Here is a 56878-nt window from a genome sequence, read left to right on the forward strand (position 1 = left end):
AGCTGACCGATGAGGACTGGCACACCGGCATGGATGTCTATTTCATGAATGCCGTAAGACCTACGCGGTTGGTGACCCCTATCATGCAAGCGCAGGGCGGTGGATCGATTATCAACATCTCAACCTTTGCTGCGTTTGAACCGGACCCGGTTTTTCCAACCTCGGGCGTATTCCGCGCCGGGTTGGCGGCCTTCACCAAGCTGTTCTCGGACAAATACGCCGCCAACAACATCCGCATGAACAACGTCCTGCCCGGGTTCATCGACAGCCTTCCGGAAAAGGAAGAGTTCCGCGCACGTATCCCGATGGGTCGCTACGGGCGCAGCTATGATGAGATCGCCTCGGTCGTGGCTATGCTCGCCTCCGAAGGCGGAGGCTACATAACCGGGCAGAACATCCGCGTCGATGGCGGCATCACCCGGTCTGTCTGAATTCAGAACCGCGCCTTAACAAAATGCGTCAGCGCCGCGCCGGTTTCGAAGAAGGCGCGGCGCAGGCCAATCCAGTTTTCGCTATACTCAGCCACTGACGGAACCGGCAGCAAAGACGGATCGTCCTTCAGCAGGCTCTCTGCCATCAAGCGCCCGAACACGGTGCCCGGCCCGATCCCGCGACCAGAAAACCCATGCGCGGCTAACGCATTTGGCCCGATCTGAGTGATTTTGGGAATGTGATCCGAAGTCATGGCAATCCGCCCATGCCAGCCCTCGATCAACGGCTGATCCGCCAGTTGCGGATACAGCGCCGCCAGTTTGCGCCTGATCCAGGATTTGTGGGCAAATCCTCCGGCGCTGCTTAGATCCCCCATGCCGCCAATGACGAACCGCCCCGTCTGATCCAAACGGAAGGATGTCATGATGAGGCCGGTATCCCAGCATCCTTCTGCCTTCGGCAATATGCTGGCCCGCAGGTTATGGGACAGCGGCGCGGTGGCGTATTGGAAGTAATAGACCGGCACATAGTCGGGCGCCGTATCGGCGATGCCCTGATGATAAGCGTTGGTCGCCTGAATGACCGATCTGGCGCGTACGGTTCCACCATCCCCCTGCAGCACCCAAACCCCGCCTTCCTGCCGCAAAGATCGAATCGGGCTTTGCGTATATATCTGCGCCCCCGCATTCTGTGCGGCGCGGGCCAGTCCCACCGCATAGCCCAGCGGCTGAATTGTACCCGCGCGGGGGTCAAACAATGCGCCGTGGACTACCGGGCTGCCCGTCCGCTGGCGCGACGCGTCAGGATCGAGCAATTCGACCGGCGCACCAGAAGCGCTCAGCTGTGCGTGGCGTGTACGCAGATCACCAAAGCCCGAGGCCGAATGAGCACAATGCAACGTGCCTTGCCGCTCAGGCTCGCAGTCAATCCCGTGCGCTTCAATCAACTCGAACACGTCTGACGGCGCGTTGGCCAGCAGATCGATCAACCGATCCCCCGCCATTTGCCCCAGATGCGACCGAATTTGATCGGGTGGCAGCCAAAGCCCTGCGTTGACGAGACCGACATTCCGCCCCGATCCACCATGGCCGATCTGATGCGCTTCGAGCAGGCACACCGAAGCCCCCGCTTTTGCTGCGGTCAAGGCCGCAGAACACCCGGTGTAACCACCACCGATCACGGCAAGATCAACGCTTACGTCATCAGACAGCTTTTGCGTGTCGATACGCTCGCGACAGGTCTGCCGCCATAACGATTGATCATAGTCGCGCATGCCCGGGCCTCGCCAAAGTTTCGCCGATCATCAGGCTGGTCTCAGTTGGTTGCAAGGGCGCGCTGGTCAGCCCGCCCCATGGCGATGAGGAACGGATCCGCCTCCTGATGCGACTGGAATGACGCCTTGTCGGTCATGCCCCGCCAGCGCCCCAGTGTCAGTGACTGCGCCACCGCGCCGCTCAGCGTTGCACCGGGGCCGGTGACGATGAACAGATCGGGCGCGAACTCGCGTGCGGCCGTCTGGATCGCATGGGTGAAGTCATAGGTCTCGGTCACCTGATGGCCCAGGGTGTAGTCCCACAACTCACTCGTGTCAGTTGCGCCGGGCCACCAGATTTTGCCACGCCCGTCAATCATCGGGAACTTGGGCTGAGCAAAAAGATCAGAACTCAATTGCGCCCGACCTTCCGCCGCCACCGGGGCCTGCAGCGCCGTATGAAAGGCGGCGTGATTGGCCAGCCGCAATGGGAACCGATCCTGCACGGTGGGGTGTGCCGCCTCAAACGCCGTCAGACCCGCCTCATTGCCTGCCAATACCAGCATCCCGCCCAGATCGATCGAAAGCGCCAGAGAATGATCGCGCAACGCATCGATCCTCGCCACCTCATCCAGCAATGCGGCTTTGCGGGCAGGATCATTCGCCCATGTCTCATCGACGAATGGGTAAACCAGTTGACCGCCGATCAGGTGCTTCTGCATCAGCGTGCCCATCGTATTGACCACGCGAAACCCGTTCCCAGGGGTCAATGCCCCTGCGGCGGCCAGCGCGATATACCATCCCATCGAGTTACCAGTGACGGCGACGACTTCAATATCGTTGGCCAATGCCTGCGCATCGGCCAACGCGGCAGCATAGATCAGGGGTGAGGCCACATCGCCGCGCGAGTACTTCCCGACGCTAAAGCGATCAGCCCCATCCAAGGCAGTAATCGCATCCTGTCCGGTTCCGGCGCGAATGGCGTCGAAGCTGCGGAACAAGTCCATACGATCCGAATGATGTTGGTGCAGATAGCCCAGCTCAGGCTTGTTATAAGTGCCCCGGCCCGGGCAGATCACAACGGCGGTGCGGGTCATGAGGCTGCTCCTGTCAAAGCCAGCGCTGCGGCAACGATACCGTCTTTCGAAGGAAGAGGCGCGGCATAGGCCGGGCCGGTTGCGATAAAGCAATCCTCGGCCACAACGCGGGCAGTTCGGGTAGAAGAACTTTGTTCGGCGAAGAAAGTCATCAGCGCCTCGGACTGGCTGCCGGTCTTGCGGCATTCGTCGACGATCAAAACATGCGCGCATGTTTTGGTGGCTTCGCGCAAAGCCTCAACCGGCAGAGGAGCTAGCCAACGCATATCGATAATCCGGGTTTTCAGACCTGCCGCCTCAATTTCGGGCAGGGCCTGTTGCGACAGGTAGTGCCCGTTGCCATAGGTCACGATGGCGAGATCGGTGCCGTCCCCGTGTACTCCCACATCGCCCAGCGCAATTTTCTGATCCCGCGCAGGATAGGTGGTCATCCACCCGCCATCCTGCGCCGCATGCAGATCGCGCATCGGGTAGAGTGCGATCGGTTCAAGTAACACCACGACCCGCTGCTCTTCGCGCGCCAACCGCACACATTCGCGCAGCATCAGTGCTGCATCGGCCCCGGTCGACGGGCAGGCGATGATGACACCAGGGATATCCCGCAAAACGGCCAGAGAGTTGTCGTTATGGAAATGTCCGCCAAAGCCCTTCTGATATCCTAGCCCCGCAATTCGCAGCACCATTGGGTTGGTAAACTGCCCGTTCGAGAAGAACGGCAAAGTTGCGGCTTCGCCCCGAATCTGGTCCTCGGCATTGTGCAGATAGGCCAGAAACTGGATCTCGGGGATCGGGATGAAACCGTTATGGCCCATACCGATCGCGAGACCCAGAATGGATTGTTCATCCAGCAGCGTATCAATCACGCGGTCCGGACCAAAGCGTTGCTGCAGCTTTTGTGTGACGCCATAAACGCCACCTTTGCGGCCCACATCTTCGCCCATGCAAACGATCTCGGCATGTTCCAACATCAGATCGGTCAGCGCCCAGTTGATCAGGCGGCTGAGCGGCTGCGGATCAGCCATCGCGCGCAAGTCACCACCAAAGGCTTTAGCCCGCGCCTCAGCGCTCGGGCCGTTGGTCGGTATGCAAGAGCGCTTAGGCGGGATCAGGCTTGCCATCACCTCGGTCGCATTGGCAAGATGGGGACGGCTGGCAGCCTCTGTAGCCACACGATCCGTTCGGGTGCAGGTATCGCTGTAGATTTTCAACGCCTGATCCGGCGACAATGCACCCGCCTGATCCAGCAGTCGTACGGTGTGCAAAAGCGGATCATTGGCCTCATCCGCCTCAACCTCAGTTTTCGGCAGATAGGTCGTGGGCACATCCGCCCCGGCATGGCCATAAAGCCGCACGGTTCTGAGATGCAGGAAGGCCGGTTTCCTGCGCTTGCGGACATAATCTGCAGCCTCTTTCGCGACCGCATGGGTTTCATAAATGTCCAACCCATTGGCCTGAAAATACTTGATCCCCGGACGATGCTCCATCGACGCCTGAATCCAGCCCTTGGGCGTTTTGACCGAAATTCCGATCCCGTTGTCTTCACACACGAACAGCAGCGGCAGCGGCGTCGATTGCACACTGGTCCAGCCTGCCGTGTTGATCGCCCCCTGCGCGGTTGAGTGATTGGCCGAGGCATCCCCAAATGAACACATCGCAATCCCGTCTTCCGGCAACACGCGATGTTCGGGCGCATGTCGCCGGGCTGCCCCCAGCGCATAAGCCGCACCAACGGCTTTGGGCAAATGGCTGGCGATGGTCGAGGTCTGCGGCGGGATCATCAGCGCCCTTGATCCCAGTACCTTGTGCCGCCCGCCCGAGGTCGGGTCCTCTTTCGAGCACGCAAAGCTTAGCAGCATATCCCACGCGATCTGCTGACCGGGCACCTGTTCGGCACGCGCGATCTGAAACGCAGCATCCCGGTAATGCAGAAAGGCAATATCGCTTGGGCGCAATGCGTGCGCGACGGCGGCCATCCCTTCGTGGCCAGATGAGCCGATGGTGTAGAACCCCTGCCCCGCCTTCTGCATCGCCCGGCTGGTCCGATCCAGCGCGCGACTGAGAACTTGCGACCGGAAAAGCGAAACGGCTTCAGCATCGCCCAGACCGACGCGCGGCGGGGCTCCGTCGGGAAAATCACGATTTGCGACACGGGTCAGGAAATTCTCATGTACGATCTGGGCGCGGTCCATGTCTCTCGCTTTTGTCTTGTTGGTGTCATCGGCCTTGGGGAACCTCTGCGCGGGCGCGACCCGCTTGCTGATTTGTCCCGCGCTCCGACGTTAATTTCAAGATCGCGGATGGTACGGCACCCGCTCGACCACAAAGGTGATGTGGCGCACCAGTCATCGCTCTGGCGGTAGGAAAAAACCAGTGCTATTGCGTTCAATAGGTATGAGGAATCGTTATATGATTGCACCCCGCCGTTTCTTGCCTTCAATCTCGTCCTTGCTTGCACTTGAAGCCGTAGATCGGCTGGGCAGCGCATCTGCTGCTGCGGCTGAGCTGTCCTTGACACAAAGCGCAATCAGTCGGCAGTTGAAGACGATGGAGGATCAGCTGGGCGTGCAATTGATCGAACGCAGCCAGATGCGGCTGCACCTGACGCCTGCAGCCAAAGTCTATGTGCAAACCGCAAGGTCTGCTGTTCAGGATCTGGCGCAGGCCGCACTGAAACTCAAAGCTAACCCGGCGGGCGGATCACTTGACTTGTCGATCCTTCCCGCGTTCGGCATGCATTGGCTGGCACCGCGCCTTCAGGATTTTGCGCGACGTCATCCCGAGGTTACTGTCAATCTGGGGACCCGCCTCAAACCGTTTGATTTTACGACTGAGCCATTTGATGCCGCGATCCATTTCGGTCAACAGGATTGGGCGGGCGTTCAGTATCTGCCGATCATGCGGGAAGAAGTCCTGCCGGTCTGCGCCCCTGCCCTTACCGCCGTCAATTTCAATAGCTTGGATGCTCTCCGCGCCGCACCACTGCTGCATCTGGAGTCGCGTCCGGATGCCTGGGAGCGCTGGTTTGAGATACAGGGCCAGCCCGTCACCGGCCTACGGGGAATGCTGTTCGATCAGTTTTCGACCATGATTCAGGCCACGATTCATGGGTTGGGCGTGGCTCTGTTGCCGTCATATCTGGTGCAAGATGATTTGCGCACCGGGCGGCTTGTCCAGGCATGGGACGGGCCGCGCGTGAGCCTTGGCAGCTATTATCTGGTCTGGCCGCATGACCGCTCGATGCCCGAGCCGTTACGGTCTTTCCAAGCCTGGATCAGTGAACAGATTGGGGCAGACGCCCACGCCTAACGCAACCTCAGAACTTACCGTTATCATTCTTCCATTCGCTGCGTGGTGCGATGGCCTCAACCGTGTCCCAGTGTTCGACGATCTTGCCATCCGCAACGCGGAACAGATCGTAGAATGCGCTGTGTTTGCCCTGTAGCGCACCTTCGCACACGGTCAGAACAAAATCTCCTTCTGCCAACACACGATGCAGGTGCTGATAATCTAGGGCGTTGCTGTCAGCCAATGCGGTTCTCAAAGCAGTCAAGTCATCCGAGAGCTGCGGGCTGTGTTCTACGTAAGCGGAAGTATTGATACAGGCCTCTATCTGGTCGAGGTTCCCGGAAATCAACGCGGTTTCGACGAAGGCGCGAACAAAGGCCCGGTTTTCCTCGGTTTTCTCGACATCCCGAACTTCGGTCGGACCATCCACCATACTGTGATCCGAGCCGTTTGGCCCCATCCGTTTCTGGATATTGTCCCAGTGCTCTACCGCTTGCCCGTCTTCGAACCGGAACACTTCGAAGCCGATATTCCGCCGTGAGAAATCATATTCCGTATGCGCGAAGACAAAATCGCCGTCTTCAAAGGCGCGTACGATATTCACGCGCGGTGAGGTCTGGGACAGCCGTTTGAATAGGGATGCAAGCCCTTCGCTGCCTTCATGGGTTTGCGGATTGTGCTGGATATATCGTGCTTCATTTACCACCGAAACCGGACCCGGATCGCCCGTTTCGATGCTTTTGAGCAGGGCAGATATGCGATCTTTGTTGGACTTCTCCATACCGGGTTCCCTTCAGGTCTGACTACTCCGTGATCACAATGGCAGGCGACGTGTCAGGCATCAACGCCAGCAACAGCCAAACCCTGCGCGGCCTTCGGCCTTGCGTCTTGCGGACGGCAGGGGGCCAGGCAAGCGCGGGCTGCGTCCGCGCCTGCCTGGCCCAACCGGAGGAGACGTTCCGTAAGGAATGTGGACGACGGGCGGGAGTGTTTTGGTTCAGACGTCCAGCGAACGGGCGATGAGCTCTTTCATGACTTCATTCGTCCCTCCATAGATCATTTGGACCCGCGCATCCGCATAGAGCCGCGCGATTGGGTATTCCATCATGAACCCATAGCCGCCGAACAGTTGCAGGCATTCGTGCATGACTTCGTTCTGCACCTCAGAGCCCCAGTATTTCACCATCGAGGCCGTCGCGGCATCCAACTCACCGGCCTCCAGCTTGCCGATGCAATCATTGACGAAACTGCGCAGCACCTCGGCCTTGGTTTTACACTCGGCCAACTTGAAACGTGTGTTCTGGAAGTCCATCACCCGTTGTCCGAACGCCTTGCGCTCCTGCACGTATTCCACCGTCTGCGATATGGCGAAATCGATAGCGCCCAGCGCCATGATCCCGATGGTCAGCCGCTCCCACGGCAACTGCTTCATTAGTTGATAGAACCCCTGCCCCTCTTCCGGGCCCAGCAGGTTGGTCATTGGCACCTTTACGTCTTCAAAGAACAGCTCAGCCGTATCGTTGCCCTTCATTCCCAGTTTCTTGAGGTTCCGCCCCCTCCGGAATCCATCAGCCCCGTCGGTTTCGACCACAATCAGAGAGACACCCTTCGCCCCTAACGACTTGTCAGTTTTGGCAGCCACGATAACCAGATCAGCCGATTGCCCGTTGGTGATAAATATCTTGGACCCGTTGAGCCGATAAGAATTGCCATCCTTCTCAGCGGTCGTCTTCACCGCTTGCACATCCGATCCCGTGCCCGGCTCGGTCATGGCCAGCGCGCCGATCATCTCACCCGAGGCCAGTTTCGGCAACCACTTCTGTTTCTGATCCTCACTGCCATAAGCGGTGATGTAGTGGGTCACGATAGACTGGATGCCATATCCCCATCCTGCGTCCCCGCGCGCAGTCTGCTCATACAAAGTAACGGAATCGAAACCCATCCCGCCGCCGACGCCACCATATTCCTCAGCAATCGAACCGGCCATCAGACCCGTCTCTCCCGCCTGCAACCAAAAGGTACGATCAACCGCCCCGTTCTCGGCCCATTTCTCGGTATTGGGTACCAAGGCATCATCCATGAACCGGCCCGCCATTTCAGCAAACATTCGGTGTTCGTCAGTAACCCAGGCGGCGGTGCTGGTAAAAAGCGACATCAAATAGCTCTCCAGATCAGGTGTTTGCCCAAAACTAGCCGGGTGTGTGATTCCTTCCAATCCATGTAACGTGGCGTCCAGGACAGATGCTACGCAACGTCCTTGGCAACGTTGCCGAATTTGGGGCCAAACGTTCACATCTGTGTTCCCACGCCTGACAGAGCAGGCCATCATCGACCATATTGCGCAAACGCCCCGGAAGACCCAGGAGACAGCATAATGCCCCGCGCCTTTTCTGAACTGACCTTCACACCTGCCGTTCGCGCCCATCAAGAGCGGATGGGATCCGCAGCGACCTACGCGAAATTCCTGAGCCGAGGACCAAAACAGGGCCACCAAATCGGACCGACCGAAGAGGCGTTCATTCGCGCCCGCGACGGGTTCTATCAGGCCACCGTCTCAGAAACCGGCTGGCCTTATGTGCAGTTTCGCGGTGGGCCGATAGGGTTTCTGAAAGTGCTGGACCCGCACACCATCGGCTATGCGGACCTGTCTGGTAACAAACAATATATCTCGCGCGGCAACCTGGATGGAAACGACCATGTGGCGTTGATCTTGATGGATTACGCGAACCAGCGCCGTCTCAAGATTCTTGGGCGGATGACATTCACGGAAGGTGCCGCAGCAGCGGCTGATCTCTACATCAAAGGCTCCGAGACCGAGGCAGAACGGGCCGCGATCATCAAAGTTGAAGCGCTTGACTGGAATTGCCCCCGCCACATCACGCCGCGCTTTACCGAGGCCGAGCTTCGGCCACATCTGAATGATCTGGGTCAGCAACTGGCTGTTCTGCAATCAGAAAACCAGCGTTTACAGAGGGAATTGGCTGAGCTCAAAGCTGCGGCCGTTTTTCGAAGATGAAATCCGCGCCGGTTCAGATGTGAAACGAATGGCGCGCGATCGCTATGGATCTGAGCGGCAAATTGTGACGCAGGGTTGCCCTTTGGTCCAAGCTTTGCTTTGTCCTTTCTAAACATCACGACCTGCCGTCCGCTTGAGGCAGGAGCGGATAACAGAGAGGATCATCACATGGCAAAAGTTGCGTTCCTTGGCCTAGGCGTCATGGGCTACCCGATGGCCGGGCATCTTCAGGCTGCCGGCCACGAAGTCACCGTCTACAACCGCACCGCATCCAAGGCCGAGGCTTGGGTCGCCCAGCATGGCGGCGCGATGGCCCTGACACCGCGGCAAGCCGCAGAAGGGGCAGAGTTCGTGATGGCCTGCGTTGGCAATGACGACGATCTGCGTATGGTTTGCACAGGTGAAGATGGCGCCTTTCACGGAATGGCCAAGGGTGCGGTATTTGTTGATCACACCACCGTCTCGGCCAAGGTCACGCGCGAGTTGTACGAGGCTGGCAAGACACAGGGGGTTGCTTTTGTGGACGCCCCGATCTCGGGCGGTCAGGCGGGAGCCGAAAATGGTGTGCTATCGATCATGTGCGGCGGTGACATGGACGCTTATCGTGCTGCTGAGCCGGTGATGCAGGTCTATTCCAAAATCTGCCGCCGCATTGGAGACAGCGGCGCGGGTCAAATGACCAAAATGTGCAACCAGATCGCGATTGCCGGGCTGGTGCAGGGCCTGAGCGAAGCATTACATTTTGCCGAGAAGGCCGGGCTTGATGGCCGAGCTGTGGTCGAAGTGATCAGTCAGGGCGCGGCTGGCAGCTGGCAGATGGCCAACCGGTATGAAACCATGCTGGATGACCATTTTGAGCATGGCTTTGCAGTCGACTGGATGCGCAAGGATCTGGGAATCTGTCTGGATACCGCCAATGAGACCGGGGCTTCACTGCCAGTGACGGCGCTGGTCGACCAGTTCTACAAAGACGTGCAGAAACTTGGCGGGGGCCGGTGGGATACGTCCTCGTTGTTCAAACGGTTGCGAGCACTGGACTGAGCAAAGGGGGGGCTGTCTGCCCCATCGCGCCAGGGCGCGACTCCGCCCGAAGATATTTTTGGCCAGATGAAGAGGATCACCGTGGCAGTTGCAAGAGATAGCGCATGAGCGACATGAACACTTTCTGGGCTGGTCGCCTGCGTGAACACTGGGGTCTGGACACCCGTCTGACGCGTCTGGATGGGGAGTACGACCTCAACTTTCTGGTCAAAGCCACCAACGGGCAGGATTATGTGCTCAAGGTGATGCGCGCGGGGTGCGATGCGGCATTGGTCGATCTGCAGATCAAGGCGCTGGAACATCTCAGCGCAGCAGCGCCCGGATTGCCCTTTCCTGCTGTTTATCCCGATTTGAACGGGATGATGTTGCCTGAGATTGCCGACGCACATGGGCAACCGCGACTGGTCTGGCTGCAGGAACGACTGCCGGGGGCATGCTATGCAAGCAGCGCGCCCAAGACCGAAGACCTGATACTAAAACTGGGCCGTGTTCTGGGCGCAACCGACCGGGCGCTGGAGGGGTTCACCCATGAGGGTTTGCAGCGCGCCGATTTCAAATGGGATTTGACGCGGGCGAGTTGGATCGTCGACCAACTAGAGGCCATCTCTGATCCGGCAAGACGCGCGCGCGTTCAACAAATCGCTGAGGATTTTGAGGCGATCTCTGATCAACTGGGTGCATTGCCAAAGCAGGCGATTCACAATGATGCCAATGATTACAATATCCTTGTTGAAGGCAATCTGGGCGAACGACGCAGCATCTCGGGTCTGATCGATCTTGGCGACATGTGCGCGGCGCCGCGCGTTTGCGATCTGGCTATTGCCGGGGCCTATGTCGTTCTGGACCACCCTAAACCCGAGCGCGCATTGGCTGCGCTGGTACGCGGGTATCACGCCGCCAATCGGTTACGCCCGGATGAGATCGACCTGATCTGGCCTTTGTTGCAAGCACGGTTGGCGGTGTCCGTGGTGAATTCGACGCTGATGGCGATTGAGAACCCGGATGATCCGTATGTCACGATCAGCCAGGCCCCAGCGTGGCGATTGATTGAAAATGAGGCAATCAATGGCGCACTCATGCCCGCCCGATTGCGCGCAGCGTGTGGCTTGCCGGTTGTGAACGGAGCCGAGCGCATTCACGCCTACCTGTCCGGCCATCGCGGACAATTCGCGCAGATGTTCGGGCAGAATCTGAGCGACGCACCGATGGGCTCACTGTCGGTGGAAAACTCAACCTGGCCTCAAAACCCGTTCCACATGCCGCTGGACGAGGCGGCGCGGGTTGGTGAGGAGTTTGGGGATGGTCCCTGGCTAGGGTATTACAGCGAGCCACGCCTGATCTATGCTGAGCCGGGGTTTCGCAAGGGACCGTGGAAAGCGTCGGATCGGCGCACAGTGCATCTGGCCGTGGATGTGTTTGCACCGGCCGGAACAGTGCTGCATGCACCTCTCAGCGGTCGGGTCGAAGCGGTTGAAAACAGGGACGCGCATCTCGACTATGGCGGGGTTGTGATCCTGCACCACGAAACGCCCGAAGGGGATGCATTCTACACGCTTTATGGCCATCTGGACCCTGAGGTGAGTGAGCGTTTGAAACCAGGTGACCCGGTGGCTCAGGGTGCAGCTTTTGCCCGTCTGGGCGATGCCAGTCAGAATGGCGGATGGGCCCCGCATGTGCATTTCCAACTGGCGCTGACGACCGACGGTATGCAGGCCGACTGGCCGGGCGTAGCGGATCCTGATGAGCTCGAGCTTTGGCACGCGGTCTGCCCCAACCCCGCAGCACTGTTGAACTCGCCTGATGAAAAGGTTTTCTATCGACCAACCGACAAGCAGGCGATCCTACAGGACAGGCGCGAACACTTCGGCGGCAATCTCAGCCTGACATACGACGACCCGGTCATGCTGGTGCGTGGCTGGAGGCATCACCTGTTCGATGAATGGGGGCGACCCTATCTGGATGCCTACAACAACGTTCCGCATGTAGGCCATGCGCATCCGCGTATTCAGGCGGTTGCAGCGGATCAGCTGAAGCGCATGAATTCGAACACACGCTATCTGCACCCGGCGCAAACCGCTTTTGCCGACAAGGTATTGTCGAAACTGCCGGATCACCTTGAAGTCTGTTTCTTCGTCAACTCAGGGACAGAGGCCAACGAATTGGCTCTGCGTCTGGCGCGCGCGCACACCGGGGCAAAAGGGATCGTGACGCCCGATCACGGCTATCACGGCAACACAAACGCTGCGGTGGCGATCTCGGCCTACAAATTCAACAAACCTGGCGGTATTGGGCAGGCAGATTGGGTGGAACTGATTGAGGTCGCGGATGACTATCGCGGCTCGTTCCGGCGTGATGACCCCGAGCGCGCACGGAAGTTTGCTGACCTGATTGATCCGGCGATTTCGGCATTACAGGCAAAAGGGCAAGGCCTAGCTGGGTTCATCGCTGAAACATTCCCCTCGGTCGGGGGACAGATCATTCCACCAAAAGGCTATCTGTCTGCGGTCTATGAAAAAATCCGCGCCGCCGGAGGGGTCTGCATTGCCGATGAAGTCCAGACCGGCCTCGGGCGCCTGGGCGACTATTACTTCGGCTTTGAACATCAGGGCGCGCTGCCTGATATAGTGGTAATGGGGAAGCCCATCGGCAACGGCCACCCGCTGGGTGTGCTGGTCACTACCAAAGAGATCGCCGAAAGCTTCGACAACGGGATCGAGTTTTTCTCGACCTTCGGAGGATCGACCCTGTCCTGCCGGATCGGAAAAGAGGTGCTGGACATCGTCGACGATGAAGGGCTTCAAGAGAACGCCCGTGTGATGGGGGCTCACCTGCTGGATGGCCTCAAACAGATCGAAGCTGACTTTGGCTGTGTCGGCGATGTGCGCGGTATCGGCCTCTTCTTGGGTGTGGAACTGATTAACCCGGATGGCTCGGAAAGCGGTGAGATTTGCAGCTACGTCAAGAATCGGATGCGCGATCATCGCATTCTGATCGGTAGCGAGGGATCCAAGGACAATATCCTGAAAATCCGGCCACCGCTAACCATCGAAGCAGAGGACGTCGACATGATTCTTTGGGCGCTGCGGGAGGTTCTTGGCGAAGTGGGTGACTACAGCCCTGCCCCCATGTGCGATCACGATCATCATCATGCGGGCTGCGGCTGCTGCTAAGAAACACAAAACCCCAGCGAAATTGCTGGGGTTTTGTCGCCGTCGATCAGTGGAGCACTGAATGTGGGGGGTGGTGCCCGGTCGTCGGCATAGGGATCGAAACGGTCATCCGGCGTAACGCCAAGCCCAGTTCCTCGGACAACGAGGCCAGTGCCGGGGCGAAATCGGGCCGTACGATCAGCGAGGCCATCATCATTGCATCTTCACGCGCCCCTTCAGAGGCGGCACCGATCATCTGGGCAAAACAATTCTCATCAGCGCCCAGACATGCACATCCCAGCCCATGACGCACCAGCGGACGGCGACCGTGATGTGCACAAAGTGAACACAGCCGGTCCAGCGTCAGCATCGTGGCGCGTCCCTGATCTGCACCCAGCGCGATGTCAAAATCGCTTGCGGCATTTGCCCGGCCTTCGACCCCATCACCCCAAAGCCGCAGATACATGACGGCTCCGGCCTCAATGGGGTTCAGGTCAGCCAGACGGCCAACAGCCGCCCCGCCACGCGAAGAAGGTGCGCTCATTTTGTCAGGATCAGTTTGCCTGCGCGGGTGATACGCAGCGTATAAAGCTGATCGCCCAGCTCGATATGGGCCAAATTGCCGCCATTGGTGAGGTCTTCCGCCTTGTGGGCCGGAAGCATCGAAACAGCGTAGCTAAGGGTCGAGGTAGGGGTTTGCGCGTTCATTGGGGCATCTCCAGAGCATCTGTGGCACTTGGCCTTGTCTGTCTTCGTTTCGCTTGATCTGGCTGACCCTGTTTTGGGCTGGCTATCTGTTCGTGCGATTAATCTGATAAAAATAGTAAGGTTTGTCAAGCTGCTGTTTTTTCAATCGCTCCCACGGGTCTCTATTGCGCCGTCGCACAGCACGACCTAGGCATTGGACATCAACAAACAAAGGCGGATTCGCAGATGGCAGCAGTTGTCGTATTTGATCTGGATGGCACCCTGATAGACAGCCTTGCCGACCTTGCAGCTGCGGTAAACCGAATGCTGCACGATCAGGGGCACCCCGCCTTGCCTCAGGATACGATCCGGGGATTCGTCGGGAACGGATTACCCAAGCTGGTCGAGCGGGCGATGATGCATTGCGGGCTGGAGCCAACGCTTCACAAGGACCTGACACAGCTTACTCTGAAGCACTACAATGCAGGCGCCTGCGATCAGACCGTAGTTTATCCCGGCGTGATCCAGGCGCTGGATGAGCTTCGCGATATGGGCTGTGCGCTTGGGGTCTGCACCAACAAACCCGAAGCCCCTGCCCGGCATGTGCTGGGCGAACTTGGCCTGCTACCCTATTTCAACACGGTCTTTGGTGGAGACACGCTGGATATACGCAAACCCGATCCAGAGCACTTGCACGCCTGTTTCAAGACCCTTCAAGCCGCAGGCCCACAGATCTTCGTTGGCGACAGTGAGGTTGATGCCGAAACTGCGCAACGGGCTCAGGTTCCGTTTTTGCTGTTTGAACAGGGATATCGAAAGTCGCCGGTTTCGGACATGCCGCACACGCTCAGCTATGATAACAGTACCGCACTGCCTGCACTTGTTCGGAAAATCCTGACGCAGGCATAGACCCCAAAAAAGGTCGAGGGGCCGGCCAAGGGGGTAAGAAGCCAGCCCCTCATCGGGGGAAATTAGTGAAAGTGGATTGGGCGCACTGGCCCGGTAGTTAATGAAAAGTTAACGCACCTGCGCGGATCGCGAAATTGGGGGATTCCCGTAGTGCTGCGATTTTTTTCCCAATCCCCCAATTTATTTAGCGCGCAGAAGCCTAAAAACTGGGATTTATACGGCTTTCTCAGCCGCGGCACGCGCGATCACCAGTTCCTCGTTCGTCGGAATGACCATCAGTTTAACACGTGACAGGTCGGTCGAGATGACGCGCAGATTGTCCGCGTTTGCATCGTGGTCCAGTTCAAGACCCAACCACCCCATGTCAGTGCAGATACGATCGCGGATATAGGTCGAGTTCTCACCGATCCCGCCGGTAAACACGACGGCGTCCAGACCTCCCAACACGGCGGCCAAAGCGCCCAGCTCACGGCGTATCCGGAACGTGTAGTAGTTGATGGCATTGCGTGCACCCGGCGTATTCGACGCCTCAAGCGTACGCATATCATTGGTCATTCCGGAAAGGCCAAGCAACCCGGATTTACGATACAGAAGATCCGAAATCTCATCCGCATTCATGCCTTGCTGATCCATCAGATACAGCACAACGCCCGGATCCAGCTGGCCACAACGCGTTCCCATCGGCAAACCATCCATGGCCGAGAACCCCATGCTTGAACCGACCGACCGACCTCCGATCATAGCGCACATTGAGGCACCGTTGCCAAGATGCGCCACAACCACCCGTCCGCCATGTATCAGCGGAGCAGTCTTGGCCAGATGGTCCGAGATGTAATCATAGCTCAGACCGTGGAAGCCATAGCGGCGAACGCCCATATCGTAATACTCGGTCGGCAATGCGAAGGTGTCATTGACCCAAGGGTGGTGGCGGTGAAAAGCGGTATCGAAACAGGCAACCTGCTTGGCATTGGGGAACCTGTCCATCGCAGTACGTGCGCCCTGCAGATTGTAAGGTTGGTGCAGGGGCGCAAAAGGCTCGAGTTTTTCCAGCATCTGCAAGCTTTCGGGGGCCAGCAGAATGGGCCTGTCATTATCCGGGCCGCCATGCACGATGCGGTGTCCAACCGCGGTCACGCCCGCCGACGGAAACTGCCGTTCCAGCAAATCCAAAATATAGTCCAAGGCGCTAGCCTGATCGCACAGCGCTTCAGAAGCGGTATCGGCAAGCACGCGGCCATCCGTGGTCTCTGCTTTGATGCGCGCCGCGCGGCTGCCGATGCGTTCCACCTCTCCCGAACAGACCAGGATCGGATCTGCTTCGCCTGCGGAGAACAACCCAAACTTCAGCGAGGACGAGCCTGAATTCAGTGTGATGATATGGTCCATCAGATCTTACCCGACATCCGCGCCGCATGCAGGGCCGCGACGGCACAGGAAACGAGCCGCGCCTTTTCGCCATCTGCGCGACTGGTCAGAATAATCGGTACGCGCGCGCCCAGCACCACCCCGGCAGCCTCGGCGTGCGCGATATACGTCAGTTGCTTGGCTAGCATGTTGCCTGCGTCCAGATTGGGTACGACAAGAATGTCTGCCCGTCCGGCCACCTCGGACACGATCCCTTTGGTGCGCGCCGCGGCCAGGCTGACCGCGTTGTCCATGGCAAGCGGCCCATCGACCAAGCCACCCCTGATCTGTCCCCGCTCGGCCATCTTCGACAGCAATGCGGCATCAATCGACGACCGGATTGCTGGATTCACCGTCTCGACCGCCGACAGAACACCCACTTTCGGAGCGCCAATTCCGATTGAGATTGCCAGATCGATCGCGTTCTGCGTGATGTCGATCTTGGTTTCCAGATCCGGCTCGATATTGATGGCCGCATCGGTCACCAGCAAGGGATGCGGCTGGCCGGGTATATCCATGACGAAGACATGCGTAAATCGGCGCCCCGCGCGAAGTCCACGATCCCGCCGCAACGCCGCCCGTAGCAGTTCGTCCGTATGAAGATGCCCCTTCATCAATGCTTCAACATGTCCTTCGACAACCAGATCAACCGCTTTGTTGGCGGCGTCCAGATGGTCCTTAACGGGAACGATCTCAACGTCACCCAAGGGCAACTCAATCTCACGCGCTGCTGCGGCAATCTTGTCGGGGTCACCTATCAGGACCGGCTTGATGATGGTTTCACGCGCCGCCAATAAGGCCCCCCCCAGCGAGTTGGGCTCTTCTGGGGCGACAACTGCCGTGGGGATCGGAGGCAGCGGGCGCGAGCGATCGAGCAGTGCATCAAAATGCCGGTGCCGCTCGACGACCAGACCAGGCACTTCAATCTCATTGAATGACAGTTCTTTCTCCGGAGCGATCACGACCGCGATGCCAGACACGATCAGCGCCTCATCTCTAGGGCGCATCACCTGAGTTTCCAGAAATACCTCGCGGTTATCGCGTTTTTCGATAACCGTAACTCTGGCCAGCAGTTCTTCACCCGCATATGCCCGGGCGCTAAAATCCAAGCTTTGCGACTTATACAGCGTACCCGCGCCCGGCAGGATATTCCCCAAAACGGCCGAGATCAGAGCCCCAAGAAACATCTCGGGCGCGATCGCCTCGTTTACGTTATCACCGTCCCCATCTTCGTCGGCCAGGTTCAAAGGGTTATGGTTGCCGGAATTCGATGCGAAAACATAAAAATCATCCTCTGTGCAGAACCGAGTCAGCTCGGCGGTGTCACCGATCTGAAGCTGATCAAAGGGCTTGTTGTGATACTGCATTGAAACTCTCGGCGGCTGTTTTGCACCGATCATTATGAGATTTCAGGTAAATTTCCAATGACGTTCGATGGGTTTCTAGGGCTCAAAGCCATCTGGCACACCGAACAGTGGCGCATCCAGTGTGGTCCCGGTCAATGCACCCATGAACGCCACCAGATCTGCGACCTGGGCATCGGTCAGTTCCAGCGGTTCGATGTCAATTTTCTGGCGATGACGCTCCATCTCGAACCGGTCCTGCCAGACGATGAAATCAACATTCTCAAGCCACGGCACGTTGGGCAGCCCGGCCAAATCAGGGGTCCAGGCAGCGAGGCTCTGCGATGGGTTCAAGTGGTGGCGAATAATGCCTTCCAGATCGGGAAAGGCACCGTTGTGACCATAGGGCGCCGTCTCTGTCACATTGCGCAGCATCGGTGTGCGGAAACGATAGGCGTCCTCAAGACGGTTGCTTTCACCCATATGACCCACGTCGCGGGCATAGGGGTCCCATTGGCGGGTCTTGCCCGGTCCAAATGGCGGCAGGCTCAGCGCGTGGAATTTTTGATCCGATAGCAACGGGCCGGAATGGCAGTTTGCGCAACCTGCCTCACCATAAAACAGGGTCATGCCGTCCTTTTGCCGAGGCGTCAGGGCTGTGTTATCTCCGGCCAGATATTGATCGAACGGGCTGTCCATGCTGCGCCATTCCAGCGCCATGAATGCCGCCAGCGCGTTGGCTACTTGGGTGATCGTGATGTCCTCGGTCGTGTCGATGTCATCGAATGCCTTGACCATGGCGGGCCCATAGCGCGGATCGGTGCGTACCCGTTTGGCGAGGATCGGCCAGCCCTTGTCGATGCGGTCATGCACCGCGCCGGTGACTTGATTTTCGGCCACATTCCCGGCCATTTCAAACTGCGAAGTCAGCGGGAAAAGCGCCTGCGCGGCCAGCAGCGAATTCAAGCCGTCCGGCAACCACTCCTGCGCGGGTGAGTTGAAACCGTTACCGTAGACGTCAGAGATACTCAGACGGCCATCATGGAAAACCGTGTGAAGTTCCTTTGCACCAAGGTTCCAAAGCCCCGGCGAATTGCGGGGAATTCGCTTGCGGATTTTGTCCGTTCCGATGCCCGGCGTCCGGTCTGGCCCCAAGCCCATCCCGCCTTCTCCGATGCCAAGCGACAAGCCGTCCGAGGTGCCGAAATCCGGGTGATGGCAATGGGCGCAGCTTATGTTCCGGTTTCCCGATAAAATGGGATCGTAAAACAGTTGATGACCGATAGCGGCCTGTTCCATATCAAAGGGGATGAAATCGTCATCCGTCAGCGGGCGCGGCAGATCCTGAGCAGCCGCGGCCCCTGCCAAGAGGAAAGCAACCCCATGCGCCAGTTTGTATTTGCCCTGTGCCTTCTCGCGACCCCAGCGCTGGCTGAACTGGAACAAGCACGCGATCTGATGGAGGCCGGAGAGTTTGAAGCCGCGCGCGAGGAATTGCTGCCCGCCGCGCGCTCCGGCAATGCCGAAGCCGAGGAATTGATCGGTGTGATGTACGGGTTGGGCCTTGGGGTCGAACAGGACTATGAACGCGCGTTTGAATGGTACTTGCGCGCCTCGATGAAAGGTCATCCCGGGGCGCAATCTGGTATCGGTTGGTACTACGAGTTGGGTCTGGGCATGCCCGCGCCTGATCTGGTTCGAGCGTACATGTGGTATACGCTCAGCGCCATCGGCGGCGATCCCGATGCGGCGATCAGCCTTGAAGAAGTGGTCAAAAAAATGTCGCCGGAGCAGATCGAGAAGGCGCATGTTCTGGTCAACGACTACAAAGGGTGGATGTACCCGTTTCGGTGAGGGCCGGACCCCAGGGCCCGGCCCAGCAATTCAGTTCAGATCCGCATCACGTGAGGCATTAACATCCGCCTCGGCTGCTGCCACAGCGTCAGTCAACGCTACAAAGATCTCATCACCACGTGCCACATTGGACTGGAACCAGTCATAGACCGGGGTTGCGGCTTCTTTGAAAGCAGCTTTCTGGTCGGGTGTCAGGACATAAAGGTCACCACCGCCGGCAACGAAATCCTCATACGCCTGGATCGACTTGCGCTTGGGTGAGGCAAAGGTCGCCTGCTGCAGCGCATAAAACCCGTCGACTACCACGCGGCGCATATCTTCTGGCATCTCCTGGAACTTGGCGTTGTTCATCCACCACAGCGCACCCATGTAGGCATGCCCATCCAGCGTGACATATTGCAGGCCTGCATCAGGGAACTTCATACCCATGATGTCAGTGATGCCGTTTTTCGAGCCCTCAACCACGCCGGTCTGGAAGCTGGTGAACAGTTCTGGCCACGGGATCGGGGTCGGTGATGCACCCAGTGCTTTGACCAGCTCCTGCGGCAGGTCGGCAACCACGGTGCGGATTTTCAGACCTTCCATGTCAGCCGGCTCAGCAACACGGCGTTGTGTATTGGCGAAGTTGCGCCAGCCACCTGTATTGCCGATTGTCATCAGACGGATCGCACCGCCGGAATCCTCCAGCGCCATGTCGCGCATCTGCCGGGTGAAATCACCAGATAGGACATGTTCGGCAATGCGGTCATCGGCCATCAGGTAAGGCAGGTCCAGAACCTGCACGTAAGGGAAGATGCCCGAGGCCCCTCCAGAGGTTGAGATGTAGATGTCGATCGTACCGTCTGCCACACCCTGCAGGCACTCGGCACCGTTCGAGCAGAGCTGCGTACCTATGAACAGCTCAACCTCAATGGCTCCGTTCGAGGCCGCCTCAACGTAGTTCTTGAAAACGACCAGACCGTCATAGTCTTCGTCGTTTTCATTCGAGTTTGCTGTGGCGCGTAGCGTGTAGTCGGCGGCAGCCGCGGCAATCGCAGACGCGGCCACTAGCGACGTGGCCACCGCTGCGGTTTTGATAAATCTTCTGAGCATGCGTTTCCTCCCTGTGATACTCAGTTCAGTTTGCAAATCCCGTTATCCTCGGGATCGTCATGGATAGTGCGGGGATGTATGTGATCAAGAAGATCACGATGATTTCGACCGCCAGAAACGGCAGGATTGCCTTGGCGATGGTTTCAACCCGTTCCCGAGACACGGCGGCGGCTACGAACAGCACCAGCCCCATGGGCGGGGTGGCCAGACCGACGGTCAGGTTGACGCTCATGATAATGGCAAAATGGATCGGGTCTACACCGAGGCTGGTGAAGATCGGACCGAGGATCGGGCCAAGGATGATAATAGCGGGGCCTGCATCCAGGAACATTCCGACGATGAACAGCAGCAGGTTGATCAGGAACAGCAGGATCAGCGGGTTTTCCGACAGGCTGAGGATTAGCGAGGCCAGCTGCTCCGGCGCATGGCTAAGACTAACGACCGTCTTGAACGCCATTGCCGCCCCGACCAACAACAGGACGACAGCTGAGGTCATACCTGCATTGCTGAGCACCTCGGGGACTTCTTTCCACGTCAATGTGCGCAGGACGAAGAAACCGATGATGAAGGCATACCCTACTGCGACTGCGGCGGCCTCGGTTGGGGTAAAGATGCCACCCAGTATTCCGCCCAGGATGATCACAGGGGTCATCAGTGGGAAGAACGCCTTTAGGCTGGCCTGACGGCGTTCCGGCCAAGTGTATTTACGGCTGGCGACCGGGAAGTCGTAGCGATCCGCCATCAGCTTGATCATGAGCATCAAACCGACACCGACCATGACCCCAGGCACGATGCCAGCGAGAAAGAGCGCAGCAACACTTTCACCCATGACATAGGCATAGATGATCATGATGCCCGAGGGCGGGATGATCGGCCCGATCACCGAACTGGCTGCCGTGATCGCGGCGGCAAATTTGCGGGTATAGCCTTGCTTCTCCATCGCCGGGATCAGCATTGACCCAAGCGCCGAAGTATCGGCGACAGCGGATCCTGAAAGGCCCGCGAACAGGATCGAGCTGAGGACGTTCACATGCGCAAGGCCGCCCCGCAGGTGGCCCATCAGGGCCTGGCTGAACTCCACAAGTCGGATGGTAATGCCGCCCCGGTTCATGAGTTCTCCGGCCAGCATGAAGAAAGGGATCGCCATCAGCGGGAAGCTATCCATACCGTTATAGACATTGCGATAGAGCAGCGTGATGTCGTTGGTTTGGCCACTCAGCCACAGCAAGATACCGGGTGCCGCCAGTAGCGCGAAAAAGACCGGCAGGCCGATCAGCAGGAAGACAAGGAATGTAGGCAGGAACCAAATCAGCATCTATTCAGCCCCCACCGCAGCTTCGGGAATTTCGGGCAACAGATGTGCTCCGCCCAGCATGGTCACGATGGACCGCAAGATCAGTTCGATATTCACCGAGATCAGGAGGATGATCCCCACCAGCAGCGAGGCCATCATCCAGCTGCGTGGAATGCGGTACCATTCATCGAACCCGAAAGAGGTGGGCAGATACAGGGCGGCGGTGGCGAACCTGCCGCCAAAGCCCGTAACCTCAGACCAGCCGATATTGACCGCAACCAGCAGGACAGCCAGCGATATCAGCAGCAGGAACAGATTGAGCGAAAGGCCAAGCGCACGCGGCAGGAAACGCGCAAGCATGTCGATGGCGACGAACCCTCCGCGGCGGAAAGCGGTGGGGGCCATCAGGCCCGTCATCCAGAGCATGCAAAACCGCGCAGCCTCGTCCGGCCATGGCAGGGCGTTGCCCAGAACGTATCGAAAGAACACCTGAATCAGGATTGCGATCACCATAACTGCAATCGCAACGACGCCAACCGCGCGGCCCAATCGCAGCACGGTTTCGTTCACGAATGCAATCGGCGCTAACGCCGATGCCAGTCCGCCCATGCGGATCCTCCCTTGTTCAGCTGCGGGTTTGCCCCGCAATCGTCATATCGCGCTTAGCTCTGCGCGAATTGGCCGAGTTTTCCGGCAAAGAAAGTCAGCGCGTCTCCATCCGCCATGCTGACCTTCAGAACTTTGCCCACCACGATCACATGATCGCCCGCATCGTGATAAGCGTGCTGCTCGCATTCGAACCGGGCAAGACTGCCCGGCAACAACGGGGTGCCGTTTTCACACCGGTCATGCTCGATATCGCGCAATGCGTGGGCGTCTTTCGAACACCCGAAGCACAGCTCGGCCTGTTCAGCAGACAGAACATGCACGCTGAAGTGGCGCGCCGCGTGAAAATAACGGAACCGGCGCGAATTGCGGTCGCCCGCCCACATCACCAGTGGAGGGTCCAGCGACAGAGACGAAAAGCTGTTGGCCGTTATACAAATCGGCCCATCCTCACTATCGCAGGTCACGACGGTAACGCCGGTGGCAAAGCGGCCAAAAGCATCGCGCAAGGTTCGCGTGTCGTCCTTATGCGGGACGAATGTATGGTTCATATCGCGCGAGATTGCGTTCATCATGGCACCTCATGTCCCAGCGCCGCCTCATACAGGCGGTACCAGCTTTCACGATCCAGCTTGACCTTCAACGCATCCGAGGCGCGTTTGATACGGCCCAGATTATTTGTGCCCAAAACCGGCAGGATGTTCGCCGGATGCGCGAGCAGGAAGGCAACCGCAACGGCGGCGCGGTCCACCCCGAAATCCTCGGCTATCTCATCCGCAACAACACCAACCGGTGGATTCCCGGCCATCAAAAGGCCTCCACCCAGTGGAGACCACGCCATAAGCGGGTGACCATGCTGTTGATGGAACGCCAGATCGCCGTTGGTGAACGGGCTGATCTCGCCCAGAGATATCTCGATCTGATTGGTGACCAACTGGGTTTTCATCGCCGACTGCAGCAAAGACCAGTCCCAAGGGCGGAAGTTGGACACACCAACCGCACCGACCTTGCCACTGGCAACCACCTCATCCAGCGCTGCACCGGTTTCATGGTGATCCATCATTGGATCCGGGCGGTGGATCAGTAGCAAGTCGATGTGGTCGATCGCCATTTCCGACAGAGATGTATCGACCGATTTCAGAATATGCGCACGCGACGTGTCGTAATATTTGACCTTGGCCTCGGCATAACGCCCCATCGGCGCGACGATGTCACATTTGGTGACGATCTCCATTTTCTGGCGCAGGCTGGGATTGGTGCGCAAGGCATTGCCCAGAACGGCTTCGGCCGCGTATCCGCCATAAATGTCGGCCTGATCGAAGGTGGTGATGCCCTGATCCAGACAGGCCTGAATCTTGGCCTCAACATGCGCAGTCGAGGTGTCACTGTCATCACCCAAGCGCCACATGCCATAGACAAGACGGCTCATTTCCAGCGTGTCAGATAGTTTCACACGTTGCATCAGCGACGAACTCCGTTGCCCAGCGGGGTTGCCGGGGTGGTTGCTGGCACGCGCCCGTAAGCTTCGGGAAGCGAGCAGGTTTTCAGGTTGGGCATCACACGGGCGCCAAAATGCTTGGCCTCGTCCATGTGCGGGTAGCCCGAGAAGATGAAGGCGCGGATGCCCATCTTCTGATACTCTTCGATTTTAGACATAACTTGATCGGTCGAACCGACCAGCGCAGCACCACAGCCCGACCGTGCGCGTCCGACGCCGGTCCACAGTCCAGGTTCGACATAGCCATATTCGTCGGCCAGATCGCGGTTCTTGGATTGATGCGCCACGCCCAAGGATGTCGCGTCCAGTGCCCGCTCGCGGATCGCACGACCATATTCGTCATCCAGTTTCGAGACGATGTAGTCGGCGTATTCCTGTGCCTCAGCCTCGGTATCGCGAACAATCATGTGGACGCGCAGACCGTAGTCCAGAGTACGATTGTAATTCTCGGCAACCGCATGAACGGCTTTCATCCGCTCGGCCAACTGATCCGTTGTTTCCGGCCACATCAGGTAGACATCGCAATGTTCACCGCACAGGTCCAAAGCAGACGGCGAGTAGCCGCCGAAATACAGCAGTGGGCCACCGGTCTGGTAAGGCCGAGCCGGGTCGGTGGTCAGGCCTGAAAAGTTATAGACCTCGCCCGCATGGTTGATTTCGTCCTGCGTCCAGGCCTGCTTCAGGATCTCGACCACTTCGCGCGAACGCTGATAGCGGTACGCACTGTCGGCTTTCTCGCCCGGGAAATCGGACGAGATGATGTTGACTGTCAGCCGCCCCTTTAGCATGTGGTCCAGCGTCGCGATGGTGCGGGCCAGCATGATGGGCTGCATTTCGCCACAGCGCACGGCGGCCAGCAGGTTGATGTTTTCGGTAATCGGCGCGCAACCTGCAACAAAGCTCAGGGTGTCCTGTCCGACCTGATAAGACGATGGGCACAGGATGTTGCGAAAGCCTTGCGCCTCGGCCTCTTTCACGATGCCTGAACAATGCTCCCAACTGGATCGCAGTTCACCATCGGGCACACCCAGAAACTGGTAGTCATCCGAGCAAAGCGCTGCAAACCACGAAACCTCGGCCGCATCCAGGTCGGGGGATGTGATGGGGACGATGGTCATTTGATTCACGCTCCGTACATCTTTGACTTTCCTCTTGCGTAGCAAGCGCATTGATGTAGATCAATAGTGTATCAATTTTTCCTGCGACCGAGTGAAGCGCCCTCAATGTCCTCCAGCAGCCGCAACCCCAACGCCCTGCCGATCTATGTCCAGATCTCAGAGCTTCTGATCCGCGATATAGCTGCGGGCCGTCTGATTGATGGTGAGCGTCTTCCACCTGAACGGGACATGGCTTCGAACCTAAATGTCTCGGTCGGGACCTTGCGAAAATCCCTCGCCGAGCTTGAGAAAAAAGGCATGTTGGAGCGTATTCAGGGTTCGGGCAACTACATCCGCGAGACCGGAACGCAGAACAGCGTCTATGCGATGTTCCGGCTGGAACTGCCCGAAGGCGGCGGGTTGCCGCGTGCCGATATTCTGTCAGTTGATCATCTCAAGAAGCCTGCGAAGCTGCCGAAGTTCGGCCTGTCTGATAGCGGTTCGCGCGTACGCCGGATGCGTTATCTGAATGACACAATCATCGCGGTCGAAGAAATCTGGCTGGACGAATCAGCCGGGACCATAGACCAGAACCTGCTGTCCGACTCGCTTTATCGCTATTACCAGCAACAACTTGGCTTCTGGATCACTCGGGCAGAGGATCGCGTTTCTGTCAGTGCCCTGCCCGACTGGACTCCTGAAGGCTTCACCAAACCTGCGGGCCAAGCCGCAGGGTATATCGAACGGTTCAGTTGGTCTGAGAAAGCTGAACCTATCGAGTTTTCAAAAACATGGTTTGATTCAGATCGAGCCACATACGTTCAACGCCTGAAATAAAAGGAACTGCGCATGACCCGGACCACCAACTATGGGCTGATCGGATGCGGTATGATGGGGCAGGAACACCTGCACAACATTGCTCTGCTTGAGGGCACACGAGTCGCCGCAATCTTCGAACCCGACCCGGAGATGGCGCATAAGGCGCAGGAGATTGCGCCCGAGGCGCAGATGGTATCTTCCCTTCAGGACCTTCTGGCAGTCAATGATCTGGACTGTCTAGTCATCGCCAGCCCCAACCACCTGCATGTTGATCAACTGGCCGAGATTGCGGAAACCCGCCCGCTGCCACTGTTGATCGAGAAACCGTTGTTCACTGATCCCACCGATCTTGCACGGCTTGAGGAGTTGGAACGCAGTTTTCCGCACCCGATCTGGGTCGCAATGGAATATCGCTATATGCCCCCGATCACGGCGCTGATCGATGAAGCAGCGACCGCAGGTGGTGGGATCAAGATGCTCACGATCCGCGAACACCGCTTTCCGTTTCTCGAGAAGGTCGGCAATTGGAACCGGTTCAACCGTAACACTGGCGGTACATTCGTCGAAAAATGTTGCCACTTCTTCGACCTCATGCGCCTGATCCTGCAATCAGACCCGGTTCGGGTTTCCGCAAGCGGAGGCCAAGCTGTCAATCATTTGGACGAAGTTTATGACGGCGATACTCCAGATATTCTGGACCACGGCTATGTCATTGTCGATTTTGCTTCGGGCACACGCGCGATGCTCGAGCTTTGCATGTTTGCCGAGGGTTCGCGGTATCAAGAAGAAATCTCGGCCATTGGGCGCGATGCCAAGATCGAAGCGCTTGTGCCCGGCCCGGGCCGCTTCTGGCCCGAACATTTGGGCGACGCGCCTGTACCACAGCTGATCATCAGCCCTCGTGCACCGAAAGGCCCAATCCAGCGCGACATCCCCGTTGATCCCGAGTTGCTGGCGGCTGGCGACCACAATGGCTCAACTTATTACCAGCACAAAGGCTTTCTGGAGCTGGTCAGGGGCGAGCGCACCAAACCCGAGGTCTCACTGCGTGATGGGATTTGGGCCGTGCGTATCGGCCTTGCCGCACAACAGGCGTCAGAGCAGGGCCAAACGATCAGCCTAGCTGGGTGATTAACAGGGTCAGAAAATCACATTCAGCATCAACAGTGAGACGATCAAGAAAATGATCGTCATGATCCCGCCCGAACGGACGAAATCGGTCACTTTGTACCCAGCTGGCCCCATGATCAGCGCATTCACCTGATGGGTCGGGATAATGAAACTGTTCGAGGTCGAAATCGCGACGGTTAATGCAAAGACCGCCGGGTTGGCACCCGCCGCAACCGCAATTGAAACCGCAAGGGGCACCAACAGAACCGTCGCGCCGACGTTTGACATGACCAGAGAAAATGCCGTCGCCAGAATGGCGACGCCCGCCTGTAGCGCCCAATTCGGCCATCCATCCAAGATGATCATGATCTGTTGCGCAATCCATGCCGCAGTCCCGGTATTCTGCACCGCCTGACCCAACGGGATCAGACACGCCAGCAGAAAGACCGTGTTCCATCCAACTGCTCGATACGCCTCGTCAACACTGAGCACCCGGGTCAACATCATTCCTGCGGCTCCGGTCAGCAAACAGAGCGACAAACGCACATCCGTGAACAGGATCAGCGACAATGAGATCAAGAAGAACAAGAGCGCCCAGCCTACTTTCTGCGGGCGCAATTCGTCCTGCGGGAAATCAGACGTGACCACAACAAAATCCGGATCACGCTTTATCCGCATCAGGTTGTCCCAGCGGGTATGAGCAACCAACATGTCGCCAGCCTTGAACTTCTCAAGCCCTATCTGGGTGGATTCATGCGTCTCAGTCTCGACATGACTCAGCGTCTCTTCACCCCTGTGGATGGCGAGCAATGACATTCCGTAGGTTTTGCGGAATAGCAATTCGCGAGGGCATTTGCCGATCAGTTTGCTGTCAGGCGTAACAACCACCTCTGCGACCCCGGCATTCGTGGGTGCGAACTCTTCGACAAACACATCCAGATCAGGCAGCACCGTCAGCCCGTACTTTTCGGCAAACTCTTCGACAACCCAGCGCCGACCCACAATCGCTAATCGACAAGGCGCAGCAATCTCGGCTGTTAGCACCTGAACCATCGAGGTCTTGCCGCGGTAAAAGGTCGAGATGATATAGAGATGATTTTCAAAGTTGATGTCGGCCAGTATTTGCCCGACCAGCGGGCTGTCGGCCGGAACCACAACCTCGAACACATCGGCCTTCAGCCCGTAGACCCGCTGAAGATATTCCTGAGTCCCGCGCCCGGTACCCGTACTCTCCGACCCTGAATCACCCGGCAGCACCCAACGTCCCAGCAGCAGGAAATATGCGATCCCCGTCAGGATCAGCACCGCACCGATGGGGGTAACGGAAAACAATCCAAAGGGTTCCATCTTCTGGGCTTCGGGCAGCCCTTCGTTTGCAGTTTGGATCAGGTCATTCAACAGAATAAGCGGCGAGGACCCGACCATCGTCATTGTCCCCCCCAGAATGGCACAAAACCCCATGGGCATAAGCAAACGTGACAACGGAATACCCGATCGCGATGAGATACGGCTAACCACCGGTAGGAACAACGCCGCCGCCCCGACATTTTGCATGAATGACGAGATAACACCGACTGTGCCCGAAACGATCGGCAGCACTCGGTTTTCAGACTTACCACCATATTTCAAAATGACGGACGCGACCTTGTTCATTAGGCCCGTTTTATCCAAACCAGCACCTACGATCATGACCGCAATGATCGAAATCACGGCATTGGACGCAAACCCGTCAAACAGATGAGGAACATTTGCCAGATTTTCGAGACCCGGTGCATAACTCAACAGACCCACGATGACCAACACCAGGATGGCCGAAAGATCGATCCTGACAATCTCGGACACAAACAAGAACACCGTGAAGGCCAAAAGCGCCGAGACCACACCCATTTCGTATGTAAACGCCAATTGCTCCACTGGGATCACCTGGTTCCAAAAGCAAATCTAATAGGCATTTCTAGGCAATCAGCGCGGGCCTGTCATGGACTTTGTCTGTTTGGTCGAAATCCACCGTGACAAATCTTTCGGCGTCGTAAGAAGCCGTCCGGTGCCACCGAAATTTGCAGCTTGTGATCGATACTCTTGTCGATCTCGAAATCAGGATTGACTTTCAACCAATCATGAACTGCAGTCTTTGGGTTGTCTCCAGGTCCCCATGGACGATCAGTGAACTTAGTGGGAGGCATATCCTCAACGATTGTATCGAAAACAATGCAATAGCTACCCGAAGAAACAAGCGGGGCATACGCATTTAACTCGGCAAGCACATGATCGTGTGTATGATTGCTGTCGAGACAAACAAGTACCTTTAGGTAACCTTCAGTAGCTGTTCGAACCTGGTCCACAATGTCTTCGTCGATAGATGAGCCTTGAATCATCTCGATTCTGGAGGCCATCGGATGCTCTTCTATGGCTGCACGATTGTGGGCGAGAGTACCAATGTCAACGCCAAGAACCCTGCATTTGGGACGGGCGAGATCAAGCGTCGTGCTCGCATAAGCGGCGTGAACATGTCATGGACTTGGACCACACCCCGCCGCGTGTGGTCAGGAAGACAGGCTGGAACCACTGCCTGAACTGTACGAAACCGTTATGGAGCTTGGTTGCAATAGGGATTCGCATCCGCGATAGCTGCAAGACGCCGACCCGATTGCAAAGTCATTCACGATAGCCGTTGCCGCAGGAGATGGCAGAGTAACGGCAAGCTGTTTCGCCAGCCGCGCAAGGCATTGGAGACCGTCCCTCGTAAATCCAACAGAGCAAACCTCGGCAGCGTCTCCTTGCTGCCTGCATCGGTGAAGCGCCTCGGGGGCATGAGTTCCGGGGCGCTTTTACTGAACGAGTCACCACAGAAAACCGCGTTGCTTGTATTGTGCTGGTTTGGGCAAGCACACCACCCCGCAGGGCGGGCACCACCTACTCTAAGCTTTTGTATTTGCTTGGCTTAAGTGGTGAGCCGTGCAGGATTCGAACCTGCGACCCACTGATTAAAAGAACGGCCAGAGCCATTTCTCCGCATTTCGCCAGATTTCGCCACACTGACAAAAATGAAGCAAAAACAGTAATTTAAGTTGACCGTCGCTGCGCCTTGAATTCATGACTTACTCCAGAATTCGCCGCCATTTGCTTCCGTATAGCTTCCGGAAGCAGGCCGGAAGCAAGGAGTGTTCTGGATATGTTCAAACTGACCAAACGCGCAGTTGAGGGGCTTTCAATTGAGGCCAAGGAGTACCTTGTCTGGGACCGGGACATGCGCGGCTTTGGGCTGCGGGTCTATCCGTCTGGCAAGAAGACCTATCTGGTTCAGTACCGGGCCGGACGTCGGACGAGACGGATCACCATCGGCCAACATGGCGTTCTGACAGCCGAGGAAGCGCGAACGCGGGCCAAGCAGCTTCTGGGCGACGTGGCGCGCGGATCGGACCCCTCCGCTGAAAAACAAGCCAAACGGCGCGCACCAACCGTGGCGGGGCTCTGTGACCGGTTTCTTGAGGAATATGTCGATCAGTATTGCAAGCCGACCACCGCCCGAGACTATCACAGCGTCATTCGACGGTTCATCCGGCCAAAGCTTGGCCCCATCCCAATTGCCGAGGTGACCCGTGCCGATGTGGTGGCGTTTCACCATGACTTGCGCGAGACGCCTTATCAGGCCAACCGGGCGGTGGCGATGTTGTCGAAGCTGTTCAATCTGGCCGAGGATTGGGGATTGCGGCAACCGGGATCGAACCCGGCGCGCCGGATCAAGAAATTCCGCGAAGAAGAGAAGAAACGCTATCTGTCAGACGCGGAACAGATAAGGCTCGGCGAAGTACTGGCAGAGGCGTTGGAAGAGGGCACAGAGACTGTATACGTGGTCTCGGCCCTCTTGCTTCTGATTTATACCGGATGTCGCCTCAGTGAGATTCTAACGCTACGCTGGGATTATGTGACGTCTCACCATCTGGAATTGCCGGACAGCAAGACGGGACGCCGCCGCATCCCTCTGCCGAGGGAAGCCTATGATATTCTGATGGACCTTCCCCGGGAACCGAATAACCCCTTTGTCATATTGGGCGAGTCAGAAACCGGGCCGCTCAACAACCTGCAAAAACCATGGCGGCGTATACGTAAGGCGGCTGGTCTGGACGACGTCCGTATACATGATCTCAGGCACACTTATGCCTCAATGGCGATGAAAGACGGGATCGACCCGTTCACCCTTAAGGAGATTATGGGCCACAAGAACCTGACCACGACCCTGCGCTATGCACATCTCGCAGATGATGCCGTACAACGGGCAGCGGGATCGGTTGCAGCCCGTCTAGCACGCGCCGTGCGTAAAGAGGTGCGGACCCCCCCTTTGCGGGTCGTTCAATAGCCTCACATTGCTGCGACCCGCTGCGTTAGCGGTAAAGTCACAAGGTGAGACTTGCTGACGGGTATTTGGTGTGGATGCCGCTAGGTAAGGTTGTACACCGAATCTCTGAGCCGCAATCGCGTTGCTAAAAAACAACGCGCAACAACCGAGTTCATTTCAGGCGCGAGAAAAAAAGGCGTAAAAAGTCATTGTAAAACAAATATGAAATTTGCCGCTTAAATTTTAGGCAAACAGAGCGAAACCTTTAGTTTTTAAGATGAAACGCGTACGCAGCTCCAGATTATCCGCGCACTTATCCACATAAGTCGTGGATGTCTTACGTGTTGATTGAAGTCAGCAGCCATGCAAAACAGGTGATTCCAAGAATCTGGGTTACAGGCCTGCATGATTCATCGTTGGAACGCCCCCGCAAACTACCGGAAGTGAACTCGGCTCGGCTTGCTGGTTTCAGCGCCAATTAAGCGCGCGCGTTTCTTAGGTGAAAGCGTGCGGTAAGTCGTGATGGTTAACAATATATGAATTTCGTGAAGCCGCGACTCCACTAAGGGTTGTTGCGCTTTTCTACGTTACATAGGTTTCAACTCAGTAACCGCGACGCCCTACGTATAGGTCTACCTATATATATGCGCCTATGTAGTCGGCATTCCAAAGCGACGTTTCTACGTATACGAGACGCATCGGAAAAAAGGCAAAATACGGAGCGAAGATTGTGGCGGAAGACATGGAGTGCGGTCTGAGTATTCGAGAAGAAGTAGACCAAAATCTATCCAGTGAACTGATAGACAGGTTGCGCAACCTGATCGAAGCGCAACGGAACGAAACTGAATTCCGAGATAGGCTCGTTCACGTTCTGACGCGTTACCAGCGCTATCTTGCTGTAACAAAAACTGTGATGCGTAAGGAAAGACGGAAACAGATATCCGCACTTCTTGGCAAGGCGCAGGGTTTTCTTGTCACCTTGGAAGCACTGCATCCTGAAGTCAGGCAGTCTCTGGAAACCGCCTTAGATGCCAACACTCTTGATGACAGATGGGAAGGCTTTGATTTCTTCGATCTCGATCAACCGATTCCAAGCTACGATGATACCTTAGATCAAGCCCAATCGATGACACGCCAGATCATTGAAGCCTGCCAGTTAGAACTGAATTTGCTGGACGAGAGCAAGAGTGACAAAAGGGGCAGCCGCAAGCCATCGCTTGATCAGCTGTTGATTGACTTGGCTGGACTTTTCGAAGCAGAAACTGAGCAGCCAGCGGCCTCGAACTGCTATCGCGACGAAACCTCAAAGGACGCGTACAACGGCAAGTTTTTTAATATGGCAAAAACTCTCTTGGATGAGATTGATCCGGGTAGTTACGACACATCAGCAGCGTTAGGTATTAGAATTTTACGTGTAATATAAGTTGCTTATCTGAACCCAACACTAAGGGTCAAAAATAATCCCTTAGTGTTGTTACACTTTGAACTGAAAACGCTGCATCTTGCCTTCAACGCAATTTAGAACAGTGAGGCGAAGATGCGGACACAACCTAACCCAGACCACCTTGATCAATTGATCGACGAAAAGTCGGCTGCGGATTACCTGTGTTACTCCGTCCGGGCTTTGCAAAACTGGCGTGTGCGTGGTGGTGGGCCACTCTTCATAAAAGTGTCTGGTCGGTCTGTCCGCTATACGCGCCGCGATCTTCAAAAATGGATCGCTGAAAAGCGGGTCGCCAATACCAGCGCCGCACCTTCCTAACATTAGAGTTTTGCCCGTTCAGAGTTGGCAGCGCTGAGTGGGATTTTGGGGCCGGACGGCTCTCAGGGGCGCGAGGTGTCGCCACCTCGCGCCCTTTCTGTGTCTGCCAAAGGGTTCAAACTAGGAGGTCATCATGACACAACAACCCGCTTTCAAATTCAAAATCGGGCTGATCACCGCGACGATCTGGGACAATGACGGGTTTTTCTCGGTCGACATCTCGCGGTCTTACAAGAACGCTGAGGGCGACTGGCGCACCACAGCCGCCTACTCTCACAACGACCTGCTCAATGACGCCAAATGCGCGGAACGTGCAGAAAACTGGATCTCGCGAAAGCAGGCAGCAGCCAGCCAATGATATCCGCCGGGCGTTCAGCCCGGCCCCAAAACAATAGCTGCCCCGCCGGAGGCACTATTTAAGGGCGCACCTGCGCCCGCCCCTTTTCCAAACCTCAACCAAATCGCGCGGCGTTCGCCGAAAGAGGGGGGTGATTGTAGCACCCCCCTCTGGAAATACCGAAACTCAAGGAGACCCTAATATGCACGTTGTACATCGTGGATTCGACACTATCGCACTTTCGATTCAGGCGAATATCTCTCAAGAACTATTCGAGCTTTTGAACGTCGAACGGGAACGAGCCGAGGAAGAGCGGCATCCCGTTCCGTTTAGCTATGGTGGCGCGGACTTTGATTTGTTGCCCCACGGCGGCCACGGATATCGCATTATCCTCAAGGGCGGGCCTTTGGACGTCACTTGGTTCTTCAAGAAGCCAAATGCGCGCGACCCGTGGGGCATTCGGGTTTCGGTGGGTTCAACGCTTCTTGCAACGCAAGGTCTCGGGTATGCGCGATCCTATATCGATAAGACCCTGACTAGGCTTGGTGTCCGTTTTGAATCGCACCAAGTCAGCATTGGTCGCGTAGACTTTTGCGTCGATATACTTGCACCAGAATTCGAACTTATACCCGAAAACTTTGTCATCCACAGCCACACGAACCGCGCGGACTACCTCAGCACTCAAGATGACGTACGCAGCAACGGAAAATCTGGTCAGTTCACATCTGTCACGGTCGGAAAAATGCCGGGGCGGCAGGTCATTATCTACGATAAACGACGTGAAGTGATCGATAAGAAGAAGCCTATTTGGTGGGATATCTGGAACGCTAACTTAGAGCGAGATGGATTAACCCCATTAGACCATTCTGAGGCGTCTCAGAGCCGCGTGTGGCGTGTTGAGGTGCGTGCCGGGAAGGATTTGCTCAAGGATCGCTGGCAGATCAGGACATGGCCTCAATTCGACGCAATGTTCGGCGATGTCATTTCCGAGGCGTTGCAGAAGATACGCTACTGCGAACCTGATCCAGATGACAGCAATCGCGCCCGGTGGTCCAACCATGAAATTTGGGACTTGGTTGCTGGATCGTCGGAGGATGACTTGCAGGAAATGCGCAGCCACATCGACGCAACCAACATTAGGAATGTACACCGAAACGAGCAGATACGTCTGATAATGACACAGATTGCAGGCCTTGGAATCACGCTGGCCGCGTTGGAAGATACTCAGGAAAGTGAGCTGTGTGATTTCATGGATAGGGTTGGAAGCAGGCTCGCAGAGAACATAAGAGCGGACCCTGAGCGCGCCGCAAACAAACTGCATGAAGCCAGGAACAGATATCGGTTCATTGCGTGAGGCACTGACCAGCACCCAAATTTTTCTGACGCGTCCATTTGGGAAGCAGTGTCTCTACCTGTTATTCCATGAAGCAGTTCTTCGATGCGCAGTGTCTCGAAATACTCTTGTTTAAACCCTTGTTTAGGTGATCGCCTCATTACATCTTCCTACTTGCAAACTAGAAAGAGCAAACCTTTGATTAACCCCGAAATACTCGACTTCATCGAACGCTTCAGACCCTGCTTGCCGGTTTGTTCGGCTTCATAGACGTCATTTGGACGTTGCAAACCAATGCAAGACATTCGGAAGAAGAGTATCGAAGGCAATCTAGAACGGGCATTTGTGAGGGTAGACCTTGACGAAGGTTACATGATTGAAGTCGTCGTAACCGCAAAAGTGCTATAGACGCCTCTCAACCGGACGGGCACGATGAGGCAGAAAAATGGGCGATAGGTGGGTTTTGAAAAAGATCGTTTTCCACGCAGGCTTTCAAAAAACAGGTTCCACAGCGGTTCAGAACCGAATTCTGGACAATATTAACCATTTGTCGCCATATTTTCACTATTTGGGAAAACGCGACCTAAAAGACCTAAAGAAATTTGCCCAGCAAGCGATTCGAAATCCATCCTCAAGAGGGCGCGAAAAGCTTCTCGAGGCGCTAGAGGAACTGGCTAGCGGCACTGCTTCGATACAGCAACCTGTTATCCTGATGTCCAGCGAAATCCTGTTTGGCAACGATATCTATTCGGAGTCTGGAAATTTGGTGTCGTGGATGGAACAGATACTTCCGCTTTTTGCGAAAGCATTTTCAGACCACGAGCTAGAATGTGTGTTTTACACCCGGGATCCAGAAAGTTGGTTATTCAGCACTTATCGACAAAGCGTTTTGATGCGCGGGTACACAATTACTTTTGATGAATACAGAAGGAATCTGCCATTCGCACTAGACTGGGACTCCATAAGGAAAACCGTGGAAGAGTGCGTTGCCCCTTCAAATGTGACTTTCGTCGATATGAAAACTGATATTGGCGAGGCGACTGGATTGGGAACGGCCCTTTTTCGACACTGCCAAGTCCCAGAGACTGTATTGTCGCAGTTGTCCTTTGCCGCTTCGGATAACGTGTCATTGAACGAAGACGCATTGCAGATCATGCGCGAAGCCAATGTTCAAGGTCTTTGGAAAACTCATCTAACACTGTTGGGCGAGCTATTGAAGGAGCTGCAAAGCCTGAAGCCAACAGAGCTATCTTCGATCAATCCAGCAACAATTCAGGATATCCAGTCCGAGTTCCGGCGTATCATATCTAATCGACTGCAAATTGATGATGGTATGAACGCGATGGGTCAACTTGATCCAAAGTTTGATTGCATTGTCTCCAAGGCACGCGCAGAGGGCTGGGATGAAGTAAGGCTCTCATTCTTGGGCGATCTCTTTTCTCTTTTGAGGAAATTTGACCCCGACGTTATGGGCGAAAAAACCCCCAAAATTGTCAAGCATGCGCGTGTTAGCATACGGATGACACTTCAGAAAAAGTTGCACCCTGAACTCTCAGCGGTAGCTGTTGGACGAGTTGGGGCAACAGCGCCTGCAGTGATTTCTCAATCTCAGGTTTCAGGTCAAAAAATCAAGATCGCGATTGGGACCTGTGCCCGTGACGAAGGTCCTTTCATACTAGAGTGGATTGCGTTTTATAAGGCAATCGGCGTCACAGATTTTGTAATTTATACAAACGATTGTAGTGATGGCACCGACGAAATTTTGGACCGATTAAGTGAAATGGGTGTTGTCTCTCGGTATGATAACCCAGCCAAAAGTGGAAAGCACCAAATCGTCGCGCTGCGAAAAATTCGAGATCATCCGGAGTTCGAGAACGCAGATTGGAAGCTAATAGTTGATCTTGACGAATTCCTGAATATCCACGTTGGGAATGGCACAATTCCGGAACTTCTTCAGGCGGTAAATTACGCAGATGTTATTTCTGTGAATATGGCTATGTTTGCCAATGGTGGCATCAACGACTTCAGGGATGAACCTATTACCGAACAGTTCATCTTTCGAAACGACTACACGTCATGGAATGGAAAGGATGAAAGCCCTGTCAAATCTTTGTTTCGCGGAGATCTCCCGATAGGTCGTATCGGTGCACATCGCCCGTTTGTGGCTGAGAAAGCGCTTGAAACAATTCGATGGGTAAATGGATCCGGGCAACAAGTGCCTGACCACTTCAAAAGAGCTGAAAAAGGCAAACGCCTACGCCTTCCCTCTGCAATTGCGCACGACTTTGCAACGCTAAACCACTATGCACTTCGCTCTCTGGATAGTTTTCTGGTGAAACGTTCTAGGGGTGACGTAAACAGCCCTCATCGTCTTTTTGACGAAAGCTATTGGTCAGCGCGAAACGAAGCTGCTGTCAAAGATCAAAGGATATTGCGAATAGCGGGCAGATTCAGAGAAGAACTGGATAAGCTTAAATGCGATGCAACGTTGCGCGACCTGCACGATACATCGGTGGACCGGCATCGGAGAATGGCCGAAGCATTGAGATCGCAACCCGACTTTGAGAGTTTCCTAAACTCGTTCAGAGCTTAGACTGTGTATTAGGGGGATTTGTTGCAAACTTTTGACTGCTGACGCTCACAAGTGCTTCCAGTGAATGGGGCTCCGTTGCAAAGATTTAGCTGTTGACGCGCTGGGATTTCGCGCGTGGATGGCTTTCGGTCCCAACTAGTCGAAAGCCAATTCATAATCTCCTTCAAAGGCGCACAATATCCTAAGGATGTGATCCTCTTTGCTGTGTTCTTCTAAGGTCTCTTTTAGATGCATATGTTGATAGCGACTCTCACCGTTTCTACAACAGTGTGCATTGGCTTGATCTAGGTGTGTCGCTGCCGCAGCCATTGGTGAAAAGGATTGCTCAAAGAGTTCTGTTTTCACATTGAGGCAAAGATGCCAGTTGATTTTAGACAATTGGACAAGCTGTGGCGCGGCGGCAACAAAGATCTCAAGTCAATATGCTTCCGTATTGCTTCCGGTAAGTCGCGCACCACGAAGCGCACCTTACACGACTCCGTGCAAGAATTTGTTTTCATTGAAAAAAGTGGTGAGCCGTGCAGGATTCGAACCTGCGACCCACTGATTAAAAGTCAGTTGCTCTACCAACTGAGCTAACGGCCCACTCTTCTTAGGATCTCTTCGATCCGCAGCACTCTGTAAGGTAAATACCCGACCGGGTTCAAGACCTTATTTCGTACTTCAGTTCGCCGTCATTCGTATGAGTTCGGCGCCCCGATAGGCGGCCTAATTAGGCAGGTGGAACTGGGGGGTCAACCCCTTTTTTCAGGAATCTACGCGACAGGGTGGATTCATGTCCGGACCGGCGTTATACGCCCGCCATGCAACAGATACTCGACACCGGTTTGGCCTTTATGAAGATGCACGGGTTGGGCAACGACTTTGTCGTTGTCGATGCGCGCGCGCATGCCGCGCCGGTCACCCCGGCCCTTGCCAGGGGAATCGGGCACCGGCAGTTCGGCGTGGGATTCGATCAGTTGGCGGTGATCGAACGCGGCGAAGCGGATGCGCATCTGGTGTTCTACAATGTCGACGGGTCGACTTCGGCTGCGTGTGGCAACGCCACGCGCTGTATCGCTCGGTTTCTGATGGACGAGACGGGCAAATCCGAACTAACGCTCACAACTGAACGCGGCACACTGCAGGCCCGCGACGCTGGCGATGGACTGACGTCGGTGAATATGGGGCACCCCCAACTTCTTTGGAACGAGATTCCCCTGGCGGAAGAGATGGACACGCTGGAACTGCCGATAGAAGGTGGCCCAACGGCGACCGGCATGGGCAACCCGCACTGCACTTTCTTTGTCGACAACGCCGAGGCCATTCCGATGGAAGAGTTCGGCGCGCGTTACGAATACCATCCACTCTATCCCGAACGCACCAATGTTCAGGTCGCACAAATAGTCGCCCCCGACCACATCCGCATGCGGGTGTGGGAGCGAGGAGTGGGGATCACTCTGGCCTCGGGGTCATCATCTTGCGCCACCGCTGTTGCTGCCTCACGTCGAGGCCTCACTGGGCGTAAGGTGCAAGTGGATCTGGACGGCGGCACGATCTGGGTCGACTGGCGCGAGGATGGGGTCTGGATGACGGGGCCCACAGCCCATGTGTTTTCGGGCACGCTGACGCCTGAATACCTGAGGTCACTGGAATGAACCCGCCTAAGTTCAGCACTCTGGGCTGCCGCCTGAACGCCTATGAGACCGAAGCGATGAAAGAACTGTCGCAGCAGGCTGGCCTAACGGATGCTGTGATCGTCAACACCTGCGCGGTGACCGCCGAGGCCGTCCGCAAGGCGCGGCAGGAGATTCGCAAGCTGCGCCGCGAAAATCCCTCGGCACGTCTGATCGTCACCGGGTGCGCGGCGCAAACCGAGCCGCAGACCTTTGCTGAAATGGACGAAGTAGACGCAGTCATCGGCAACACCGAAAAGATGCAACCGGATACTTGGAAAGGCATGGCCGCCGATTTCATCGGTCAGACCGAGGCGGTTCAGGTCGACGACATCATGTCTGTCACGGAAACCGCCGGGCATCTGATTGATGGCTTCGGAACCCGCTCACGCGCCTATGTACAGGTTCAGAATGGCTGCGATCATCGCTGCACCTTCTGTATTATCCCTTACGGCCGGGGCAATTCTCGCAGCGTCCCTGCGGGCGTAGTGGTGGATCAGATCAAACGATTGGTCGATAGGGGCTACAACGAAGTTGTCCTGACCGGGGTCGATCTGACCTCATGGGGCGCGGATCTGCCCGCTCAGCCGAAACTGGGCGATCTCGTGATGCGCATCCTCAAACTGGTGCCAGACCTGTCGCGCCTGCGCATCAGCTCAATCGACTCGATCGAAGTCGACGAGAACCTGATGCATGCCATCGCGACCGAGCCGCGCCTGATGCCCCATTTACATCTGTCCTTGCAGCATGGCGACGATCTGATCCTGAAGCGCATGAAACGCCGCCACCTGCGCGAAGATGCGATTCGTTTCACTGAAGACGCCATCAAACTACGACCCGACATGACTTTTGGCGCGGACATCATCGCTGGCTTCCCGACCGAGTCCGAGGCTCATTTCGAGAATTCCCTCAAGCTCGTCACCGAGTGCAACCTGACCTGGCTGCATGTATTCCCCTATTCCAAACGCGAAGGCACTCCGGCAGCCCGCATACCGCAACAGATCAACGGCAATGTCATCAAAGAACGCGCCGCGCGCCTGCGTGCAGCCGGCGATGCACAGGTCATCAAGCATCTGACGGCACAGATCGGCAAAACCCACAATATCCTGATGGAAAATCCCACAATGGGCCGCACCGAACAATTCACCGAAGTAACCTTCGGCAACGCCCAACCCGAAGGCGAGATCGTAATCGCGACGATACGGGGGCACAGCAAAGCTCAATTACAAGTGTGATCCGTTCTTCATCTGGCCAAAAATACCTCAGGGATGAATTGGCCGCAGGCCAAGAAGGGGCTGGCCCCTTCCACACCATCGCAACAAAAAAACCCCCGTCACCGTGATGGCGCGGGGGTTTAGTTTTTAGTTATACGTCGACCTTAGTCCAGACGTTTGCCCTTTATCGGTGCCCACAGGCGCTTATTCACAAGGTACAGCAGAACAGACAGAACTGTCAGGAACAGAACACCGACGAAACCGGCATTTTTGCGCTCCATCATTTTCGGCTCGGCGCTCCACATCAAGAAGGCTGCTATGTCTTCGGACATTGCCTCAACGGTTGCAGGATGTCCGTCGGCAAATTCAACCTGATCTTCTGCCAGCGGCGGAGCCATGGAAATCCAACCACCGGGGAAGGCCTTGTTCTCATAGAGAACAGTACCGGCTTCTTCCTTTTCTTCACCGGTATAACCATCCAGAAGCGAGGCAATATATTCCGCGCCCCCCATGCCTTTGACCAGCTGGTTGATGCCCAGACCGTAAGGACCATGGAAACCGGCACGGGCCTTCGCCATCAGGCTTAGGTCAGGCGCGCCGACACCGTTGTTGGCCGGGAAGTGGTCGGTCGGGATTGCCGGGCGGAAATCGTCCAGCTCGGGATCGAACACCTCGAAGTTGTCGGCCGCGTAGGTGATGACTTGCTCTTCCGAATACCCCAAATCTTCAAGGGTCCGAAGAGGTACATATTGCAGACCATGGCAGGCTGCGCAGACCTCGGTATAGATCTGTAGGCCGCGCTGAAGCTGGTTCTGATCCCAGGTTCCAAACGGTCCCTCGAACGAGAAGTCGAAATCTTCGATGTGCTGCTCACCGCCACCTGCCGCAAAAGTCGAGGCGGGCGCAAGGGCCAAAGCGAACGCGGCACCGATTGCAAGTTTCTTGAACATGTTTCCGGTCCCTCTTCTTACTCGGCCGGCGTGGCGTCGGCGTTTGCCTTGCCATAATGCGCGTTGAAGTCTTCTTCGATGGTTTCCGGCTGCGCCTCGGGTTTTTCGATGACACCCAGGATCGGCAGGATCACGAAGAAATAGGCGAACCAGTAAGCCGAAGCGATCAGCGAGAAGGTCGCATAGGGCTCTTCCGCGGGCATCGCACCCAGCCACATCAAAGCAAAGAAGTCGATGATCAAAAGGTAGAACCACCATTTGAACATCGGACGATACTTGCCCGAACGCACGGTCGAGGTGTCCAGCCAAGGGGCTAGGGCCATGGCCAGGATCGCACCAAACATCGCAATCACACCAAAGAACTTGGCGTCGATGATGCCGCCAGTGATGAAGCTGGCGAACTGAACGACCCAGACTTCGCCAGTGAACGCACGCAGGATCGCGTAGAATGGCAGGAAGTACCATTCAGGAACGATGTGCGCAGGAGTAACCAGCGGGTTGGCTTCGATGTAGTTATCCGGGTGACCCAAGTAGTTCGGCATGTAGCCCACGATGGCCCAGAACACGACCAGAATGACCGCCAGCGCGAACAGATCCTTGATCACGAAATAGGGCCAGAACGGCAGCGTGTCTTTCTCTGCCTCGGCTTTCGAGCCACGGCGAACCTCAACACCTGTCGGGTTGTTGTTGCCTGTGGTGTGGAAGGCCCAGATATGCACGATCACAAGCGCCGCGATAACAAACGGCAGAAGGTAGTGCAGCGAGAAAAAGCGGTTCAGAGTGGCGTTGTCCACCGCAGGTCCGCCCAGCAACCAGGTCTGGATCGCATCACCAACAAACGGGATCGCACCGAACAGGCCGGTGATCACGGTCGCACCCCAGAAGGACATCTGACCCCAGGGCAGAACGTAGCCCATGAACGCAGTGCCCATCATCATCAGGTAAATGAGCATCCCGATGATCCACGTAATCTCACGCGGGGCTTTGTACGAGCCGTAGAACAGGCCGCGGAAGATGTGGATGTAGACTGCTACAAAGAACAGCGATGCGCCGTTCATGTGCAGATAGCGCAGCATATAGCCGCCGTTCACGTTGCGCATGATGTGTTCGATGCTAGCAAAGGCCAGATCAACATGCGGGGTGTAGTGCATCACCAGAACGATACCGGTGACGATCTGCAACGCCAGGCAGAATGCCAGGACGATGCCCCAGATCCACCACCAGTTCAGGTTCTTGGGGGTTGGGATCATCAGGGTGTCATAAAGCAGGCCGACGATGGGCAGACGGCTGTTCAGCCACTTCTCGCCATTTGTCTTCGGCTCGTAATGATCGTGGGGAATTCCGGACATAAGTTAGGTCTCCCTTAGCCGAGCTTGATGGTGGTGGCGTCTACCCATTCAACGGGCGGAATGGGCAGGTTTTCAGGCGCGGGGCCTTTGCGGATACGACCGGCAAGATCGTAGTGCGAGCCGTGGCAGGGGCAGAACCAACCGCCAAAGTCGCCAGCATCGCCAAGCGGCACACAACCCAGGTGTGTACAAACACCCATCTGAACGATCCACGCCCCTTCTCCTTCGCCTTCGGGCGAAGGCATGACGCGATTGGCGTCGGTCGCTGGTGCGTCGGCGTTCAAATTGAAGTTGCGAGCCAGCGGGTCAGGCAGCGCGTCGACACCTTCAGCGTCCTGCTCCTGAGCTTCCTGAATCTCGGCACCTGTGCGGTGACGGATGAAAACAGGCTTACCCAACCACTTTGCAGTCAGCTGCGTACCCGGCTCTACCCCGCTTACATCCACACGGATCGAGGACAGAGCCTGAACGTCTGCCGATGGGTTCATTTGATTTACCAGGGGCCAAACGGCAGCCCCGGTGGCAACGACACCTGCGCCGCCAGCGACGTAGTAGAGGAAATCTCTGCGGGTGCCTTCGTGGTCTTCAGCTTGGGACACGAGGTTATCTCCGATTATCTGGCGCCCGCGAACGGGCATAAAGCTCGCGCACCGCACAAGTGCGGCGTCTTAAACGGGGTATCTATCGGGGAGAATAGAGTTCGTCCAGCGCTCTTAAACGCGCAATACGCCGCATCTAAGCATTCATGTCACGGTGAAAGGGCAAAATTTCAATCTCAAATGCAGATTTTAACCCTCAGAGCGGCGAATTGGCGCCAGGCAGATGGGACGTGATTCGGCATCGACCCGCGCTGGTAGATCCCCAAATTGAAATCTCCTCACCCTATGCGAACGCCGCCGATTTCACGTGCAGCTCTACCTTAAGAACACTGTACTCCTTCTATTTTAGCGCGATATGATTTCTCTTAAATTATTAATATAAAATAGATATTTCAAACTCGTGATTATCTACCAGAATTCGATTGCACTCTAAACGGGAATGCGTGAAAGGCCACAGGCGCAATATTCCCAGCCGGAGATGTTCAATGCTCAAGATAGCAGCAACCGTAGTTTTTGTTTCGTTTCTGACTTCAGTACAGGCGATCGCAGCCGGCGATCCGGCGAAAGGCGAACAGCTCTATAACAGATGCTCTTCGTGCCATGCGATCATCAAAAATGGCGAGGTTCTGGTCAAAGGCGGCATCACCGGGCCGAATCTCTTTGGCGTAGTTGGCCGCACCGCCGGAACTGAGAACGATTATCTTTATGGAAGTGAACGTTTGCCCATCGGGATGTTCACCGACGACATGATCCGCGCCGGGCAAGAAGGGCTTGTGTGGACTGAAGAAAACATCGCCGCCTATTCTCGGGATCCGATCGGGTTCATCAAGGAATATCTGGATGATGACACCGCCCGCCCGAACATGAGCGTCAAGCTGAAAAAAGGCGCAGATGACATCGCTGCTTATCTCGCCACATTCAGCGCTCAATGAATGGAAGGCGAGAACGCGTGCCTCAGGCCTTGCGCATCAACGAGGCCAAGCGCGCCACCTCGCTGCCAAGTCCTGCTGAGTGCACGTGATCAGCCGCGCGATGTCGCGCCTCATCGGGTTTGTTCTGATTCAGCTTCCAAGTGCCGTCGATATCCGAGATCATGAGTCGGCAGGGAACGATCATGCGCATCATTCTATCCAGCGCGTCTGGTGTCATCTTGGACGCCAACCATGGCGGCTTTGGCAGCAGGCGATTTTCAAAGTCTGCCGCCTGCCGGTCGAGCAAATTTCGCAGGTCGTCCGTTGGCCGCATCTCAAGCACACCAGTAAGATGCACCGCTACATAGTTCCAGGTCGGCACTTGATCATCGACTTCGTACCAGTCAGGCGAGATATACCCATCCGGCCCTAACACAGCGATCTTCGCAGGTTGCGGCTGTTTCAGCGCCCTAACAATCGGATTTGACCGGACCAGATGCAGGTCAGCCGATGAAGCATCCTCGTTCAGAAGAAAGGGAACGTGGCTTAACAACGGTGCATCCGATGTCGACACCGCCAGAACACCAAAGGCGCGGTCACGCGCAAACTCGATGTGACGCTCGCGCGTCTCGGCGCGAAAGGTGGGATTGGGATGCATATTCGTCCTCCTGCCAATTTCTCTTGCAGAAGCGATATCTCCTTGGCAAGGTCCCACTCGTTCTCAGGGCGGGGCGAAATTCCCCACCGGCGGTATGCGGGCATGACCCGTAAGCCCGCGAGCGGCCCCGGTCTGCGGGGTGTCAGCAGATCTGGTGAGAAGCCAGAGCCGACGGTTACAGTCCGGATGAAAGAGAACGTGCAGCACGCCGGTAATGCGGTGTGCCTGCTCGTGATCGCCTTGGGTGACGTGTCTGTTACGAAAGGAGATCATGATGACACACACCCGCTATGCTTTTGTCAAAGCCAACTGGCATTCAGATATCGTGGATCGCGCGCTGGATGGGTTTCTCGAACTAATTCCAGCTGATCAGGTTGATGTATTCGACGTTCCGGGCGCTTTCGAGATGCCCCTGCTGGCCCGTGACCTGGCGCAAACGGGGCGCTACGCCGCCGTAGCCTGCGCTGCCTTTGTAGTGGATGGCGGCATCTACCGGCATGACTTCGTCGCACAAGCGGTTGTCGATGGCTTGATGCGGGCCGGGCTCGATTCAGGTGTTCCGGTCCTGTCGGTCTCGCTGACACCGCATCAGTATCAGGAAACGGATCACCACAACGCCATCTATCGCGCGCATTTCATCGAAAAAGGGCGCGAGGCAGCTCATGCAGCGCTCAAGATCAACGCAACCCGCGCCACGGTGGCTCAAGCCGCCTGACTTATTCCAATCGCGCCGCCCACAGGGCGGCGCTTGCTTCTCTGCAAATGCAAATCCACTTGAGGACCAAGGCACTCCCCGCTAATCACGTCGCTCAAAGGAGCATGCCCCATGTCGATGAACAGTTTTGGCCACCTCTTCCGCGTTACCACCTGGGGTGAAAGCCACGGACCCGCTTTGGGTGCGACCATCGATGGCTGCCCTCCGGGCGTCACAATCGATGAGGGCATGATCCAGCATTGGCTGGACAAGCGCAAACCAGGTCAGAATAAATTCACCACACAGCGGCGCGAACCCGATCAGGTTAAAATCCTGTCCGGTGTGTTCGAAGGCCAGACCACGGGCACACCGGTGCAGTTGATGATCGAGAACACCGATCAGCGCTCGAAAGACTACGGCGACATCATGGACAAGTTTCGTCCGGGACACGCCGACATCACATATTGGCAGAAGTACGGGATCCGTGACTATCGCGGCGGCGGGCGCAGTTCGGCGAGGGAAACGGCATCACGTGTGGCGGCCGGAGGACTCGCGCGTGAGGCTATCCAACAGATCGCTCCGAATGTTCAAATCACCGGTTATATGACCCAGATCGGTCCGCACAAGATCGACCGTGCCAATTTCGACTGGTCGCAGATCGAACAGAATCCATTCTGGGCGCCCGACGCCAAAGCAGCCGATGATTGGGCCGCTTATCTGGACGACCTGCGCAAATCCGGCAACTCGGTCGGCGCAGTGGTCGAAGTGGTCGCGCGCGGCGTTCCGGCGGGGCTCGGCGCGCCGGTTTATGCCAAGTTAGACACTGATCTGGCTGCAGCCATGATGTCGATAAACGCAGTTAAAGGGGTTGAAATCGGTGAAGGCATGGGCGCCGCCGAACTGACTGGCGAGGCCAACGCCGACGAGATATTCATGGGACAGGACGGCCCTCAATACAGCTCGAACCACGCTGGCGGTATTCTGGGCGGCATTTCGACCGGCCAGGATCTTGTGGTGCGCTTTGCGGTCAAGCCGACCTCGTCCATTCTGACCACCCGCAAGACCATCACCAAATCCGGCGAAGAGACCGAGATCATTACCAAAGGCCGCCACGACCCCTGCGTCGGCATCCGCGCCGTTCCGGTAGGTGAGGCAATGGTGGCTTGCGTGATCCTTGATCACCTGCTCCTGCACCGTGGTCAAATCGGCGAGAACCGTGGACAGATTGGCTGATCTGCGCGCTTCGCTGCGCGCTGTCGTCAGGCAACGGATGCAGACGGATCCGGCGCATGATCTGGCGCACCTGGATCGGGTTTGGGTTAATGCGCAGGCGATTGCGGATGATGAAACCAACCCGCGTGTCTTGCTGGCGGCGTGTTATCTGCATGATCTGATCAACCTGTCAAAAGATGATCCGGATCGGCATCTGGCCTCGATGCGATCCGCCGCTGAATCAGAGCCTATTCTTGAAGAATTCGGCTATTCCACCACTGAAATTGGAGCCGTGCAGCACGCGATTGCCGCCCATAGCTTTTCGGCTAACATCCCGCCCGAAACACCCGAGGCGCGAATACTACGGGATGCCGATCGTCTGGATGCGTTGGGTGCTATCGGTATTGCCCGCAACTTTTCAGTCTCGGGCGCGCTGGGACGCACCCTTTATGACCCGTCAGATCCGTTTGCCGAAAACCGTTTACCTAATGACCTGATTTTTTCAATCGATCACTGGCAAATAAAACTGCTGCGCTTACCCAATGATATGCTGACCGAAAAAGGCAGGGCCATCGCGCAGGACCGAGCCGCGCGGATGATGAGGTTTCTAAAGGACCTGTCAGAGGAAATTGGAGCTCAGCTTCCACTAGACTGGTCCAATCTCTGATACGGCAACTTTGGCCAGTTGATCTTTCCGCCTCAAAGGCGCAGGTTCGCGACCATGGCGAAATCCTTAACATCGCATCGTCCGGCATTGGCCGTGGCGCTCAAGCTCAGTGCGCTCGTGCTGTTCACGACGATGTCTGCATTGGTCAAGGCTTTGTCAGATGATTTCCCGCCGGGAGAGATGGTGTTTTTCCGCTCGCTTTTCGCGATTCCGGTTATCATCGCCTGGCTGGTCTGGCGAGGAGAGCTGGTGCACGGCTTTGTCGTCAAGAAGCCGATGGGCCATTTCTGGCGCGGGGTTCTGGGAACCTCGGCCATGGGGCTGACCTTTACTGGTCTTAGCCTGTTGCCGCTGCCCGAGGTAACCGCCATCGGATATGCAACCCCGATCTTCACGCTGATTCTGGCTGCAATCATGTTGGGCGAGCGGATACGAATGATTCGTATCGGGGCCGTCGCGCTTGGCCTTGTCGGCGTTCTAATCATGATCTGGCCCCGGCTGGGTTCAGGCACTGCCGAAACCGCCGCAACAATAGGTGCGCTTTGCGTGCTGGCTGCAACCGTTGCCCGTGCCTTTGTGCAGATACATATTCGACAACTGGTACAGGTGGATCATCCCGCCGCAATCGTGTTCTATTTCTCTCTCACAGCGACCTTGCTTTCGGGTCTCACAGTGTTTTGGGGCTGGGTTATCCCGACATGGGAGCAAGCCGCATTGCTGGTGACAATCGGCCTGATCGGCGGAGTGGCGCAGATTCTGGTGACCTCGTCCTACAAGTTTGGACAAGCGTCAATGCTGGCACCTTATGACTACACCACAATGCTGTTCGCCATTGTCATTGGTTATTTCTGGTTCGATGAGTTGCCAACCCTTGTGATGCTGGGCGGCGCGGCATTGGTAATTGCAGGCAACGTCGTGGTGATCCTGCGTGAACGACAACTTGGCCTTGATCGGACCAAGGCGCGATCAGCAACGGATCCCAAAGCCTGACTTTACCTTTCGCAATCTTTCCCTAGGTTGGGTCGCGATACACCTATGAGGTTTCCCGATGAGCGACGCACAGAACCACAAAGAAAAGATGCAAGAGGTGCAAGCCAAGCACCGCAAGAAAGTCTCGGAAGCGGTCGATCCCGGCCGGGGACTGGTGCTGATCAATACAGGTAAGGGCAAGGGAAAATCCTCGGCTGCGTTTGGCGTGGTGATCCGGGCATTGGGCTGGGGCCAGAAAGTGGCTGTGGTTCAGTTCATCAAGGGCAAATGGAAAACGGGTGAGCGCAGGTTCTTTGAGGAACGCGATCTGGTCACCTGGCACACGATGGGCGAAGGGTTTACCTGGGATACGCAGGACCGCGAGCGCGACATCGCGGCTGCGACTTCGGCCTTCAACAAGGCCTGTGATCTGATGAAAAGCGGCGACTACGATCTGGTTGTCCTCGACGAGATCAATATCGCCCTGCGCTACGAATACCTTTCAGTAGACACTGTTATTGAGGGGCTTCAGACCCGATCAGACAAAACCAGCGTGTTCCTGACTGGCCGGGATGCCCCGCAAGCCCTAAGGGACTATGCGGATCTGGTAACCGAGATGACCGAAGAAAAACACCCGTTCCAAGCCGGCATCAAAGCCCAACGTGGTGTGGATTTCTAGGCCCGCGCACCACCCTCATTCAGCGCGCGCATCGAATCGCGCCTGACTGCGTACATCGTTGCGGCTGAGCGTTCTTCGAGCGCCCGGCAGCGCTCGGCGTTGCAGGTCTTGTGATCGAGATAGGCCGCGACTTCTGAGGTTAGCGCGTCGCAATCACACGATGCACAGCAGGGATTGGCCATCAGTTCTTCAAATCGATCACGCAATCGCGGGCTCCTTTGGTCGTTCCCGGGGCAATGGCAGGCCTTCACATCTGCTTTTGCTGAGCCCACAGATCGCCCCGGAACCAGTTGCTTGATGGTGTCATCTGGCGTTGCGCTATATCTGATGGTTTTTGTCGGAAAATTCAAGCCTGAAAATCTGATGCAACAGAGGCGACCCATTGGGCAAATTTGGCCTTATTAGTGTCTAAAACAAAAAAGGGCCATCCGGATGCCCGCATGGCCCAGCTGATCGCTACGGTTCTGACTCACTTCAAGCAATAGCGCTCTGTTCGGGCGCGCTGAGCGAGATCACCACAACGACTGCGGCCCCGTTCACCCAGTAGAACAACGCATCAAGCCCAAAAAATCCAAACAGGCTGGGCGCAAACAGGAACGTGACGCCGACAAGCAGATCAACAGCCAAGTGGAACTTGTATGGCAGAACCCGCCAAATCCCAAGGTGATGGTCTGTCAGAACGGTCAGCACGAATGCTGCAATGCCGGTCACAACGGACAGCCAGAGTGCCAGCGGGTTGGACTGGCCCAACCCCAGTACAAAAGGCAAAACCATCAGCGCAATCGCAACCGGGTAGTCAAGATAGGCATGGACAGAGCGGGTGACAAAACGCAGGGACATGTGAACTTCCTTTCTTCAATCAGTGATGATCAAAGATTAGGGGCGCGCGATTGAACGTAACATCTCAGTTCGTTTTGCATTTATTGCAGATCGTTCAATTGATCAGTACGATTAGTGCATCGCACGGTACGCGGCGGGCGACAGTCCGACCTGCTTCTTGAACACGCGTGAAAACGCAGCCTCGGACGCGTATCCCACTTCTGCTGCGGCATCCGCAACGTTCCAGCGATTTTCGGTCAACCCATGGCACGCGATCTGCATCCGCCAGTCCGTCAGGTACTGCATCGGGGTAGTCCCCATCTTTTGTGAGAAAAGCTGCGCAAATGCAGTGCGTGACATTGCTGCTTCTCGCGCGAGCATCGCAACGCTCCACTCCTGCGCCGGAGACTGGTGAAATGCAGTCAGCGCCCGCGAGATGCGCGGATCGGCAAATCCGGCAAGCGCGGCATCATGAGGACTTTGATGTTCAAGGTATGCCCGGATCGCTTGCGCAAACAGTACTTCGGACAGTTTCAGCGCGATCAGGTCACCGCCGATACGAGCACCGGACACTTCAGATCCGATCATGCGCAATGTCGCCTCGATCCAGGCACCCGCTTCTTCACCGTAGTTCTCGATCAGTATAAAAGGTGGCAACCGGTCGATCAGCATATGACCGGTTCCGTTTCGCCCGGCTGGCCCGGTGAATGAGAAATGTCCGCAAATCAGTTGCGTATCGCGCTCGTCTTCCTCACCGCCATAAACCAGGACACCATCGCCTTTGTAGCCTGACAGCTCTAACACCCGCTCAAGGGGCAAGGCATCATAGGGTTTGACTTCATTACACAGCAGCGCATGCGGCGCACCGTGGGGAATAAGAATCAGATCACCCTGCCGCAACCGCAAGGTCTCGCCGGTTGTTGGCAGGTGCACCTTCAATTCACCGCGTTGCACAAAGTGAAACCGGGCCACGTTCTCGAAGCCCGGCACCTGTATCCCAAACGGCGGAGTAAAGGATGTGCGGAAATAAAATGTGCCACGCAGAGACAGGCGTGTAAGGATATCGCTGAGAAGATCTAACATGAGCCAACGATACGGCTTGGCCCGGCGGCGTCCATACCTTCGAACGATCTGCATGCATATTTGCATGATCTGCAATCAAAACCCCCGCCTGAGCGGGGGTTCAATACGGTGTTAACTTACGCGCGGACCAATTTCTCGTAATCTTCGGCGATTTCGCGGGTCAGATCGCCGACCTCGAAGGTATAATCGCCGATCTGCCCGACAGGTGTAACCTCGGCTGCAGTGCCAGTCAGCCAGCATTGCTCGAAATCGGCCATCTCCTCGGGACGGATCCGACGTTCATGAACAGTGATGCCCTTGTCTTTCAGCATCTGGATCACCGTCTGACGAGTGATGCCGTTGAGGAAGCAATCGGCCAGCGGGGTGTGCACTTCGCCATCCTTAACGAAGAAGACATTTGCCCCCGTCGCCTCGGCGACGTTGCCATTATAGTCCATGAACAAAGCGTCCGAGCAGCCTTTGGCCTCAGCTTTGTGTTTGGAAATGGTGCAGATCATGTAAAGACCTGCTGCCTTGGCATGGACTGGAATGGTTTCCGGACTGGGTCGTTTCCACTCGGCAATGTCCAACTTGGCGCCTTGCATCTTAGCGTCACCGTAATATGCACCCCAAGGCCAAACAGCGATGGCCATCCGAACCGGATTCTTGGCGGACGCCACACCCATATCCTCGCCCGAACCGCGCCAGACCAGCGCACGTACATACGCATCTTGAAGACCACTGGCTTTGAGCGCTTCTTCCTTGGCGGCCTCGATCTCATCGACCGAGTATGGCATCGGCATATCCAGCGCCTCTGCCGACGCGATTAGGCGTTCGGAATGTTCGCGGCTTTTGAAGATCTTGCCGTTGTAAGCGCGCTCACCCTCGAACACCGAAGACGCATAATGCATCGCGTGGGACAGGATGTGCACATTGGCCTCACGCCAGGGCACCAATTCGCCATCCATCCAGATGACACCGTCGCGATCGTCATATCCAGCCATGCGAAACCTCCTGAACCGGTCGATATTTCCGAATGTTGCGCCGTTTAGGTCCGTATCGGACACAATGTTGCGCAAAAACTGCGATTCGATACCTGTGCGCTCTTGGAATGTCAATAAGGCTGACATAAAGTCAGGTTATATTGCGAATGAGGCCCAACATGACCGACATCCGTCCCGCCCCGGTCTTTGGCGGAGAAAGCCTGTTGTTTCTGACAGATGAACAACTGAGGCAGGGTATCGAGGCTATGTTTTTTGCCTATCGCGGCTTTACCGCTGATCCGGACCGTATCCTGACTGAATTGGCCTATGGCCGTGCTCATCATCGGGCCATCCACTTCATCAACCGTGCGCCAGGAACGACGGTGAACAATTTGCTGGCCATATTGGGTGTCACGAAGCAATCGCTGAATCGCGTCTTGCGCAGCCTGATTGAAGATGGGTTGGTCGAAAGCCGGGTCGGAACAGTGGACAAACGCGAACGCCACCTATTTCTGACGGATAAAGGAAAGGCACTCGAGGCCAAACTATCTGACGCCCAGCGCGCCCGGATGCGTGCGGCCTACAAAGATGCGGGCCCCGAAGCGGTGGCCGGGTTTCGCAAAGTGCTTGAAGCGATGATGGATGCTGATATGCGTCGTGCATATACGAAACTGCGGGATACGACTTCATGAGCGAAATGGACGCCCATCTTCTGATCGTCGACGATGACGAGCGCATTCGCGATTTGCTCAAGAAATTCCTGATGCGCAGCGGGTTTCTGGTGACCTCAGCGCGGGATGCAGCCCATGCGCGGCGGGTTTTGTCGGGACTGGATTTCGATCTGATCGTGCTGGATGTGATGATGCCCGGTGAGGACGGTGTGAGCCTGACCCGATCTCTGCGCGACACCCATTCCACCCCGATCCTGCTGTTGACGGCCAAGGGCGAAACCGAGCATCGGATTGCCGGGCTGGAGGCAGGCGCCGATGACTATCTGGCGAAACCATTCGAACCCAAAGAGTTGCTGCTGAGAATCAATGCCATTCTGCGTCGGATGCCGGAAACGCCTGCGCAGGATACGGCGGCGAAGATTCTGCATCTTGGTCCAATTCGCTATGATATCGAACGCGGTGAGATGTGGCAGGGCGAAGATCCCGTCCGCCTGACCGCGACAGAGAGCCAGCTGATGAAGATATTCTCGGCCCAGCCGGGTGAGCCGATCAGCCGCGCCAAACTTGTCGAGTATTTGGGTCGTGACAAGGGTCAGGCGCAGGAGCGCGCAGTGGATGTACAGATCACACGATTGCGCCGGAAGCTTGAGCAAGATCCGAAGCAGCCGCGCTATCTTCAGACCGTGCGCGGTGCAGGCTACATGCTGGCGCCGGATTGATTTAACCGCTGTGCGGCGTTTATTTACCTCTGGCACAGAAATTACTGGCCAGATGAAGATGGAATCCTGATGAAAACCGCTTTGTTGACCCATGCAGACTGTCTTGATCACGTAACTCCGCAGGGTCACCCGGAACGCGTAGCCCGGCTGGAGCATATCCTACATGCACTGGAAGATCTTGATCTGCAGCGCGTGACGGCTCCTTTAGCAGCTGATGACGATCTGTTGAGGGTGCACCCGCAGAGTCACATTAGCGATATTCTTGGCCATAGACCCTTGGATGGGTTCAAACAGATTGACGGAGACACGTTCATGTCGCCAGGCTCGGTCGATGCGGCCTATCGTGCGGCGGGTGCGGCGGTGCGGGCCGTTGATTTGGTTCTGGGCGGTGAAGCACCGAACGCGTTTTGCGCCATTCGTCCACCGGGACATCATGCCGAGACCGAAACGGCCATGGGATTCTGTCTGTTTGGCAATGCCGCGTTGGCTGCAAAGCACGCACTTGATCATCATGGGCTGAGCCGGGTAGCGGTTGTCGACTTCGACGTGCATCACGGCAATGGCACGCAAGACCTGCTGTGGGACGAGAAACGCGCCTTGGTGATCACCAGCCAGCAGATGCCCTTGTGGCCCGGCTCGGGCCGCCCGGATGAGACCGGGGCCTATGAGACGGTTTTGAATATTCCTTTAGCCCCAGGCACAGGCGGAGCGGAGATGCGGGCCGTTTATGAAACGCAAGCTTTTCCACGACTGCGGGAATTCAAACCAGAACTGATCATTATCTCTGCCGGGTTCGACGCGCATCAGGATGATCCGTTGGCCAATCTCAACTGGTCCACCGGCGATTTCGCCTGGATCACGGCGGAGCTGTGCAAGATTGCTGATGAGGTGTGTGATGGCCGTATCGTCTCGACTCTGGAAGGCGGGTATGATCTGAACGCACTGGCCGAGGCGACACGCGCCCATGTGGAAGAACTGATAAAGGCAGCACGATGACCGATACCCCAGTTGAACAGATGACGTTCGAACAAGCGATGAAAGAGCTTGAGGCCGTGGTTGGCCAGTTGGAACGTGGTGATGTGGCGCTGGATCAATCGATTGCGCTGTACGAACGTGGCGCCGCATTGAAGAAGCGCTGCGAGGATGAGTTGAAGCGTGCTGAGGAAAAAGTGGCCGCGATCACTCTGGACGCAGATGGCCAGCCAACCGGGACGACGCCTGTCGAAGGTCAGTAAATGTTTCGTGAAAAGCTGGCACAGGATGCCGCGCTGATTCAGAGCCATTTCGATCTGGTTCTGAGCGCGCTGGATGATCTGGATGTGACACGGGCCATGGCCTATGCCACCGAGGGCGGCAAGCGTCTGCGAGGGTTTCTGGTATTGGAAAGCGCGCGGTTGCTTGGCGTCGATACAGCTCGGGCAATCTGGCCAGCGACAGGTATCGAAGCGCTGCATGCATACTCTCTGGTCCATGACGACCTGCCTTGCATGGATGATGACGACCTGAGGCGTGGACGCCCGACGGTGCACGTGAAATGGGATGAGGGCACCGCCGTTCTGGCCGGGGATGCGCTGCAGACACTTGCGTTTGAGCTTTGCGCTCGACCAGAGGTTGGAAACGCTGAAATACGCGCTGAACTGGCTCTAACGCTGGCAAAAGCGAGCGGCGCACAGGGTATGGTTCTGGGTCAGGCGCTGGATATCGCCGCTGAGACGGCGGCGGAGCCGCTGACACTGGATGAGATTACACATCTGCAAGCGGGCAAGACCGGTGCGTTGATCGAATGGTCCGCCTGCGCGGGTGCGCGATTGGCGCAGGCCGATCCCACCCCCTTGCGCCAATATGCCCAGGCGCTTGGGCTTGCCTTTCAGATCGCGGATGACATTTTGGATGTCGAAGGAGATGCCGAAAAGGCCGGAAAGCGGCTGCAGAAAGACGCCGAGGCGGGCAAAGCGACCTTTGTCTCGCTACTGGGTCTGGACGCCGCCAGATCCCGTGCAATTGAGCTTGTGGATCAGGCTTGTGCTGCGCTGGACGAACATGGCCCCGCTGCAGAAACCTTGAAGCAGGCTGCCCGCTTCGTTATTGCCCGGGACAGCTAAGCCAGGAACGCCAAATGTCTGACCGCCCGAATACGCCCTTGTTAGACCTTGTGAGCCGCCCAGCGGATCTGAAGCAGTTTTCAGATGCGCAGTTGCATCAGGTCGCACATGAGTTGCGGGCCGAGACGATTTCAGCAGTGTCGGTGACCGGAGGGCATCTGGGCGCGGGTCTGGGTGTCGTCGAGCTGACCACGGCGCTGCACGCGGTATTCGACACGCCACGAGACAAGATCATCTGGGACGTAGGTCACCAGTGTTATCCGCACAAGATTCTGACAGAACGCCGGGACCGAATTCGCACCCTGCGCACAAAAGACGGCCTAAGCGGATTCACCAAGCGCAGTGAAAGCGCCTATGATCCATTTGGCGCTGCACATTCCAGTACCTCGATCAGTGCCGCGCTAGGCTTTGCTGTCGCGCGTGATCTGGGCGGCGTTACGCCTGAAGGGCTGGGCGATGCGATCGCTGTGATCGGCGATGGCTCTATGTCCGCCGGCATGGCCTTTGAGGCGATGAACAACGCAGGCCACCTGAAGAAACGCTTGATCGTAATTCTCAATGACAATGAGATGAGCATTGCACCGCCGGTGGGTGCCCTATCGAACTATCTATCGCGCATCTATGCCGAAGAACCGTTTCACGATCTGAAAGCTGCTGCCAAAGGTGCGGTGTCGTTGCTGCCGGAACCCTTCCGCGAAGGGGCAAAGCGCGCCAAGGATATGCTGAAGGGCATGGCCATGGGCGGGACGCTATTTGAAGAGCTCGGCTTTTCCTATCTTGGCCCGATCGACGGGCATGATCTGGACCAGTTGCTGCCGGTTCTGCGTGCGGTCAAGGCGAAGGCAAGCGGACCGATCCTGATCCATGTGCTGACCAAGAAAGGCAAGGGGTATGCCCCCGCCGAACAGGCCCGCGACAAGGGTCACGCGACCGCCAAGTTCGATGTGGTGACGGGCGAGCAGAAAAAGGCGCCTTCGAACGCGCCTTCCTATACCTCGGTCTTTGGCACGACACTGGTCGATGAAGCAGCGCGGGATGACAAGATCGTCGCGGTTACAGCCGCGATGCCGGACGGGACCGGGCTGAACCTGTTTGCCGAGCGCTATCCGTCGCGCTGTTTCGACGTAGCGATTGCCGAACAGCATGGCGTGACCTTCTCGGCTGCGTTGGCCGCCGGGGGAATGAAGCCTTTCTGTGCGATGTATTCAACCTTCCTGCAGCGTGGCTATGATCAGGTTGTGCATGATGTGGCGATCCAACGCCTGCCGGTGCGATTTGCCATCGACCGTGCGGGTCTGGTTGGGGCAGACGGTGCGACCCATGCGGGGTCGTTTGATATTGCTTACATGGCCAACCTTCCGGGTATGGTTGTCATGGCGGCTGCAGATGAGGCCGAATTGATGCACATGGTCGCCACTGCGGTGGCACATGACGATGGCCCGATCGCTTTCCGGTATCCTCGCGGCGAAGGAGCGGGCGTTGATCTGCCCGAGCGCGGAGAAATATTGGAGATCGGCAAGGGCCGATTGATCCAGAAAGGTGCCCGGGTGGCGCTGCTGTCTTTCGGTACGCGGCTGGCCGAAGTGCAGAAAGCAGCAGAGGCGCTGTCGGCGCGCGGG

At 56.6% G+C, this 56878-nt stretch carries 54 protein-coding genes, 1 tRNA gene, 1 pseudogene and 1 riboswitch (2 of these 57 running past the window's edge); of the genes and pseudogenes, 29 read left to right on the plus strand and 27 right to left on the minus strand.

Annotated features, from left to right (window positions below; all coding sequences use genetic code 11):
* Positions 1-431, plus strand: partial view of an SDR family oxidoreductase gene (locus AC2TEM_RS17060; protein ID WP_480772143.1) — the 3' portion only. 271 nt of this gene lie to the left of the window's left edge; only the last 431 of its 702 coding nucleotides appear in the window; its start codon lies beyond the left edge, outside the window; the stop codon is at positions 429-431.
* A 2-nt stretch (positions 432-433) separates the two neighbouring features.
* Here the strand turns inward: AC2TEM_RS17060 and AC2TEM_RS17065 are convergent, their stop codons facing one another.
* From AC2TEM_RS17065 to AC2TEM_RS17075, 3 genes are read right to left on the minus strand one after another with little or no spacing between them, the layout of a single operon-like run.
* Positions 434-1705, minus strand: coding sequence for an NAD(P)/FAD-dependent oxidoreductase (locus AC2TEM_RS17065; protein ID WP_170609194.1), 1272 nt, complete (start codon positions 1703-1705; stop codon positions 434-436).
* Positions 1706-1746: 41 nt separating this feature from the next.
* The gene (locus tag AC2TEM_RS17070; protein WP_170425655.1) at positions 1747-2781 is read right to left on the minus strand and encodes an ACP S-malonyltransferase; all 1035 of its coding nucleotides are present in this window, start codon (positions 2779-2781) and stop codon (positions 1747-1749) included.
* Entirely contained in the window at positions 2778-4970 is a 2193-nt protein-coding gene (locus tag AC2TEM_RS17075; protein ID WP_480856330.1) for a dehydrogenase E1 component subunit alpha/beta, read from the minus strand. Before AC2TEM_RS17075 ends, AC2TEM_RS17070 begins: the two co-directional genes overlap by 4 nt.
* Positions 4971-5187: 217 nt before the next feature.
* Here AC2TEM_RS17075 and AC2TEM_RS17080 point away from each other — a divergent pair, with 217 nt between their 5' ends.
* Positions 5188-6087, plus strand: a complete 900-nt coding sequence (locus tag AC2TEM_RS17080; RefSeq protein WP_170425651.1) for a LysR substrate-binding domain-containing protein — start codon at positions 5188-5190, stop codon at positions 6085-6087.
* A 7-nt stretch (positions 6088-6094) separates the two neighbouring features.
* Here AC2TEM_RS17080 and AC2TEM_RS17085 read toward each other — a convergent pair whose 3' ends face one another.
* Both AC2TEM_RS17085 and AC2TEM_RS17090 read right to left on the minus strand, forming a co-directional pair.
* A complete protein-coding gene (locus AC2TEM_RS17085) occupies positions 6095-6847 on the minus strand; it encodes a nuclear transport factor 2 family protein (RefSeq protein ID WP_170425649.1) in 753 nt (250 codons plus the stop codon).
* Between the two features lie 216 nt (positions 6848-7063).
* The gene (locus AC2TEM_RS17090; protein WP_170425647.1) at positions 7064-8221 is read right to left on the minus strand and encodes an acyl-CoA dehydrogenase family protein; all 1158 of its coding nucleotides are present in this window, start codon (positions 8219-8221) and stop codon (positions 7064-7066) included.
* Positions 8222-8440: 219 nt separating this feature from the next.
* On the opposite strand from AC2TEM_RS17090, the gene AC2TEM_RS17095 reads away from it, so the two are divergent.
* From AC2TEM_RS17095 to AC2TEM_RS17105, 3 genes are all read left to right on the plus strand, one after another.
* Positions 8441-9082 carry a pyridoxamine 5'-phosphate oxidase family protein gene (locus tag AC2TEM_RS17095; RefSeq protein WP_170425645.1) on the plus strand — a complete coding sequence of 214 codons (642 nt, stop codon included), beginning with the start codon at positions 8441-8443 and terminating at the stop codon, positions 9080-9082.
* A gap of 114 nt (positions 9083-9196) precedes the next feature.
* Positions 9197-10123, plus strand: a complete 927-nt coding sequence (locus AC2TEM_RS17100; protein WP_480459897.1) for an NAD(P)-dependent oxidoreductase — start codon at positions 9197-9199, stop codon at positions 10121-10123.
* A 104-nt stretch (positions 10124-10227) separates the two neighbouring features.
* On the plus strand, positions 10228-13293 hold the full coding sequence (locus AC2TEM_RS17105) for an aminotransferase class III-fold pyridoxal phosphate-dependent enzyme (RefSeq protein WP_170425641.1): 3066 nt from the start codon (positions 10228-10230) through the stop codon (positions 13291-13293).
* Positions 13294-13339: 46 nt separating this feature from the next.
* On the opposite strand, the gene AC2TEM_RS17110 is transcribed toward AC2TEM_RS17105, so the two are convergent.
* Entirely contained in the window at positions 13340-13816 is a 477-nt protein-coding gene (locus AC2TEM_RS17110; RefSeq protein WP_170425639.1) for a hypothetical protein, read from the minus strand.
* Entirely contained in the window at positions 13813-13980 is a 168-nt protein-coding gene (gene hemP / locus AC2TEM_RS17115) for a hemin uptake protein HemP (protein WP_170398358.1), read from the minus strand. Before hemP ends, AC2TEM_RS17110 begins: the two co-directional genes overlap by 4 nt.
* Before the next feature lie 225 nt (positions 13981-14205).
* Here hemP and gph point away from each other — a divergent pair, with 225 nt between their 5' ends.
* Positions 14206-14868, plus strand: coding sequence for a phosphoglycolate phosphatase (gene gph / locus AC2TEM_RS17120; RefSeq protein ID WP_170595145.1), 663 nt, complete (start codon positions 14206-14208; stop codon positions 14866-14868).
* A gap of 213 nt (positions 14869-15081) precedes the next feature.
* Here gph and AC2TEM_RS17125 read toward each other — a convergent pair whose 3' ends face one another.
* The 3 genes from AC2TEM_RS17125 to AC2TEM_RS17135 all read right to left on the minus strand — a co-directional run bounded on the left by AC2TEM_RS17125 (position 15082) and on the right by AC2TEM_RS17135 (position 18983).
* Positions 15082-16254, minus strand: coding sequence for an acetate/propionate family kinase (locus AC2TEM_RS17125; RefSeq protein WP_170425635.1), 1173 nt, complete (start codon positions 16252-16254; stop codon positions 15082-15084).
* Complete coding sequence (locus AC2TEM_RS17130; RefSeq protein ID WP_170425632.1) at positions 16254-17639, minus strand: bifunctional enoyl-CoA hydratase/phosphate acetyltransferase; 1386 nt, start codon at positions 17637-17639, stop codon at positions 16254-16256. Before AC2TEM_RS17130 ends, AC2TEM_RS17125 begins: the two co-directional genes overlap by 1 nt.
* A gap of 75 nt (positions 17640-17714) precedes the next feature.
* Positions 17715-18983, minus strand: coding sequence for a cytochrome c peroxidase (locus AC2TEM_RS17135; RefSeq protein ID WP_170425629.1), 1269 nt, complete (start codon positions 18981-18983; stop codon positions 17715-17717).
* 15 nt (positions 18984-18998) lie between these two features.
* Here AC2TEM_RS17135 and AC2TEM_RS17140 point away from each other — a divergent pair, with 15 nt between their 5' ends.
* A complete protein-coding gene (locus AC2TEM_RS17140) occupies positions 18999-19469 on the plus strand; it encodes a tetratricopeptide repeat protein (RefSeq protein ID WP_170408184.1) in 471 nt (156 codons plus the stop codon).
* A 30-nt stretch (positions 19470-19499) separates the two neighbouring features.
* Here AC2TEM_RS17140 and AC2TEM_RS17145 read toward each other — a convergent pair whose 3' ends face one another.
* The 6 genes from AC2TEM_RS17145 to AC2TEM_RS17170 are packed head-to-tail and all read right to left on the minus strand — an operon-like array spanning position 19500 to position 25077.
* Entirely contained in the window at positions 19500-20561 is a 1062-nt protein-coding gene (locus AC2TEM_RS17145; RefSeq protein WP_170408182.1) for a TRAP transporter substrate-binding protein, read from the minus strand.
* 25 nt (positions 20562-20586) lie between these two features.
* The gene (locus AC2TEM_RS17150; protein WP_170425626.1) at positions 20587-21876 is read right to left on the minus strand and encodes a TRAP transporter large permease; all 1290 of its coding nucleotides are present in this window, start codon (positions 21874-21876) and stop codon (positions 20587-20589) included.
* Positions 21877-22464 carry a TRAP transporter small permease subunit gene (locus AC2TEM_RS17155; protein ID WP_170425623.1) on the minus strand — a complete coding sequence of 196 codons (588 nt, stop codon included), beginning with the start codon at positions 22462-22464 and terminating at the stop codon, positions 21877-21879.
* Positions 22465-22517: 53 nt separating this feature from the next.
* Positions 22518-23033, minus strand: coding sequence for a flavin reductase family protein (locus tag AC2TEM_RS17160; protein WP_170408253.1), 516 nt, complete (start codon positions 23031-23033; stop codon positions 22518-22520).
* A complete protein-coding gene (locus AC2TEM_RS17165; RefSeq protein ID WP_170425620.1) occupies positions 23033-23923 on the minus strand; it encodes an aldo/keto reductase in 891 nt (296 codons plus the stop codon). Before AC2TEM_RS17165 ends, AC2TEM_RS17160 begins: the two co-directional genes overlap by 1 nt.
* Positions 23923-25077 (minus strand): LLM class flavin-dependent oxidoreductase, encoded by a 1155-nt coding sequence (locus tag AC2TEM_RS17170; RefSeq protein WP_170425616.1) that lies wholly within the window; start codon positions 25075-25077, stop codon positions 23923-23925. The genes AC2TEM_RS17165 and AC2TEM_RS17170 overlap by 1 nt, the downstream gene beginning before the upstream one ends.
* Before the next feature lie 105 nt (positions 25078-25182).
* On the opposite strand from AC2TEM_RS17170, the gene AC2TEM_RS17175 reads away from it, so the two are divergent.
* Positions 25183-25893 (plus strand): GntR family transcriptional regulator, encoded by a 711-nt coding sequence (locus AC2TEM_RS17175; RefSeq protein WP_170425613.1) that lies wholly within the window; start codon positions 25183-25185, stop codon positions 25891-25893.
* A 12-nt stretch (positions 25894-25905) separates the two neighbouring features.
* Entirely contained in the window at positions 25906-27006 is a 1101-nt protein-coding gene (locus tag AC2TEM_RS17180) for a Gfo/Idh/MocA family protein (protein WP_170425610.1), read from the plus strand.
* A gap of 9 nt (positions 27007-27015) precedes the next feature.
* Here AC2TEM_RS17180 and AC2TEM_RS17185 read toward each other — a convergent pair whose 3' ends face one another.
* Together AC2TEM_RS17185 and AC2TEM_RS17190 are read right to left on the minus strand one after the other, a co-directional pair.
* The gene (locus tag AC2TEM_RS17185; RefSeq protein WP_170398548.1) at positions 27016-28872 is read right to left on the minus strand and encodes an SLC13 family permease; all 1857 of its coding nucleotides are present in this window, start codon (positions 28870-28872) and stop codon (positions 27016-27018) included.
* Positions 28873-28961: 89 nt separating this feature from the next.
* Positions 28962-29471: pseudogene (locus AC2TEM_RS17190) on the minus strand (cephalosporin hydroxylase family protein); the annotation flags it as partial.
* A 686-nt stretch (positions 29472-30157) separates the two neighbouring features.
* Here AC2TEM_RS17190 and AC2TEM_RS17195 point away from each other — a divergent pair.
* The 6 genes from AC2TEM_RS17195 (at position 30158) to AC2TEM_RS17220 (ending at position 37346) form a co-directional block, all read left to right on the plus strand.
* Positions 30158-31342 (plus strand): tyrosine-type recombinase/integrase, encoded by a 1185-nt coding sequence (locus AC2TEM_RS17195; RefSeq protein WP_480856331.1) that lies wholly within the window; start codon positions 30158-30160, stop codon positions 31340-31342.
* Between the two features lie 709 nt (positions 31343-32051).
* Positions 32052-32744, plus strand: coding sequence for a hypothetical protein (locus tag AC2TEM_RS17200; protein WP_170425605.1), 693 nt, complete (start codon positions 32052-32054; stop codon positions 32742-32744).
* A 114-nt stretch (positions 32745-32858) separates the two neighbouring features.
* On the plus strand, positions 32859-33083 hold the full coding sequence (locus AC2TEM_RS17205; protein ID WP_170425602.1) for a helix-turn-helix domain-containing protein: 225 nt from the start codon (positions 32859-32861) through the stop codon (positions 33081-33083).
* 133 nt (positions 33084-33216) lie between these two features.
* On the plus strand, positions 33217-33441 hold the full coding sequence (locus tag AC2TEM_RS17210; RefSeq protein ID WP_480856332.1) for a hypothetical protein: 225 nt from the start codon (positions 33217-33219) through the stop codon (positions 33439-33441).
* 181 nt (positions 33442-33622) lie between these two features.
* Entirely contained in the window at positions 33623-34774 is a 1152-nt protein-coding gene (locus AC2TEM_RS17215) for a hypothetical protein (RefSeq protein WP_480856333.1), read from the plus strand.
* Positions 34775-35198: 424 nt separating this feature from the next.
* Entirely contained in the window at positions 35199-37346 is a 2148-nt protein-coding gene (locus AC2TEM_RS17220; RefSeq protein ID WP_170609191.1) for a glycosyltransferase family 2 protein, read from the plus strand.
* A 509-nt stretch (positions 37347-37855) separates the two neighbouring features.
* Here the strand turns inward: AC2TEM_RS17220 and AC2TEM_RS17225 are convergent.
* Positions 37856-37931, minus strand: a tRNA-Lys gene (locus AC2TEM_RS17225).
* A gap of 218 nt (positions 37932-38149) precedes the next feature.
* Here AC2TEM_RS17225 and dapF point away from each other — a divergent pair.
* A complete protein-coding gene (dapF, locus tag AC2TEM_RS17230) occupies positions 38150-38983 on the plus strand; it encodes a diaminopimelate epimerase (protein ID WP_170425591.1) in 834 nt (277 codons plus the stop codon).
* Positions 38980-40236 (plus strand): tRNA (N(6)-L-threonylcarbamoyladenosine(37)-C(2))-methylthiotransferase MtaB, encoded by a 1257-nt coding sequence (gene mtaB / locus AC2TEM_RS17235; protein WP_170425588.1) that lies wholly within the window; start codon positions 38980-38982, stop codon positions 40234-40236. The genes dapF and mtaB overlap by 4 nt, the downstream gene beginning before the upstream one ends.
* A gap of 143 nt (positions 40237-40379) precedes the next feature.
* On the opposite strand, the gene AC2TEM_RS17240 is transcribed toward mtaB, so the two are convergent.
* From AC2TEM_RS17240 to petA, 3 genes are read right to left on the minus strand one after another with little or no spacing between them, the layout of a single operon-like run.
* Positions 40380-41165: a cytochrome c1 gene (locus AC2TEM_RS17240; protein ID WP_170398299.1), complete on the minus strand. Its 786-nt coding sequence runs from the start codon at positions 41163-41165 to the stop codon at positions 40380-40382.
* A 17-nt stretch (positions 41166-41182) separates the two neighbouring features.
* Positions 41183-42514 (minus strand): cytochrome b, encoded by a 1332-nt coding sequence (gene petB, locus AC2TEM_RS17245; RefSeq protein WP_170398296.1) that lies wholly within the window; start codon positions 42512-42514, stop codon positions 41183-41185.
* A 14-nt stretch (positions 42515-42528) separates the two neighbouring features.
* On the minus strand, positions 42529-43113 hold the full coding sequence (gene petA, locus AC2TEM_RS17250; RefSeq protein WP_170398293.1) for a ubiquinol-cytochrome c reductase iron-sulfur subunit: 585 nt from the start codon (positions 43111-43113) through the stop codon (positions 42529-42531).
* A gap of 485 nt (positions 43114-43598) precedes the next feature.
* Between petA and AC2TEM_RS17255 the strand changes: the two genes are divergently transcribed.
* Positions 43599-44045, plus strand: coding sequence for a c-type cytochrome (locus tag AC2TEM_RS17255; protein ID WP_170425585.1), 447 nt, complete (start codon positions 43599-43601; stop codon positions 44043-44045).
* A gap of 22 nt (positions 44046-44067) precedes the next feature.
* Here the strand turns inward: AC2TEM_RS17255 and AC2TEM_RS17260 are convergent, their stop codons facing one another.
* Positions 44068-44682, minus strand: coding sequence for an FMN-binding negative transcriptional regulator (locus tag AC2TEM_RS17260; protein ID WP_170425582.1), 615 nt, complete (start codon positions 44680-44682; stop codon positions 44068-44070).
* Positions 44683-44737: 55 nt separating this feature from the next.
* Positions 44738-44884, plus strand: a riboswitch (FMN riboswitch).
* Positions 44885-44956: 72 nt separating this feature from the next.
* On the opposite strand from AC2TEM_RS17260, the gene AC2TEM_RS17265 reads away from it, so the two are divergent.
* From AC2TEM_RS17265 to cobO, 5 genes are all read left to right on the plus strand, one after another.
* Positions 44957-45397: a 6,7-dimethyl-8-ribityllumazine synthase gene (locus AC2TEM_RS17265; RefSeq protein WP_170425579.1), complete on the plus strand. Its 441-nt coding sequence runs from the start codon at positions 44957-44959 to the stop codon at positions 45395-45397.
* Positions 45398-45508: 111 nt separating this feature from the next.
* Complete coding sequence (gene aroC / locus AC2TEM_RS17270; protein ID WP_170425576.1) at positions 45509-46609, plus strand: chorismate synthase; 1101 nt, start codon at positions 45509-45511, stop codon at positions 46607-46609.
* Positions 46593-47255 (plus strand): HD domain-containing protein, encoded by a 663-nt coding sequence (locus AC2TEM_RS17275; RefSeq protein ID WP_170425573.1) that lies wholly within the window; start codon positions 46593-46595, stop codon positions 47253-47255. The genes aroC and AC2TEM_RS17275 overlap by 17 nt, the downstream gene beginning before the upstream one ends.
* A 54-nt stretch (positions 47256-47309) precedes the next feature.
* The gene (locus AC2TEM_RS17280) at positions 47310-48245 is read left to right on the plus strand and encodes a DMT family transporter (RefSeq protein WP_170398226.1); all 936 of its coding nucleotides are present in this window, start codon (positions 47310-47312) and stop codon (positions 48243-48245) included.
* A gap of 58 nt (positions 48246-48303) precedes the next feature.
* A complete protein-coding gene (gene cobO / locus AC2TEM_RS17285) occupies positions 48304-48903 on the plus strand; it encodes a cob(I)yrinic acid a,c-diamide adenosyltransferase (protein WP_170398223.1) in 600 nt (199 codons plus the stop codon).
* Here the strand turns inward: cobO and AC2TEM_RS17290 are convergent.
* The 4 genes from AC2TEM_RS17290 to AC2TEM_RS17305 form a co-directional block, all read right to left on the minus strand.
* Positions 48900-49109, minus strand: a complete 210-nt coding sequence (locus AC2TEM_RS17290; protein ID WP_170425570.1) for a hypothetical protein — start codon at positions 49107-49109, stop codon at positions 48900-48902. The two genes, cobO and AC2TEM_RS17290, sit on opposite strands and share 4 nt — an antisense overlap.
* A 268-nt stretch (positions 49110-49377) precedes the next feature.
* Positions 49378-49743 (minus strand): SPW repeat domain-containing protein, encoded by a 366-nt coding sequence (locus AC2TEM_RS17295; RefSeq protein ID WP_170425567.1) that lies wholly within the window; start codon positions 49741-49743, stop codon positions 49378-49380.
* Between the two features lie 111 nt (positions 49744-49854).
* Positions 49855-50805, minus strand: a complete 951-nt coding sequence (locus AC2TEM_RS17300; RefSeq protein WP_170408132.1) for an AraC family transcriptional regulator — start codon at positions 50803-50805, stop codon at positions 49855-49857.
* A 116-nt stretch (positions 50806-50921) separates the two neighbouring features.
* Positions 50922-51788, minus strand: coding sequence for a branched-chain amino acid aminotransferase (locus AC2TEM_RS17305; RefSeq protein WP_170398212.1), 867 nt, complete (start codon positions 51786-51788; stop codon positions 50922-50924).
* A gap of 158 nt (positions 51789-51946) precedes the next feature.
* Here AC2TEM_RS17305 and AC2TEM_RS17310 point away from each other — a divergent pair, with 158 nt between their 5' ends.
* From AC2TEM_RS17310 to dxs, 6 genes are all read left to right on the plus strand, one after another.
* Positions 51947-52459, plus strand: coding sequence for a MarR family winged helix-turn-helix transcriptional regulator (locus AC2TEM_RS17310; protein ID WP_170398209.1), 513 nt, complete (start codon positions 51947-51949; stop codon positions 52457-52459).
* Positions 52456-53157: a response regulator gene (locus AC2TEM_RS17315; protein WP_480856334.1), complete on the plus strand. Its 702-nt coding sequence runs from the start codon at positions 52456-52458 to the stop codon at positions 53155-53157. The genes AC2TEM_RS17310 and AC2TEM_RS17315 overlap by 4 nt, the downstream gene beginning before the upstream one ends.
* A gap of 69 nt (positions 53158-53226) precedes the next feature.
* Positions 53227-54153: a histone deacetylase family protein gene (locus tag AC2TEM_RS17320; protein ID WP_170408130.1), complete on the plus strand. Its 927-nt coding sequence runs from the start codon at positions 53227-53229 to the stop codon at positions 54151-54153.
* Entirely contained in the window at positions 54150-54392 is a 243-nt protein-coding gene (locus AC2TEM_RS17325; protein WP_010443127.1) for an exodeoxyribonuclease VII small subunit, read from the plus strand. Before AC2TEM_RS17320 ends, AC2TEM_RS17325 begins: the two co-directional genes overlap by 4 nt.
* The gene (locus AC2TEM_RS17330) at positions 54393-55259 is read left to right on the plus strand and encodes a polyprenyl synthetase family protein (RefSeq protein WP_170425564.1); all 867 of its coding nucleotides are present in this window, start codon (positions 54393-54395) and stop codon (positions 55257-55259) included.
* 14 nt (positions 55260-55273) lie between these two features.
* Positions 55274-56878: the 5' portion of a 1-deoxy-D-xylulose-5-phosphate synthase gene (gene dxs / locus AC2TEM_RS17335; RefSeq protein WP_170408126.1), read on the plus strand. The gene runs 324 nt beyond the window's last position; only the first 1605 of its 1929 coding nucleotides appear in the window; its start codon is at positions 55274-55276; its stop codon lies off the right edge, out of view.

Source organism: Ruegeria sp. HKCCD3925 (assembly GCF_057221175.1).

Excerpts from the sequence above, each read along its gene's own strand:
- hemP (WP_170398358.1), bottom strand. The coding sequence starts at position 13,980 with ATGAACGCGCAAACCCCTACCTCGACCCTTAGCTACGCTGTTTCGATG.
- AC2TEM_RS17185 (WP_170398548.1), bottom strand. The coding sequence starts at position 28,872 with ATGGGTGTGGTCTCGGCGCTTTTGGCCTTCACGGTGTTCTTGTTTGTG.
- aroC (WP_170425576.1), top strand. The coding sequence starts at position 45,509 with ATGTCGATGAACAGTTTTGGCCACCTCTTCCGCGTTACCACCTGGGGT.
- AC2TEM_RS17265 (WP_170425579.1), top strand. The coding sequence starts at position 44,957 with ATGACACACACCCGCTATGCTTTTGTCAAAGCCAACTGGCATTCAGAT.
- AC2TEM_RS17260 (WP_170425582.1), bottom strand. The coding sequence starts at position 44,682 with ATGCATCCCAATCCCACCTTTCGCGCCGAGACGCGCGAGCGTCACATC.
- AC2TEM_RS17145 (WP_170408182.1), bottom strand. The coding sequence starts at position 20,561 with ATGCTCAGAAGATTTATCAAAACCGCAGCGGTGGCCACGTCGCTAGTG.
- AC2TEM_RS17315 (WP_480856334.1), top strand. The coding sequence starts at position 52,456 with ATGAGCGAAATGGACGCCCATCTTCTGATCGTCGACGATGACGAGCGC.
- petB (WP_170398296.1), bottom strand. The coding sequence starts at position 42,514 with ATGTCCGGAATTCCCCACGATCATTACGAGCCGAAGACAAATGGCGAG.
- AC2TEM_RS17125 (WP_170425635.1), bottom strand. The coding sequence starts at position 16,254 with ATGGACCATATCATCACACTGAATTCAGGCTCGTCCTCGCTGAAGTTT.
- AC2TEM_RS17300 (WP_170408132.1), bottom strand. The coding sequence starts at position 50,805 with ATGTTAGATCTTCTCAGCGATATCCTTACACGCCTGTCTCTGCGTGGC.
- AC2TEM_RS17215 (WP_480856333.1), top strand. The coding sequence starts at position 33,623 with ATGCACGTTGTACATCGTGGATTCGACACTATCGCACTTTCGATTCAG.
- AC2TEM_RS17220 (WP_170609191.1), top strand. The coding sequence starts at position 35,199 with ATGGGCGATAGGTGGGTTTTGAAAAAGATCGTTTTCCACGCAGGCTTT.
- AC2TEM_RS17130 (WP_170425632.1), bottom strand. The coding sequence starts at position 17,639 with ATGCAGTATCACAACAAGCCCTTTGATCAGCTTCAGATCGGTGACACC.
- AC2TEM_RS17255 (WP_170425585.1), top strand. The coding sequence starts at position 43,599 with ATGCTCAAGATAGCAGCAACCGTAGTTTTTGTTTCGTTTCTGACTTCA.
- AC2TEM_RS17140 (WP_170408184.1), top strand. The coding sequence starts at position 18,999 with ATGCGCCAGTTTGTATTTGCCCTGTGCCTTCTCGCGACCCCAGCGCTG.
- AC2TEM_RS17080 (WP_170425651.1), top strand. The coding sequence starts at position 5,188 with ATGATTGCACCCCGCCGTTTCTTGCCTTCAATCTCGTCCTTGCTTGCA.
- AC2TEM_RS17205 (WP_170425602.1), top strand. The coding sequence starts at position 32,859 with ATGCGGACACAACCTAACCCAGACCACCTTGATCAATTGATCGACGAA.
- cobO (WP_170398223.1), top strand. The coding sequence starts at position 48,304 with ATGAGCGACGCACAGAACCACAAAGAAAAGATGCAAGAGGTGCAAGCC.
- mtaB (WP_170425588.1), top strand. The coding sequence starts at position 38,980 with ATGAACCCGCCTAAGTTCAGCACTCTGGGCTGCCGCCTGAACGCCTAT.
- AC2TEM_RS17210 (WP_480856332.1), top strand. The coding sequence starts at position 33,217 with ATGACACAACAACCCGCTTTCAAATTCAAAATCGGGCTGATCACCGCG.
- AC2TEM_RS17310 (WP_170398209.1), top strand. The coding sequence starts at position 51,947 with ATGACCGACATCCGTCCCGCCCCGGTCTTTGGCGGAGAAAGCCTGTTG.
- AC2TEM_RS17155 (WP_170425623.1), bottom strand. The coding sequence starts at position 22,464 with ATGGGCGGACTGGCATCGGCGTTAGCGCCGATTGCATTCGTGAACGAA.
- AC2TEM_RS17180 (WP_170425610.1), top strand. The coding sequence starts at position 25,906 with ATGACCCGGACCACCAACTATGGGCTGATCGGATGCGGTATGATGGGG.
- AC2TEM_RS17075 (WP_480856330.1), bottom strand. The coding sequence starts at position 4,970 with ATGGACCGCGCCCAGATCGTACATGAGAATTTCCTGACCCGTGTCGCA.
- AC2TEM_RS17320 (WP_170408130.1), top strand. The coding sequence starts at position 53,227 with ATGAAAACCGCTTTGTTGACCCATGCAGACTGTCTTGATCACGTAACT.
- AC2TEM_RS17165 (WP_170425620.1), bottom strand. The coding sequence starts at position 23,923 with ATGCAACGTGTGAAACTATCTGACACGCTGGAAATGAGCCGTCTTGTC.
- AC2TEM_RS17085 (WP_170425649.1), bottom strand. The coding sequence starts at position 6,847 with ATGGAGAAGTCCAACAAAGATCGCATATCTGCCCTGCTCAAAAGCATC.
- AC2TEM_RS17295 (WP_170425567.1), bottom strand. The coding sequence starts at position 49,743 with ATGTCCCTGCGTTTTGTCACCCGCTCTGTCCATGCCTATCTTGACTAC.
- AC2TEM_RS17090 (WP_170425647.1), bottom strand. The coding sequence starts at position 8,221 with ATGTCGCTTTTTACCAGCACCGCCGCCTGGGTTACTGACGAACACCGA.
- AC2TEM_RS17160 (WP_170408253.1), bottom strand. The coding sequence starts at position 23,033 with ATGAACGCAATCTCGCGCGATATGAACCATACATTCGTCCCGCATAAG.
- AC2TEM_RS17175 (WP_170425613.1), top strand. The coding sequence starts at position 25,183 with ATGTCCTCCAGCAGCCGCAACCCCAACGCCCTGCCGATCTATGTCCAG.
- AC2TEM_RS17095 (WP_170425645.1), top strand. The coding sequence starts at position 8,441 with ATGCCCCGCGCCTTTTCTGAACTGACCTTCACACCTGCCGTTCGCGCC.
- gph (WP_170595145.1), top strand. The coding sequence starts at position 14,206 with ATGGCAGCAGTTGTCGTATTTGATCTGGATGGCACCCTGATAGACAGC.
- AC2TEM_RS17325 (WP_010443127.1), top strand. The coding sequence starts at position 54,150 with ATGACCGATACCCCAGTTGAACAGATGACGTTCGAACAAGCGATGAAA.
- AC2TEM_RS17150 (WP_170425626.1), bottom strand. The coding sequence starts at position 21,876 with ATGCTGATTTGGTTCCTGCCTACATTCCTTGTCTTCCTGCTGATCGGC.
- AC2TEM_RS17170 (WP_170425616.1), bottom strand. The coding sequence starts at position 25,077 with ATGACCATCGTCCCCATCACATCCCCCGACCTGGATGCGGCCGAGGTT.
- dapF (WP_170425591.1), top strand. The coding sequence starts at position 38,150 with ATGCAACAGATACTCGACACCGGTTTGGCCTTTATGAAGATGCACGGG.
- AC2TEM_RS17330 (WP_170425564.1), top strand. The coding sequence starts at position 54,393 with ATGTTTCGTGAAAAGCTGGCACAGGATGCCGCGCTGATTCAGAGCCAT.
- AC2TEM_RS17105 (WP_170425641.1), top strand. The coding sequence starts at position 10,228 with ATGAGCGACATGAACACTTTCTGGGCTGGTCGCCTGCGTGAACACTGG.
- AC2TEM_RS17070 (WP_170425655.1), bottom strand. The coding sequence starts at position 2,781 with ATGACCCGCACCGCCGTTGTGATCTGCCCGGGCCGGGGCACTTATAAC.
- AC2TEM_RS17110 (WP_170425639.1), bottom strand. The coding sequence starts at position 13,816 with ATGAGCGCACCTTCTTCGCGTGGCGGGGCGGCTGTTGGCCGTCTGGCT.
- AC2TEM_RS17195 (WP_480856331.1), top strand. The coding sequence starts at position 30,158 with ATGTTCAAACTGACCAAACGCGCAGTTGAGGGGCTTTCAATTGAGGCC.
- AC2TEM_RS17240 (WP_170398299.1), bottom strand. The coding sequence starts at position 41,165 with ATGTTCAAGAAACTTGCAATCGGTGCCGCGTTCGCTTTGGCCCTTGCG.
- AC2TEM_RS17065 (WP_170609194.1), bottom strand. The coding sequence starts at position 1,705 with ATGCGCGACTATGATCAATCGTTATGGCGGCAGACCTGTCGCGAGCGT.
- AC2TEM_RS17305 (WP_170398212.1), bottom strand. The coding sequence starts at position 51,788 with ATGGCTGGATATGACGATCGCGACGGTGTCATCTGGATGGATGGCGAA.
- AC2TEM_RS17280 (WP_170398226.1), top strand. The coding sequence starts at position 47,310 with ATGGCGAAATCCTTAACATCGCATCGTCCGGCATTGGCCGTGGCGCTC.